At 52.3% G+C, this 46,863-nt stretch carries 39 protein-coding genes (1 of these 39 cut by a window edge); 12 read left to right on the forward strand and 27 right to left on the reverse strand.

Annotated features, from left to right (window positions below; all coding sequences use genetic code 11):
* The 6 genes from VE954_RS04660 to VE954_RS04685 all read left to right on the forward strand — a co-directional run.
* On the forward strand, window positions 1-406 hold the 3' portion of the coding sequence (locus tag VE954_RS04660) for a hypothetical protein (RefSeq protein WP_324950163.1). 254 nt of this gene lie to the left of the window's left edge; only the last 406 of its 660 coding nucleotides appear in the window; its start codon lies off the left edge, out of view; its stop codon occupies window positions 404-406.
* On the forward strand, window positions 403-2,367 hold the full coding sequence (locus VE954_RS04665; RefSeq protein WP_324950165.1) for a PAS domain-containing protein: 1,965 nt from the start codon (window positions 403-405) through the stop codon (window positions 2,365-2,367). The genes VE954_RS04660 and VE954_RS04665 overlap by 4 nt, the downstream gene beginning before the upstream one ends.
* A gap of 36 nt (window positions 2,368-2,403) precedes the next feature.
* Window positions 2,404-2,772 carry a response regulator gene (locus tag VE954_RS04670; RefSeq protein WP_141733665.1) on the forward strand — a complete coding sequence of 123 codons (369 nt, stop codon included), beginning with the start codon at window positions 2,404-2,406 and terminating at the stop codon, window positions 2,770-2,772.
* Window positions 2,773-2,917: 145 nt separating this feature from the next.
* Window positions 2,918-4,303 (forward strand): TIGR01777 family oxidoreductase, encoded by a 1,386-nt coding sequence (locus tag VE954_RS04675; protein WP_324950169.1) that lies wholly within the window; start codon window positions 2,918-2,920, stop codon window positions 4,301-4,303.
* Between the two features lie 138 nt (window positions 4,304-4,441).
* Window positions 4,442-6,556 (forward strand): ATP-binding protein, encoded by a 2,115-nt coding sequence (locus VE954_RS04680; protein ID WP_324950171.1) that lies wholly within the window; start codon window positions 4,442-4,444, stop codon window positions 6,554-6,556.
* Between the two features lie 600 nt (window positions 6,557-7,156).
* Window positions 7,157-10,087: a hypothetical protein gene (locus VE954_RS04685; protein ID WP_324950173.1), complete on the forward strand. Its 2,931-nt coding sequence runs from the start codon at window positions 7,157-7,159 to the stop codon at window positions 10,085-10,087.
* Here VE954_RS04685 and VE954_RS04690 read toward each other — a convergent pair.
* From VE954_RS04690 to VE954_RS04725, 8 genes are all read right to left on the reverse strand, one after another.
* Window positions 10,068-10,904, reverse strand: a complete 837-nt coding sequence (locus VE954_RS04690) for an ABC transporter substrate-binding protein (protein WP_324950176.1) — start codon at window positions 10,902-10,904, stop codon at window positions 10,068-10,070. The two genes, VE954_RS04685 and VE954_RS04690, sit on opposite strands and share 20 nt — an antisense overlap.
* Window positions 10,905-10,954: 50 nt before the next feature.
* Window positions 10,955-12,307, reverse strand: a complete 1,353-nt coding sequence (locus VE954_RS04695; RefSeq protein WP_324950178.1) for an MFS transporter — start codon at window positions 12,305-12,307, stop codon at window positions 10,955-10,957.
* Window position 12,308: 1 nt separating this feature from the next.
* Window positions 12,309-13,331: a cyclopropane-fatty-acyl-phospholipid synthase family protein gene (locus VE954_RS04700; RefSeq protein WP_324950180.1), complete on the reverse strand. Its 1,023-nt coding sequence runs from the start codon at window positions 13,329-13,331 to the stop codon at window positions 12,309-12,311.
* Window positions 13,332-13,352: 21 nt separating this feature from the next.
* On the reverse strand, window positions 13,353-14,627 hold the full coding sequence (locus tag VE954_RS04705; protein ID WP_324950183.1) for a cyclopropane-fatty-acyl-phospholipid synthase family protein: 1,275 nt from the start codon (window positions 14,625-14,627) through the stop codon (window positions 13,353-13,355).
* A complete protein-coding gene (locus tag VE954_RS04710) occupies window positions 14,593-15,399 on the reverse strand; it encodes a DUF1365 domain-containing protein (protein WP_324950185.1) in 807 nt (268 codons plus the stop codon). Before VE954_RS04710 ends, VE954_RS04705 begins: the two co-directional genes overlap by 35 nt.
* Window positions 15,393-16,661 carry an NAD(P)/FAD-dependent oxidoreductase gene (locus tag VE954_RS04715; protein WP_324950187.1) on the reverse strand — a complete coding sequence of 423 codons (1,269 nt, stop codon included), beginning with the start codon at window positions 16,659-16,661 and terminating at the stop codon, window positions 15,393-15,395. The genes VE954_RS04710 and VE954_RS04715 overlap by 7 nt, the downstream gene beginning before the upstream one ends.
* Before the next feature lie 21 nt (window positions 16,662-16,682).
* A complete protein-coding gene (locus VE954_RS04720; RefSeq protein ID WP_324950189.1) occupies window positions 16,683-17,510 on the reverse strand; it encodes an acyl-CoA desaturase in 828 nt (275 codons plus the stop codon).
* 185 nt (window positions 17,511-17,695) lie between these two features.
* Window positions 17,696-18,643 (reverse strand): fasciclin domain-containing protein, encoded by a 948-nt coding sequence (locus tag VE954_RS04725; protein WP_324950191.1) that lies wholly within the window; start codon window positions 18,641-18,643, stop codon window positions 17,696-17,698.
* 465 nt (window positions 18,644-19,108) lie between these two features.
* On the opposite strand from VE954_RS04725, the gene VE954_RS04730 reads away from it, so the two are divergent.
* Complete coding sequence (locus VE954_RS04730) at window positions 19,109-19,978, forward strand: TIGR02147 family protein (protein ID WP_324950192.1); 870 nt, start codon at window positions 19,109-19,111, stop codon at window positions 19,976-19,978.
* Between the two features lie 13 nt (window positions 19,979-19,991).
* Window positions 19,992-21,005, forward strand: a complete 1,014-nt coding sequence (locus tag VE954_RS04735; protein WP_324950194.1) for a hypothetical protein — start codon at window positions 19,992-19,994, stop codon at window positions 21,003-21,005.
* Between the two features lie 47 nt (window positions 21,006-21,052).
* Here VE954_RS04735 and VE954_RS04740 read toward each other — a convergent pair whose 3' ends face one another.
* The 3 genes from VE954_RS04740 to VE954_RS04750 all read right to left on the reverse strand — a co-directional run bounded on the left by VE954_RS04740 (window position 21,053) and on the right by VE954_RS04750 (window position 24,300).
* On the reverse strand, window positions 21,053-22,042 hold the full coding sequence (locus VE954_RS04740; protein ID WP_324950196.1) for a universal stress protein: 990 nt from the start codon (window positions 22,040-22,042) through the stop codon (window positions 21,053-21,055).
* 343 nt (window positions 22,043-22,385) lie between these two features.
* Window positions 22,386-23,402: a serine protease gene (locus tag VE954_RS04745; protein WP_324950198.1), complete on the reverse strand. Its 1,017-nt coding sequence runs from the start codon at window positions 23,400-23,402 to the stop codon at window positions 22,386-22,388.
* A 163-nt stretch (window positions 23,403-23,565) separates the two neighbouring features.
* A complete protein-coding gene (locus VE954_RS04750; protein ID WP_324950200.1) occupies window positions 23,566-24,300 on the reverse strand; it encodes a hypothetical protein in 735 nt (244 codons plus the stop codon).
* A gap of 260 nt (window positions 24,301-24,560) precedes the next feature.
* Here VE954_RS04750 and VE954_RS04755 point away from each other — a divergent pair, with 260 nt between their 5' ends.
* Window positions 24,561-26,681, forward strand: a complete 2,121-nt coding sequence (locus tag VE954_RS04755; RefSeq protein ID WP_324950202.1) for a response regulator — start codon at window positions 24,561-24,563, stop codon at window positions 26,679-26,681.
* Window positions 26,682-26,739: 58 nt separating this feature from the next.
* On the opposite strand, the gene VE954_RS04760 is transcribed toward VE954_RS04755, so the two are convergent.
* Window positions 26,740-27,549: a trypsin-like serine protease gene (locus tag VE954_RS04760; RefSeq protein ID WP_324950204.1), complete on the reverse strand. Its 810-nt coding sequence runs from the start codon at window positions 27,547-27,549 to the stop codon at window positions 26,740-26,742.
* A gap of 439 nt (window positions 27,550-27,988) precedes the next feature.
* Here VE954_RS04760 and VE954_RS04765 point away from each other — a divergent pair, with 439 nt between their 5' ends.
* Window positions 27,989-29,965, forward strand: a complete 1,977-nt coding sequence (locus VE954_RS04765; RefSeq protein ID WP_324950206.1) for an alpha-amylase family glycosyl hydrolase — start codon at window positions 27,989-27,991, stop codon at window positions 29,963-29,965.
* Between the two features lie 18 nt (window positions 29,966-29,983).
* On the opposite strand, the gene VE954_RS04770 is transcribed toward VE954_RS04765, so the two are convergent.
* The 3 genes from VE954_RS04770 to VE954_RS04780 form a co-directional block, all read right to left on the reverse strand.
* On the reverse strand, window positions 29,984-31,234 hold the full coding sequence (locus VE954_RS04770; protein WP_324950208.1) for an APC family permease: 1,251 nt from the start codon (window positions 31,232-31,234) through the stop codon (window positions 29,984-29,986).
* Window positions 31,235-31,253: 19 nt separating this feature from the next.
* On the reverse strand, window positions 31,254-33,143 hold the full coding sequence (locus tag VE954_RS04775) for a TonB-dependent receptor plug domain-containing protein (protein WP_324950210.1): 1,890 nt from the start codon (window positions 33,141-33,143) through the stop codon (window positions 31,254-31,256).
* Window positions 33,144-33,205: 62 nt separating this feature from the next.
* Window positions 33,206-33,559 carry a hemerythrin family protein gene (locus VE954_RS04780; RefSeq protein WP_324950212.1) on the reverse strand — a complete coding sequence of 118 codons (354 nt, stop codon included), beginning with the start codon at window positions 33,557-33,559 and terminating at the stop codon, window positions 33,206-33,208.
* 282 nt (window positions 33,560-33,841) lie between these two features.
* Here VE954_RS04780 and VE954_RS04785 point away from each other — a divergent pair, with 282 nt between their 5' ends.
* A complete protein-coding gene (locus VE954_RS04785; RefSeq protein WP_324950214.1) occupies window positions 33,842-34,438 on the forward strand; it encodes a hypothetical protein in 597 nt (198 codons plus the stop codon).
* Between the two features lie 24 nt (window positions 34,439-34,462).
* On the opposite strand, the gene VE954_RS04790 is transcribed toward VE954_RS04785, so the two are convergent.
* From VE954_RS04790 to VE954_RS04835, 10 genes are all read right to left on the reverse strand, one after another.
* The gene (locus VE954_RS04790) at window positions 34,463-34,669 is read right to left on the reverse strand and encodes a hypothetical protein (protein ID WP_324950216.1); all 207 of its coding nucleotides are present in this window, start codon (window positions 34,667-34,669) and stop codon (window positions 34,463-34,465) included.
* Window positions 34,670-34,748: 79 nt separating this feature from the next.
* Window positions 34,749-36,071 carry a Dyp-type peroxidase gene (locus VE954_RS04795; protein WP_324950218.1) on the reverse strand — a complete coding sequence of 441 codons (1,323 nt, stop codon included), beginning with the start codon at window positions 36,069-36,071 and terminating at the stop codon, window positions 34,749-34,751.
* A 17-nt stretch (window positions 36,072-36,088) separates the two neighbouring features.
* Complete coding sequence (locus tag VE954_RS04800; protein WP_324950220.1) at window positions 36,089-36,793, reverse strand: hypothetical protein; 705 nt, start codon at window positions 36,791-36,793, stop codon at window positions 36,089-36,091.
* Between the two features lie 49 nt (window positions 36,794-36,842).
* Window positions 36,843-37,895, reverse strand: a complete 1,053-nt coding sequence (locus VE954_RS04805; protein ID WP_324950240.1) for a tetratricopeptide repeat protein — start codon at window positions 37,893-37,895, stop codon at window positions 36,843-36,845.
* On the reverse strand, window positions 37,885-39,060 hold the full coding sequence (locus VE954_RS04810) for a DUF4331 family protein (RefSeq protein ID WP_324950222.1): 1,176 nt from the start codon (window positions 39,058-39,060) through the stop codon (window positions 37,885-37,887). Before VE954_RS04810 ends, VE954_RS04805 begins: the two co-directional genes overlap by 11 nt.
* Before the next feature lie 51 nt (window positions 39,061-39,111).
* A complete protein-coding gene (locus VE954_RS04815) occupies window positions 39,112-39,966 on the reverse strand; it encodes an alpha/beta hydrolase (RefSeq protein WP_324950224.1) in 855 nt (284 codons plus the stop codon).
* Window positions 39,967-40,191: 225 nt separating this feature from the next.
* A complete protein-coding gene (locus VE954_RS04820; protein ID WP_324950226.1) occupies window positions 40,192-40,386 on the reverse strand; it encodes a hypothetical protein in 195 nt (64 codons plus the stop codon).
* Between the two features lie 375 nt (window positions 40,387-40,761).
* Window positions 40,762-41,151: a hypothetical protein gene (locus VE954_RS04825; RefSeq protein WP_324950228.1), complete on the reverse strand. Its 390-nt coding sequence runs from the start codon at window positions 41,149-41,151 to the stop codon at window positions 40,762-40,764.
* 96 nt (window positions 41,152-41,247) lie between these two features.
* Window positions 41,248-41,583 (reverse strand): arsenate reductase (glutaredoxin), encoded by a 336-nt coding sequence (arsC, locus tag VE954_RS04830; RefSeq protein WP_324950230.1) that lies wholly within the window; start codon window positions 41,581-41,583, stop codon window positions 41,248-41,250.
* 7 nt (window positions 41,584-41,590) lie between these two features.
* Window positions 41,591-42,850, reverse strand: coding sequence for a putative Na+/H+ antiporter (locus VE954_RS04835; protein ID WP_324950232.1), 1,260 nt, complete (start codon window positions 42,848-42,850; stop codon window positions 41,591-41,593).
* A gap of 249 nt (window positions 42,851-43,099) precedes the next feature.
* Here VE954_RS04835 and VE954_RS04840 point away from each other — a divergent pair, with 249 nt between their 5' ends.
* Complete coding sequence (locus tag VE954_RS04840; protein WP_324950234.1) at window positions 43,100-44,068, forward strand: phosphatidylinositol-specific phospholipase C domain-containing protein; 969 nt, start codon at window positions 43,100-43,102, stop codon at window positions 44,066-44,068.
* A gap of 6 nt (window positions 44,069-44,074) precedes the next feature.
* Here VE954_RS04840 and sph read toward each other — a convergent pair whose 3' ends face one another.
* Both sph and VE954_RS04850 read right to left on the reverse strand, forming a co-directional pair.
* Complete coding sequence (gene sph / locus VE954_RS04845) at window positions 44,075-45,598, reverse strand: sphingomyelin phosphodiesterase (RefSeq protein ID WP_324950236.1); 1,524 nt, start codon at window positions 45,596-45,598, stop codon at window positions 44,075-44,077.
* A 95-nt stretch (window positions 45,599-45,693) separates the two neighbouring features.
* Window positions 45,694-46,863, reverse strand: a 1,170-nt coding sequence (locus VE954_RS04850; protein ID WP_324950238.1) for a cation:proton antiporter regulatory subunit, incomplete at its 5' end; no start/stop codon positions are given.

A 46,863-nucleotide genomic window follows, 5' to 3' on the forward strand; every position in this document is an offset into this window, starting at 1 on the left:
GGGTGGCAAAATCACTTTCAAGGCCCACTACAGCTCCAGTGATATTCAAGGGCTGGTGGCTCGTGCCCTGAACAAGGACATCGATAAAATCAATGCTGACCTGATCGGTGACTTTATGCGAGAGTACTGCAACCTTACGGCCGGTGTGATCAAGGCTCGACTGGCTGAAGTCGGCATCCACACTGGTTTGAGTATTCCTATCGTGACCCGGGGCTTTGACGAGATCTGGCGTATGGACCGAGATGTCAGCAATGAAATCATCTCGATCGATGCCTGGCATCTGAAATGGCCCTCGGGTAGCGTGATCTGCACGATGGCAGCACGCGCGGACGTCTGGGCAGCGGCTCAGGATCTCAAGGATCCCACCGCCGATAACGGGACGGAAAGCGATATGGAGTTCCTATGAGCGTTTCTGCAAAAATTGAAGCCATTCAAAACCTGCACGCCACGCATAATATCATTTCGACCCTCGAACAGTCGAAATCCAGCATCGAACAGCTGGTCGATGAAATGCCGGACGCGCTTTTTGTGTTTGATGTCAAAGGCACGATTCTGAAAGCCAATCTCGAAGGTTGCCGCCTGCTCAAGGTGGAACCTGAATACTATCTGGGTTCGAACCTCGCCAAAGTCTTTGACGTTGAATCCGCGAATATCCTGTTTAACAAGATCCAGCTCGTGGCCCAGAACCCCAAAAGTTTTGAGCGTCCCCATGAGTTTGAACTCCAGGCCATCACCGGCAAGGATGAATCCCAGCCTTATCACTGGGCCCTCCGTCCCCTGGTGCCTTTGCGTTATGACAAAATTCCTCTGATCGTGCTCTACGGCCGCAATCTGGTCGACATTCGTAGCTTCGAACGCGAACTGTCACAGATTTATAGTAGTATCCCTATAGGTATCATGAGCGTGGGGTCGCGCGGTCAGGTTGAGCCGAACTATAGCCGCTACTGCGAATACCTCCTGCAGCATGGCCGCTATTCGGGCCTCAACAACGGCTTTGCCAATGTCGGCATCGTTGAACTCCTGTTTGAGCCCGCTTTTGTGACCATGAAGGCTTCTGAAATTGAAGCCTGTAAGCTGCTTGTGCGCGCTATTGGTGAGTCTGAATACTGGTTCGAATCGGTAAAAACCCAGTTCCCCAACCTGTTGCGGCGCCGCGTGGGTGACAGTGAACTGTGGCTGAAGGTCGATTATCACGCCGTGACTGCGGATGGTGTCGTCCAGAAGATTCTTTTGATCATCGAAAATCGGACCGACCTCATCCGTGAGCGTGAAGAACGCAACGTCTGGATCAAACGCAACGAATCCGCTGTGCGCCGCATCCTGGAAATTCAAAACGCTGAAAACAGCATTCTGCAAGGCATCTGCCTTGATTTGGAAGCTTTGATAAGGCGGCTGGATCATGCTCTGGAAGCGGACGACTTCAAAGCGTTCAAGACCGGGGTGGATGGCGTGAAGTTCGCTGCTGACAGCGCCGGATTCCTGACGTTGAAGGAGATGGTCGAGATTTTGGAAGTTAAGCTGGCCGGTGAACCCGGGCAGGAACTTTTCAAGAATCGCAACGAACTGGCCAAGGAATACTCACAGATCCGTACCGAATGCGTGGAACTCGTCCGCATATTCTATACGCTCAATACGGACGATGACATCACCCGTGATTTCCAGCATAAACTCGACCCGACTCTGTATAAGGACATCACAGCTACCATCGATCAGGCAATCCAAAGCATTCAGCCCGATTCCTTGGAAGCGGCTCGTGATGTTCTTCTAAAACTCCGCAAACATGTTTTGAAGATCAATTACCTACGCCTGTCGACCATGGAACCGTTCCTCGCCGATCTGGCTAAAGTCCAGTCCGCCCATGATCGTAAGCTGGTGAAAATCACCTTTGACTGGGATTCCGTGCTGGTCCCACCTGAATTGGCTCGTCCCCTGCGCGATGTCTTCGTAGTTTTGATCGAGAAGTCGATCAGCGGCGGTCTCGAAACTCCAGCCCGTCGTCGCAAACTGGGTAAAGCTGAGTACGGACATATACGCATCAAGGCGGTTGCGGATGATCATGGCGTTCTTTTTCACCTCGCGGATGATGGGCGCGGGATGTCGGCCGGTAAGCTTCGGGAAATTTTGAAGGAAAAAGGTCTTTTTTCCGACGTTATCCTGCAAAAAATGACGGACGAACAGGTCTTCCAGCAGGTCTTTTCCTCAAGCCTGCTCCATAAAGAAAAAATTGAGAGCGGGCCTATTGTCGATTTTTATGGACTGAAAAAATTCTTTGACGACTATAAGGTTACGGATATTCGTTTAACTTCTCAGCTGGGTCTTGGACTCGCGCTCCAGTTTCGTTTAAAATCTGATACAGAGGTTGCATAACCTTTAACCAACCGTGCTTTCTTGTGGGGATACACTATGGCAAAGATTCTGATTGTCGATGACTCGGAAACCCTCCGTATCCAGCTGCGTGAAGCATTGGAAGGGGCTGGCCACAAGGTCATAGAAGGTGTGGATGGTGCCGATGGACTGCGTCAGGCTGTTGAGAACAAAGACATCAACATGATCATCACCGACTTCAACATGCCTCAGATGGATGGCGTGACGATGGCCTCGAAGGTTCGGGAGATCCCTGAACTGGCAAAAGTACCTATGCTGATGCTGACAACAGAAGCGACACCGGACATCAAGGCTGCCGGTAAAGCTGCTGGGATTCTGGCTTGGATCGTGAAACCTTTGGTTCCATCCAAAGTTTTACCGGCTATAGAAAAAGTTCTGAGTCGTTAATTCAGAATTTGATCCCATCCGCCATCGAACGTGCCCGTTAGCCTTGAACGAGTGAAGCTCGGGCATTTCTTCCTTTCCGTATTCCTTCTGGTTCTTCCCTCCTGCATACGCTATAAAAATTGGAATTTGCGTCAGGAGCCTGCCCGTGAAAATACTGATCACTGGTGCCACCGGATTTATAGGTCGTACGCTTTGCACACGTCTGCTTTGTGATGGTCATGACTTGACCTTGCTGCTGCGTCGCCCGACAAGTCTGCCCGGCGACTGGAGCCTTCCCTGTCAGACATTGATCTGGGATCCTACCCAAAACGATTGCCCGCATGCCCTCGATGCCTTCGATGCCGTGGTACACCTGATGGGGGAGTCGGTTGCGGATTCCGCCTGGACTCCGGAACGCAAGGAACGCATTCGTCAGTCGCGAGGTCTTGCCACGCGGCGCCTGGCCAAGGCTTTGGCCCAACGTCAAAAGCCTGTTTCCTGTTTTCTGAGCGCATCAGCCATCGGCTATTACCCTTATGATGAAAAGCCTTATGAACAGGCCTCAGGTTTCGCGGAGGACTCGCCTGCGGGTTCGCATTTTCTGGCCGAGGTGTGCAAGGAATGGGAAGCCGCGGCTCATGAAGCTCCTGCCGAGCGGCATATTGTCCTTCGGGTTGGTGTCGTGCTTGGTCCTAATGGGGGAGCCATGAAACGCTTGCGCCCCCTCTTTGCTGCAGGTGTCGGTGGTCGCCTGGCTGATGGACAGCAGATCATGAGTTGGATACACCGTGATGATTTGGTCGAGATCATAGGAACCGCGTTAAAGAATAAAAGCTGGGAAGGGACGTACAATGCGGTTAGCCCCCATCCCGTCAGCAACCGTGAGTTCACCTCAACCCTGGCCCGAGTGCTGCATCGGCCGGCTGTTTTCCCCGTGCCAGCTGTCGTCCTCAAGGCGGCGTTGGGTGAAATGAGCCAAATACTTCTCAATAGCCAGAAGGTTCTTCCCAAGCGGCTTCAGGAGCAAGGCTTTGTGTTTCGTTTTCCACGCCTGGATGCAGCTCTGGAGGATGCCGCTGCTTTGCATCGGCTGGAAACCCATCAGTTTTTGGCTCAGCCTTTGCCGGAAGTATTCAACTTCTTCTGCGACCCAAGAAATCTTGAACGCATTACACCCGCGACCCTGAATTTCAAAATCGAGTCGATCAGCAGTCCTTCCATCAATGTGGGGACGACCATCACATACCGCCTCAAGCTCCATGGGGTGCCTTTTCGCTGGAAAACCCTGATCAAGGAATGGGAACCCGGCCGGTATTTTATCGATACCCAGGAAAAAGGTCCTTATGCGGTGTGGCATCACACCCATCGTTTTCATGCGGTCACAGGCGGCACTCTGATGACGGACGACGTTAAATATCAGGTACCACTCGGCTGGTTGGGTGAGAGTGCGGGTTTGCGCATCGTGCGAAACGAGGTCAGGAAGATTTTCCAGTATCGTCGTCAGGTTATTGGCCAAATTTTCCCACATAAGGTCGGCCTCCGCCCGAGTTAGTTTAAGACGTATTAATCTATATTTCAGTAAAAATAACTAGTTAGCTGCTTGCTATGAGTTAGGCCTAAAAAGGGCTTAACTCTCAGGGGCATTCATACGATAGACCCCATGGTCATGAGTTTTTACATATGGATGAATATGAAAAATCTCTCTTTGAGAATCTGGGTCATTGGCGGTGTGCTGGCTACCATCGTGTCATCAGTGACACTAGGCACTTGGCTCTTTCTGAGCGATCAGCAAACCAAGCTGCTCCAGGAAGTCCACGAAGCCCATGGTCGTGTCACACGGGTTCTCGCCCTTGGCGTCCAGAAAGCCGTGTGGGATCTTTCCCCTGAAAGCGCTGCACCACTCGCCAAGTCCGTGATGGATGATCCTCGCATTGTTCGCGTCACCATACTCGATTCCAAGAACGAAGTTTTTTGGGAAGAGAAGGAAGAATCGCGCCGTCTGGGCAAAGTGGTCACGCAGGAAGTTCCTATTCAGGCTGATGAAGAGGTTTTGGGTAAGGTCATTGTTGAATTCAGCATGGACCAGGCTGCTGCTGAAATTCGTTCGCGGATGATTGATTTCATTGGCCTTGCCGTGGCGGAAATCATTGGCTGCGTCGTGGTTCTGGCGTTCCTGCTGCATTATCGCGTTTTGTCGCGTATCGATCGTTTGAAATCAGAAGCTCATGCCATTGCCGAAAAACGCCTGGAAACTCCCTTCGTCTGGAATGAAAAGGACGAAATCGGCACTCTGGGGCATTCTCTGGAATCCACGCGACAGTCCCTGGCCCAGCTTTTCGCTGAGCTGGAAGACAAGAATCAAAAGCTGACCTTGATGAATGATCAGTTGGAAATGAAGGTCGTGGAACGCACGGCCACGATCAAAATGATCCTGGATCACGTAAAAACGGGCTTCCTGCTCATCGGTCCCAAATTCGAGGTTCTGGAAGGATATACCCGGAGTTGCGAAACACTCCTCGGATCGAGCCAGATTCAAGCCAAGAAGCTCAGCCGTATACTCAATCTCACAGGGGATGCGGAAAAGCATTTCCTGATGGCTCTGGTTCAGGTTTTCGACGACGAAATGCCCGAATCGGTGTCTCTGGGCCAAATCCCCAGGAATTTTGTAATCGGGGACCGGACTATTTCGCTCGAAGGCAGTACTATACGCAACGCACAAGGCAAGATTACCAAAATCCTGTTCACGCTAATCGATGTCACTCTGCTGAAGAGTATCGAGCTGGAAAACCAAATCAACCGCTCCATTGTCAATATCATGCAGAATATGAACTCATTCCGTGACTTTATTCAGGACTCGCGCGATCGTTTGAAAAACTGCTACACAGCCATTGAAACAGGGAACATTACGGTTCTTCGCCGTGACCTGCATACCCTGAAAGGCAACTCTGCTGCCTTCGGCATCAGACAGGTGGCTGACCTTATCCATTCCGCCGAGGATAAGGACAAAATTGTTCCAGAATATTTGAACGGTATCGAAGAAAGTATGCGTGATTTCCTGAACCAGCACTATGCGCTACTCAAAATCAAATTTGACGCCGAAAACCGACGCTTACTGTCCATTGATGAGCATCTTTTGGACGAAATCGAGCGGGATATCGCCGGTCTCGATAATCAAGGCGAATTGAAGGATCATCTCAATCAATGGCTTGCCGAGATGCGCAAGGATACCGTGGAAAGTATGCTGGGACCCATTAGCGGCTATGTGCAGAAGTTGGCTTCACAGCGCGGTATTGATCTGGATTTTGTGATCCAAGGGGGCGACATCCGCATGGGACGGAATGAAGCAGCCAATATTTTCCAAAACCTTGTCCATCTCTTCCGTAATGCCGTGGATCACGGTCTGGAGCCATCTTTCGAGCGCCAAAATAAACCAGAAAAAGGTCGTCTGACACTGAATATCAGTGCGGATGCTAAACACTATCAGATCGTTGTTGAGGATGATGGGCGTGGTATTGACCCCGAACGTGTCGTGAACAAAGCCCTCACTATGGGTCTGATCACTCAAGCCGAAGCCAACGATATGAATCCTGATGAAATCCTCCAGCTCATCTTCCGCGAGGGCTTGACAACGGCTGAGACAATCACCGACATTTCCGGACGGGGCGTAGGCATGAAGGCTGTCAAGGACGCGATCGAATCCGCTGGAGGTCACATAACGATTCAAAGCAAGGTTGGATCTGGTACTCGGTTCCTGCTTAGCATCCCTATACATAAATCCAGCAGAGCGGAGCGCCGAGCTGCCTAAAGACTCCCTACCTCCAACGTTTGCAGGCCCCCACCCACGCCGGCTGTCCTCATCTCGGCGTCCACGCGACTTCATCGACAGAACCTAGCTCCTTGACGAAAAACAAGTCAAGTTCGGGCTGGCTCTGGGCTTGACAGACTTAGCCTATCGGTATATTTTGCCTTGCTATTGTGACGCAACAAGGGGGCAAGCATGCTTTATAAAGCTCTAATAAGCGTTGGCTTCGCAAGCTTGATCCTTGCTCAGGCTTGCTCAAATCTCAATAATCGTGTGAACTCTTCCAAGCTGGATTGCGGCGAAGATTTGGGGGCCGTGGAGTTCATAAAAGCAGTTCAACCCAATGGGGTTGAGTTCACCAGCCATGCAAGTTCTTTTGCCTTTCAAATCGATGCAAAAGGTCACAGCCTTCCACTGCGAACAACAGCCAAAGGTTGTGTCATTCTACCTCCCTATCAAGCTTCTACAAATCCGTATCTCTTCTTGCAGATCACCCAGAATGATTCGCAATACGTTTACTTTGGGGCCCAAGATAGCTTGCGAAAGGGTGAGCGAATTCCACTCCAAGCACGAAGTCAGCCAAGGTTTGAGTGGAGTTGCCCCTTGTCCGTGGCTACGTCTGCATCAAGTGTCCAGCTGGCCTCTGAAATGGAGTCCGTGTCTTCCAGTCCTTATGTGATGCGCTATCGCTTGAATCGGAACGAGACTGTAGTATCCGAGCACTGGCTCATCCAACCCCAAAAGATTGAAATCACTTTACAAGAGAATGGAAAGAAGCTGGAGGACGGTTCTTATCAGCTCCAAATGGACCTGTTTGATATGAACCAACGCAACCTTTGGGAACAGCCTATTCGCAGCAAATCCTGTGAGATTGCCATCGACCGTGAGGCTCCCGCCAGGATTGATCCGGAATTAGGTAATGTCGCCTTCAACCTACGGGAGCAGACCTTTTCGGAGGTAGAGCCCGGTCGGCCTGTCTATTTTCCGGCAGCAGCCACCTTTAATGGGGATATCTATTATTGCCTGCTGCAGCTGGATGATAATGGAAATGGACTGTCCAAGGACTGCGATGAGACAGAAAAATTCACGCGTTTGGTTGCGAACGTCTTCCTGCCCACGTCAGGCCTCTGGCAGCTCCAGTATTTTGCCCAGGATCGTGCCGGGAATACGAATGCACTTTCTTCACGCAGACTTGCCATTGTGGATGGAAAGAACATAGCGAATCTTCTCCTGCGTATAAAAACGTCCATTCTGCTCCTTACCAGCAGTCCCTTTGAGGCTCTAAGCTTAGCTATCAAAAACTTTGTGGAATATGCCGGTCTGAAGACGATGATCGAAAAGGAGCGAGTTCGTCGCGAAATTCATGCCAATGTTTTAACCACTGGCTTGCAGGATACCCCGCGCAGAAGGAGTTTGCCCGAGGAAACTGTTATGAACATGGGGATTGAGCCGAAGACTGGAGATGTTCTATATCTGACCGATGCAGGAATTTTGAAGCGATTAAGCTCGGCTGATATGCAGCTGCTCTATGAGTTGAATCTCAACGAAACAGCACCGATTCTCGTTCCTATTATGGAGCGTGTGTATGCCTTTGAAGGCTCTGCTCTAAGAATACGGAATCTTAAAGGTGAGTTGTTACAAACCCTTGATCTGGGTCGTGAAGTCACCATAAGCAAACACAAAATTTTGGAAAACCGCTCGGCCATTTTGTTTTTCGGGGACGCGGATTGGATTGTGGTGGACCAAAACGATAAGTTGCTCAGTCAGGCGACCGGAGAGACTCATTTGCAGGACGTTAGCCTGCTGGATGATGCCAGGGTTCAAACGCTCACCAAAAGCGACTCGTACCAGTTGATTCTAAATGGTGAGAGGCCGGGGTCGGTCACGATTGATCCAGGCACTTGTTTTCCGGCGGAGCATCTGGAAACATTGCCGATAAGATTCAGTCCCAAAGGGAGGTTCGTAATCGCAGAGTCCAGGGGACGCATAGCCCTGTGGGACGCAGACGGTCAACAAGTCGAGTGCGCTTACAAGGATAAAATTTGGCTGGATCAGCACGAGAGAAATGGAATTGTAATCGATGAGATTGACGAGCGTAATGCCAACGAGAAAAAATTCTATCTCGATATTATCCAAGTCAAAGACCATGAAGCAGAAAACGAATCCTCGTTTAGTGATACAATATACGGCTCTGACGAGCTTGAAGGAAGCGTTAAAAACATTACATTTTACAATAATTATTATGTGATGCAGTACTATGACGGCTGGACCAGAATTGTCGATTCCGATGGTAATGTGGTGGCTCAGGTGCAAGGGCTGATGAGCGGCGACAACCCCCTTCAAATTGATCCCAGCCAGGGACGCATTCTGTCTCTCAGCACGTCTGGCGAACTTCTGGAGTGGCAGCCATTTTCCCAGGCGGTTCAGAAGTTTGTTAAAGAATGGCCGAAAAGCCCCCAACGTAATGCATATCAACTGAAGTTCTTTGATTCTGCTTCACTCTTAAGAGTCAACGAAAATCTTTATTTCGCAGGCGCATTGAACGAACCTTGGCGTTCGCTTCGGGAAACCAGCGAAAGTATCGGTCAATTCGCAGGAAATGCGCAGCAGGGGCGTATTTCGTTTTTCCTTGGTGATTGGAATGGCGGAACTTTTGAAGTTTGGGATACGTCGAATACCAAGCCACTGTTTTCTCTACCTTTGGAAGGAGAGGTGACCCGTCTTCAGTGGATAGGGCGAACGGACGAGGTTATGATTTTAGACAGTCGAAATGAGCTACGTTTAGTGAAAGAATCAAACGGCGTCTATCAGGCTCAAATCCTGGATTTTTGCAATGGTTCTGTCACCCAGGATATATCGTTCGATAAACTGGGAACCCAAATGGTTGTATCCTGTCAGGACGGAGTCCTGAGTTTTTTCAGAAAGAGCCTTTCTGAGTGGGAGCTTGTCCATTCCTTGAAGCTGGACAAGTATGCGGCAGTGTTGAAGATGAGCCCCCAAGGTGATGGGGTATTTTTTACCGACGAGCCGTCCAAGATCGGTCCGGTCAGATATTGGGATTTAAATGAGGTTCGAACTTTGGCAGAAGGCAGCGCATTTGATTTTGAAACCAGTCAGGTGTCTGAAAGTGGAAATAAGTTTTTTGCCTTGGGTGGATATGGTGTCTACCAGATTAGTATTCATCAAGCCGAGGTCTTGAATATTGCGCCATTCGATGGATACATTGGGGGATTTCATTATATTGAAGAGCAGGACATCCTAGCTGTTCATAAGGGAGAACGGTTGATTGAATTCCATGATAGCACTGGGGCGGTCATGGCAACGATCAAACCGCCCCGCTTGGATAACCCCAGGCGAACATCCTACATTTTCGATTTTGTGTGGTTTGGAAATCAGCTGAGAGTTGCCAGCTTGGCTGGCATATATAACTATGAACTTGGACCGGCTGAGATTGTAGCCAGACATTGCGAATTGTCTGGCACAAATCTCGATCAGGACTGTAAGGCGAGAGGAATCAATTTTCCCAATCGTTAATACCGTATTTCTCGAGGATCTTTTTCAAGCGACCATCTTTACGCATTGTTACTACGGTATCTCCAATAAGCTTGGCATACTCTTTACCCTTCGGGTCAGTTGGTCCAAAAGCGACGAATATTTCGTCGCTCTTAAGGCAACCCGCGTTGCGATATGTATTCTCAGGTAGTTTTTCTGAGTAGAGATGATTTTTTACGACGCTATCGTCTTCGACAAAGGCCTCGAGTCGCTTGGCTTTGATTTTTTTAATGTTGAGGGCCAAGGAGCCATCGCCAGGCACAGTTTGAATGGCGCTGTTGACGTCCAAATCATTTTTACTTTTTTTGGCAGCCAGCTGCATCGTGCCTTTTTGTTTTTCCTTTTCTTTGAAGTAGTCTGAAACATATTTTTCAAAAAGTTCGCCATACGTATAGCCTTCAATCGCACCGATTCTGACCTTCTTCAAGGACTCCACATCGGTAAAGTGCCAAGTCGAGTCGGGAAGCGTATAGAAGCAGTTTTTTGTCCGGCCGATTGGAACGGTCGGGAATGTAAAATCAGGAGCATCGTTCTTGGCTGAACCGATGATGCCATTGATAATTCCCTTGCGGCCGCGATCGATAGCTTTATTCCATGAAATATTTTTGTACTCAACGTCCATCCCAATGCTATCAAACGCAATTTTTGCGACCTCGACCATATAACCAGGGTTTTTGCTGGCTTCTTCACAATTGAAAGGGCACCAAACATCAGCCTGCAGCTTGACCACACCACGGGGTTCTGCAGCCATCACGGCAGAAGAAGTAAGAAAGACTATAAGGCTAATGAAAACCTTCATAATGAACCCCAGGTAGAATTTTGAAGTTATGGGCCTATTATACTGTCAGGTTATGACACTGTCTTGTTTCTGTGAAGAATTCTCTGTATCTGGGTGATTTTCCTCTGATTCAGTGGATAGTATAAAACCAGAAGTGCACCCCCGATGAAAAATAAACCAACCCCAGGTCCAAAAAGCAGCGCGAGACCTTTGAGAGTCTCTGTTGTAGGTTCCTTGCCGGAGACAAAGCCAATCGCGTGCAGGAGAAATCCAGAAAGGCCAATGGCAATGGCCCGGGCAATCTTGGTGCCGAGCTTCCAGATCCCAAAATAGCTGCCATAGTCCGCGCTGCCGGTCGTGACCGCTCCGTAGTCCACAGCATCGGTTACCATGACCTCCAGCAAAAACACCGACCCCAGCAGCAGGCCGCCGATCACGGCCATAGCCAAGGGGCCTTGCATGTCACCAGGAGGAAAGAGAGGGTAGGCGATGGCACCGGATACACCCATGAGCCCGACGCCCCAGGCCAGAAGTTTGGTCTTTTCAAAGCGGCGGCTCAGAAGATTCCAGCCGATGATGCTGGCTATGATGATGAGGGTGAAGAGGACCAGCACCTGTTCGATCGCCTTTTCATCCAGCTTCAAATACAAACGATAGTAATAAAGCGCTAGGCTGGAATTAATCGCCTGCCCAATGGTAGCCAGGATAAAGGCCGAGATCAAAATCAAGAAGGGTCGATTCTTCCATAAACCCCGGAGCATCACCAGTGGATGTTGCTGTGCCGCATGACTTTCGCCGTTCATCTCCCGATCCACTCGTGCACTGGATATTACGGTAGCCAGGGTGGTAAGCACGACAAAGGCTCCCAGGGCCAGGGCGCTGTGGAAATACGCTTCCCAGGAGTTCCCATGGCGGGATAGGAAAAATCCAGGAGCGGCAATTCCGGTGAGCAAACCAATCGTGGTAAAGAAATAGCGCCAGGCGAAGATCCGCGTTCTACTTTTTTCGTCACGGCTCAAATCCCCACCCAAAGCGGCATGAGGCACTCCAATCAAAGTCATGGCGGTATTGAGCAAAAGGTAAAGGCCACCCACCGCAAAATTGCGACTTAAACCTTCCATGGCTTTCAACTGCGGCAGGAATAAAGACGCAAGCAGTAAGGGGAGGAGAACCAGGCCCACAAGGAGATAGGGCGTACGACGGCCCCAGCGCGAGCGGGTACGATCCGATAACCAGCCCGCGATGGGATCGATCACACCATCCCAGAGGATGCCCATGGAAACGAGAAGGCCAGCCAGCGCCGGGGGCAGGAGCAGCTCGTTGGTCAGGTAGAAGAGAAAATGCAGCCGAATGAACGTCTCGGTAGCCGACAGGCCCCCTTCAGCTGCTGCATAGCCACACTCCCGCCAACGGGCAATGGCCATCTTATTTGACTTTACTGAAGAGGTAGTGGCTCACATGCCACTCATTGCCCTGACGGAAGCCCCAGAGTTCCGCGCAAGCCAGGAAGAAGATCTTCCAGAAATTCCACCACTTCTGGGCTTCATCCTTATAATGGGTCTGGAAGATCGCCATGATTTCCTTTTCGTGGGCCTTCATGTTGGCCAACCAGGCTTCTGACGTCTTCTGATAATTCTGGCCGTTCACGACCCAGTGTTGATCCACCCGCAGGTCCCTATTGAAATAGAACAAGAGGTGGTCGCTCGGCATGATGCCGCCGGTAAAGAAGTTACGGGTCAACCAGTCCGAAGCATCATTATCTTCAAAAAGGTAAGCGAGGTTTTTATGCGTAAAAATATGCACAAAAAGCTTGCCTTCGGGTTTCAGCCAACCTGAAATCCGACCCAACAGTTTTTCATAGTTGCGCATATGTTCGAACATTTCAATCGATACGACGCGATCGAATGTTCGAGTCATTTCCAGTTTATTCACGTCCTGGGTGATGATTTCCAGATTCTTGATGCCCAATTCCGCAGCGCGCTTCATAATAAATTGCCGCTGAGGACCGGAATTGGAAACACCAGTGACCTTGCAACCAGGAAAGCGTTTGGCGGTGAACAGACTGAAAGAACCCCAGCCGCAGCCTAACTCCAGGATTTCCATTCCATCCTGAATACCAGCCCGCTGCAGATAAACCTGGAGCATATTCTCTTCAGATTGGCTCAAATCCTTGGTGGAAGAGTCCCACAAGCCGCAGCTATACTTAAGCCAGCGGCCCATGACCATCTGAAAGAATTCAGGCGGCAGTTCGTAATGCTGCCGATTGGCTTCGGCCGTTTCAATGGCAATCGGCGAATCCTTGAGCTGCTTGATCAGTTGATTGAGATGCTCCTGGCTCATGGCCACATCATGCTTCGACTCGTCTGCGATACGTTTACGCAGCAGCTGCTGAATGCTCAGGCGGATCACGGGTTCGGGTATCAATCCACGACGTAAAAGGGCTTCCATAATAGACTCCGTAGCAGGGATTCAGTCCGGCTGATGATTATTGGGACGGGTCATACCAATCTGCGCAACAGTGATATTGCGCATGCTGAATGCCGCTTCACAATAGGCGAAGTAGTAGTTCCATTTGCGGCGGAAGGCCTCGTCAAATCCAAGCTTTGCAATGCCTGGAAAGTTCCTGTTGAAGTTATGCTGCCATTCCCGCAAGGTTCGTGCGTAATCGAGGCCCATATCCTTATAATCGGACTGAATGAAGCTCACGTCGTCCTGGTTGGAGGCTTCCAGCAACGCGGACATCGACGGCAGAAGCGAGCCCGGGAAGATATGTTTTTGGATCCAATCCACGCCGTTTTTAAAATCTTCGAAACGGGCATCAGGGCTCAGAATCACCTGATGCACCATTTTTCCAGACGGTTTTAACCAGCCATCGCATTTTTCAAAGAAGGTGGGCAGGAATTCGGCGCCGACCGCTTCGAGCATTTCCACGGTAAAAATGCGATCGAATTGCCCGTAGAACTTACGATAGTCCATGTTCTTGATAGTAATCAGATGTTCCAGGCCGCGCTTACGGACCTTTTGCCGGGCATAGGCAAACTGCTGTTCCGAAATGGTCAGTGAGGTGACCTCGCAGCCATAGGTCTCGGCCAGATAGCAGGAAAACTCGCCCCAGCCGGTGCCGATTTCAAGAATCTTATGATGAGGTTTGACGCCTGCCATCTCAGCCATGCTTTGGAGCTTGCGACGCTGGGCCACAGCCATAGGCTCCGGGGCCTCGCTTGCATACAGCGCGCTGGAATAGGTCATGGTCTCATCCAAAAAGCTGGAAAAGAATTCGTTGCCCAGGTCGTAGTGGTTGCTGATATTTTTGCGCGAACCATCGATACTGTTCTGATTCAGGCTGTGGTGAATCTTGTTCACGGCTGCCATGGCATTCACCAAAAGATTGCGAATGTTGGAGCGGCCGCCTGACATCGAAGGCATATCGTAAAGATTCAGAATGAACCAACGAATCACCTTGCCGATATCATCCGTATCCCAATCCCCGTCCACATAGGATTCACCCAGACCAATGTCAGTGGCGAGGACCAACTTGCGAAAGAAAACAGGATCATTCACCGTGATGCGAGCGCTGACTTCGCTGCTCTGGCCCCAGTGATATGTGCGACCATTCTGGATATCCTCAACGACCATACGACCCTTGGGCATTTTCGAGAAATGCCGGGCCACCAGCGCCGCAAACAGTGAGGGGCTTTGTTCTGAAGCCTTACGTAATGTGTCGCTTATGATCTTTGTGTACATAGTAGTCCCTCTGCTGTTCAGGATTTTCCTCTTTTTTCAGATAAGGAATTCTCTTGATCATCAAACGTAATGCATGCCAATGGATGGCTCCCATCACGCGAATGGGAGTCAAAGGCATGCGAAACAAATAACCCAGAAGGTTCCAGTCGCTGACCGGATGCAGGTTCCCTTGCATACTGGCGAACAGTATGGGTTCCTTGCCTTTCACAGTTGTAACTTGAACTTTAAGAGTATCGTCATTTCGTTTGATGTCAAAGACAAAGTCGGCATCGTGTTCAATAAACGGCGAAACGTAGTACTCTTTGGGAATGCGCTTCAGCAGATGCCCATCCTTTCCCAAAGGGCCGAGGTAGTAGAGCTTGGCCTCGCCGAACGTATTGTCCACTTCTGCCAGGCAGAGAGTTTCGTCAGGAGTTTCCACAAAGAAAACGCTAATAGGATTAAAGTTAACGCCCAGAGTTCGCAGGTGGGCAAAGACCGTTACCCGTTCCACCTGGACGTCATAACCATGATCCTTGAGCCATCCCTTAATATTGCCTTTAATATCCGGCTGCCCATAATTGACGAAGTCACGGGATCCCAGGCTATAAAGGGAACGGCCCTTGGCCGAGAATGTCCAAAGATTCTGATCCAGCTGCGGAATTTCATCAACATCGATGAGCCCATAAAAAACGCGATACGTAAAACGATGCGTTTCCCGTTTTCGTAAGCGTTCGTGGACAACCAGGGCATTCACCAGACGACTCCGCAGGGCGGGGGCTGGTTTTACCATGGTTCTCTCCCCAGCAATGTACGGGACAGATTCACAGCGGACATAAAAGCATCCTCATGAAAGCCATAGCGGAAGTAGCTTCCGCAGAAATAGAAGGGATCGGGGCTTTCATTGAGTTCGTGCAGACGCTTTTGAGCTTCGATCGCGTCGGAATCAAACAGAGGGTGGTGATAACTGATTTTGCGATGAATTTTGCCCGGATCAATGGGTCCCGGTTCATTCAACGAAACGAAGTAGTTGACCTTGTCCGAACAGCCTTGCAGCCGGTTCATCCAATAGATCGTGGTCGGTGCCACCTGGCCCTGATCGGCGGCATCAATACGGTAGTTCCAGGATGACCAGACGCCCTTCAAGCGAGGCATGACTTTCTCATCGCTGTGCAGGATGGTGGTGTTTTCCTGATAGTGAAAGGCGCTCAGCAGTTGCTTTTGTAAGGGTTCAGGCTGGGCCAAAAGCTTCAGGGCTTCATCGGCGTGACAGGCCAGCACCACCTTATCGAAGGTTTCGCGCGTCCCGTTCTGATGTTGAATGCAGACACGTCCGTCGTCCTGCAAACGAATGCTTTGAATGGTTTGGTCCAGGCGGATGCGATCTTTAAAAGGCGCAATCAGGCGCTGCTTATAGGCTTCGCTGCCGCCATCGACGGTATACCACTGGTGTTGCGTGCTCAGGCCCAAAAAACCATGGTTATGAAAGAACCGCAACAGGGTCTTGGCTGGGAACTGCCGTATTTTGTCCGGAGGCGTGGACCAGACGGCAGAACTCATTGGAATCAAATAGCGGTGAAAAAAATCGTCACCGTAGTCCTTGGCTTCGACCAGATCAGAAATGGTCCATTGATCGTAACGGGGATCCTTCAAAATCTCGATCGCGTCCGTATTAAAACGATCGATGGCCAGCAGCATACGGATGAAGCCGATATTCATGAGGTTACGGCGTTGACGAAACAGGCCGTTGAGGCCCGTGCCGCAGTATTCCAGGCCGGTGGGACTGTGCCGCACGGCAAAGCTCATGTCGGTCTTCTTCATCGGCACGTCCAGTTGATGAAAAAGCCTGAGGAGCATGGGATAGGTCACGTGATTGAAAACCATGAAGCCTGTATCGATGGGAACCGAACGGTCGCCTTCCTTTACAAAAACAGTATTCGTGTGGCCCCCGATGTAACTGTTTTTTTCAAAAAGCGTGATGGCATAATCTTTTTGCACCAGATGGGCCACGCCCATCCCGGCGATGCCGGTTCCAACAATAGCCAGGCTCTGCATAGACGATTGACTCCTATGGCTTCAATGCGCTGGCTCCGCCCCTTGGGGAACCAGCAGCTCTTTCGGCGGTACTTTTACGTCCCACACAAGGCCGAATAGTTCCATAAACTTCAAAATCATGAAGCTTGGATCAAACTGCCACCAGGTAAATCCCTGACGAGCGGAAAAGGGATAAAAGTGATGGTTATTGTGCCAGCCTTCACCCATTGTGATCAAGGCCAGCAATGCACTATTCCGACTATCATCTTTAGTATTATAAGGACGTCGGCCGAAAACATGCGACAACGAATTAATTGTAAAAGTTCCGTGCCACAGCAGAATGCTGCTGAGGAGAAAGCCATACACAAATCCAGGAAGACCCCAGATGGCGAAGATCAAAACCGCCAAGGACATGGGCGGCACCAGATAGTGACGATCGATCCAATCAATTTCAGGAAAGCGGGTTAGATCGCTGACCTTGCTGCGATCGATCACGCGATTTTCTTTTTTCAAAACCCAACCCAGATGAGCTTCCCAAAGACCCTTCTGCCGAGGCGAATGAAGATCCTTGGGCGTATCGGAATGCTTGTGGTGATGCCGATGGATCGCAGCCCACCAAATAGGTCCGCGCTGGATAGCCGAAGTGCCTATCCAAGCCAGAGCAAACTGAACGGGGCGTGAGGTTTTAAAGCTTTTGTGCGAGAAATACCGGTGAAAGCCAGCCGTGATGCCGAACATTCGCAGGTAATACATGGCAAAGCACAATCCAAGCAGACTCCATTCAAAGGGAACCAGCAAAAGGCTGGCAAGGCCTAAAACATGAACGATGATCAAAGTCAGACCAGCCGGTTTTTGGAACTTACGCTTCATTTTTCCCGCCTTGTGTGTGGGACAGTTGGGGGTACAACCGTTCCGGTTTAAGGAAATGTGACGCGTTCATTATTTGCCATTGGTCCCCGACTTGTACATGGATAGCAGCAGCATTTACAGGACTTTGACGTAAATGATGTCAAATTGCCTCCCCATGACTGGGGAGGCGTGTACGCTTCATTAAATCACGGGGCTGGAGGCAGGAGCACCTTGTTGATCACATGGATCACACCGTTCTTGGCTAGGATGTCCGTTTGCAGAATTTTGGCATTGTTAATATAGGCTTCGCCGCTTTTGAGTTCCGGCGCCAGGAGCAGATTCGCACTCGCCGTCGTCAGTGAGGCACTGGCCAGGACGTCCTCCGCTGGAACCGCACCCGGGACGACATGATAAAGCAGAATCGAAGTCAGCTTGGCTTTATCAGCCAAAACCGCGGTCAATGTCGCCTGACCGAGTTCAGCAAAGGCTTCATTGGTAGGGGCAAAGATCGTGTAAGGACCCTTTTTCAGAGTGTCCACCAGTCCTGCCGTCACGACAGCTGTTTTCAAAGTCGAAAACCGAGCGTCTTCCACCACGATGTCGACCAGAGACTTATCCGTCGCAGGAGGCAGCAGCACCGTGTCGATCGCATGAATGACGCCATTATTCGCCACGATATCCGTATTGATAATCCTGGATGAATTAATGAACGCTCCATCCTTATTGGCAGCAACCTTCAAACCGAATTCATTGGCCGTCAGCAGGTCCTTGGACGCCAGAACTTTGTCTGCTTTCAAGGTGCCGGGCACCACATGATACAGCAAAACCCGTGTCAAAGCCGCTTTGTCATTCAACAGTGCATTCAGAGCCTCAGTCGGAATTTTAGCGAACGCCTCATTGGTTGGAGCAAATACGGTGTACTCACCTTTTTCGAGCACGCTCACCAGGTCCGCTTTTTCCAAAGCCGCCTTCAAGGTCGAGAAGCGCGGATCGGCAACCACTGTCCCTGCCAGGCTCAATCCAGGCGTCATCTGGCTCTGACCCACCGGCGCTGGTGTGCTTTCGTCATCATCATCGTCCGAGTCACAGGCATATCCGACCAGAAGCGAAGCGGCGAGGATCGCAGGCATGAGACGGATTTTACGAGAAAACATAAGGACCTCCGTTGGGATAAAAATGACGACCATAACCCTTTACGTTTTCCTGCCTGTTTCATTATGCACAACTTTTGACAGGAAAATATCTGTGCACAAATAACGATTAGCTTGAATACCAAACTCTGTCAACAGGTTTCCGATATCGCTTTCATACCAACGTCTTCATAGCAAACAACCTTATCACCGCCATAACAACACATCATAATCTGTATACGGATACGCAAAACCCCCAACAAAACAATCGTACGCTGAAATTTATCCAGTGCGATCAACTGTTTCCTTTTCGCAAGACGTACGCTTGTATACGGGTATATTCTTTAAAATTCATTATTATGTAATAATTTCGGCATGATAAAAAATATAAACGAATTTGTATTCGAATCATGCGTAGCATCTTGTATACGCTAATCAGCTAGGGTATATAACGATCGAGTTTGAGCCTACAACCAGGATGGTCACACTATGGAAACAGAAAGTCGCAAGGTGTTGCGTGATGTCACGCACCGTTATCCGCCCAGTACATTCTACAGTTGCAGTGATTTCTTTCGGACTCTCCACAAGCAAACCAAGAACGAGACCCGCAACTATTCCTATCGCCAGCTGTCTGTCGACCTGGGTTTTTCCGCAACCAATCTTGTGCATCTCATTGTGCAAGGAAAGCGGCCGGTCACCGAACGCGCTGCCGGCAAAATCGTCGATGCGCTGGATTTGAGGCGTGATGAGCGTCGTTACTTTCTGGCCCTGGCCCGCCTCACCCGGGACAAGTCATCCGAAGACATTTCAAAGACATTCCGGGAAGCTCTGGAAATCCGCAGCGGGATGATCACCTCACGGCTCGAGCAGGATCAGTTTTCCTATTACAGCGAGTGGTATCACGCCGTCATCCGCGAGATGGTGATGCTCGAGGAATTTCAACCCGATGGTCGTTGGATAACCTCGGTGATCCGCCCGTCCATTACGGCAAAACAGGCGGAAGAATCCCTCGAACTCCTGCAGAAGCTCAATCTGATTCAAAAGGATCCCGAGTCCGGGCGCTTTGTGCAGACCAATCACATCATCTCGACTGGCCCTGAAGTGATGAGCCTGTCGGTTCAAAAATTTCACCAGGAATCGATACCGCACGGCCTTGAGGCCATGGTCACGACACCACCGGACCTTCGTCACATTTCAGCTCTGGTGCTTTCTGTTTCGGCAAGTCAGTTCGAGAAAATCAAACAAGAGATTGAACTCTTTCAACAAAGGCTGTTAGAACTTGAGCGGGATCGTACCCAAGGGAATCCCGACCGCGTTGTACGCCTCAACATGCAGCTCTTTCCCTCCTGTTTGATGTGAAAGGATGATCACCATGCACTCCCCTCGGACCCCGGCACGCGCAGCGACGTTTGTTATTCTCCTGCTCAGTGGTTGCGGAACACAAATCGGCAACCCCACGGGTTCAGGTCTGATTCGGGTGACGGACAACGCCAGTACTTTGAATACACTGGTCAATGCCGCCTTTCTGCAAACGGTCGATGGGATCAATATGGGCGATTACGCTTATTCACGCCTGGAGAGTCGTGTTTCGACGGATCGGAACTGTGATGCGCAGGTAGGCAGTGGGATCTCACTGGTGGATAAGGCGGATTCCCGGCATTCGGTTATCGATGAATCTGCAGCCTGGTATGCAAAGTCCGATCTGACCATCAAGCGCAGCTATCAGGATGCGTGGACCCAGAACGGGGAACTTCTGGCATGTGATACCACGGCCCGGGTCCTGCGCTTCCCACACGAGCTCCTGGAGCAGGGCACCGTCCGCCTCGAAAGTCAGGTGGACGAGGAACTGTCACGCAGTCTTTTCCTGACCGAGAAAAAAGAGAAGCAGGAGCTCCAGCACAATCTAAGTTTCAAGAAAACCGGCAGGCGGACCTTGGAGTTTATGAATTTCGCGGAAAAAGGCAGCGAGGTCACCCTGGTTGCCCAACTGAGCAACGAGGTGGAGAGCACGATCGCGCTCCCTTCGGAAACCGGAGTGGAGTCCGCCACCCTCCAACTTCAGGAACGTTTCCCTCTCGAATTCTCCGTTACCCTGGACCAGTCGAAGCAATGGACCCGCTATGTGATTCCCAGCGGACGGCAGGAATTCATTATTCCCGCCAGTGGCGAAGTTCTGCGCCTCGAGTTTCGCAACGTGACCTTAAGCCGCGAGGGTGGATGTGTTCCCATAGGCGGTCAACTCTCCGCGACCGTGGTCCGTCCCAATGAATCCAATATACGCTACAGCATGACCTTTCAGCCCAATTCGCCTTTGATCATGAAGCGTGACGGTGGGACCGACTCTCTGGTCCTGGCACCCTTTGCCTGCGTTCTGAAGGAACGTTAAGCCTGGCGGTCCATCCGGCCGACCTGACCCAAGTCAGGTCCACGTTTTCACACATGTCCCGGATCCGGCACAATGATCGTCGCCACATGCGGCTCGACCATCGCTTCATAGGGCACCTTGCCAAGACTGATACGGCCCCGATGCAGCATGTGATGCTTGCCAAAAATCAGCACACTGCTTTTGGTCTCCACCGTCAGCCGATGAATCTCCTCGATAGGCACTCCAAACCGCACACTGGGACGGTATTTATAGTCCTGGGTCATGCCTGGATCCAGCTCTTCGATCCTTTGCTTCAGAACCGCTTTGATGCCGGCCTTGGTTTCCTCGATATACACGTGACTATCAAATTCCGGGTTGCTGGGAATGTGGCCTTCCAGCATCGCAATGCGAATCTTCTCGACCATATGGTTGATTTCCCGATAGCTCATCGGATTGACGTGTGCATGAACGAGGTGATCCACATCGATGGACCGGCAGAAACCGATCGCCCCTCGCAGTGCGTGGGCACCGTCTTCCTGGAGATCATCCGCCACCAGGACACTCAGGGGATGATTGAGAAAATCCATGGGCCGATCCCCCGGCACAACCATGACCGGGTGCCTGGAATGGGCCATCATGGAAAGGGCGGTGGACATGCCTCCAAAAAAACGCGGGTGCCGCTCCCGGTGAAAACCGCACATGATCAAGGACGCCTTGGCGTTTCGTGCGACCTCTTCAATGGCATCCTCGGGATAGTCGCGAAAAACCCGGGTTTCACAGACGACATTGCTCGGCAAATTATCCTTCAGTGTATCAATTTTGTTTTGGGCCATCACGAGTTCCGCGTCGCTGGTTTCCTGCTCGACCTCTTCATAGGGCAATGCGAAGCCTTCGCGGGCCAGAGAATAGCTGCGATAAGGTTCCCTTGCATGAACCAGGATCAACTGCGAATACGTTCTTTGCGCCAGGGACACGGCTGATTGAACAATATGATCCTCGCGGTCATTCAGGGAAAGACCGACCACGATGGTGGTATGAGCACTGAATAGTTCAAGCATGGCTGCCTCTCCTCGTTTTTCATGGGGGACATCGTGTTTGTGCCCCCAGTCTAACCGCTTCCTGCGGGAAGGCCAAGGCACGAGCGATTGAGGGAAAGTGCGCACCAAAGAGCAGGAAAGCCCGCAAGAGCTTGGAAAAAAGGCTGGTTAAGGGCTTGAAATAACAGGAAAGGACGACGGCATGATAGTTGCTGTTCAATTCCATGGAACACTCACATGTTCTGCTGTCCGACTGATCCTTCACTCAATGAAGACATGGTCGAGGAAAAGGCCTGGCAGCATGTAGCGTATATCCGTCCCAACAGGTTGAACCGGGAGCTTGCAGCTTCCGGTTCATTTTGTTTTATTCGGCGTGAATGGAATCCAGTGCAACAGATTGTGAAGTACCGGAGTAATCTGTGAGCACCACAACACTGACGGGTGTTGGCAGCTTCTGAAACTGCTGGTCCTTGTTGCCGGTCAGCTCCTGGGTGCGGCCCAGGCCATCGATCACCACAACCTTGTCATAACCATCCTCAACAGACATGGTTAAATGAAAGCTGACGAACGCGCCCTGCTCCCGGGTGAAGTGTACCAGGTCCTTTTTCAACTGATCGGCAAAGGGACCAAATTGTAAGGACTGGGGAACCGGACCTACAGACAGACTTTCGGCTATCAAGGACAGGGCGTCCGGCACAGGCAGGTAGCTGCCGTAGTTTTCGCTGTTATCTGCATCCCCGTTGTGCACACCGATAACTTCCAGAGTGGCTGCATTGAGGACCGGACTGCCGCTATTGCCAGGGAGTGTATCACATCGGTGATGGAAAATTTGTGACTGAGGATCATTCTCCAGAGTCGCGATACAGTTGGCACTAACGCTCAGGGCGCGGCCTTTGGGATAACCCACCACAATCGCCTGAGCCGTAAACTGCATGCCTCTAGGATCGCGTTCCAACGCCACGGCTGTAGCTGGAATGGGATCCACCTGTAGGAGGGCATAGTCAGCCTCCTGGTCGTATTTATAGTCGAGAACCTTCATGCAGCGGGAGCGCTCTGTATTGTTATTAGCATCAGCCAAAACTCCCCACGTAATATCCATCGAATGACAGGATGCCTCCACGGGGTTGGCTGCCAGATCCTGCACGCAGTGTCCGGCGGTGGCGACCAGGCCATTGCCTAAATGAAAGGCTGTGCATCCACCGGTCATGCGACCAATGGCAGGAAAATCGTTCTTCAGTCCCTGATGGGGCAGGGGGGTGTCGGCCTCAACTTCAACCATCGAATCCTGATCGATGATGGAATGTGTGACTGAGTTTTGGGCTGCCGGCTGGCAGGCGGTGATCATAACGATTGCGCATAAAGACATGGCATAACGGATCATCGCATCCACCCTCAGTTGATTGCAGGACTGCTGCTTAAACGTTTAACTATGGATTTGTTATGAGTAAAACGTCGCGGTAAACTCAAACTAGCATTAAATTAGCCAGCCAGTCAACTTTCGGAAAAGGGAGGATGCCGCCGAAGCGGCATATATTGAAGAAACCTTAGGGGATATTGATGAAGCGATTCAAAGAAGTGCCGTTGATCGTGCGGACGTGGATCAGACCTTCACCCTGGAAGGGTTCCTGAAGACCAACCGTGTAATCGAAAGAACGATCGGCGGGCTGTGAAGCACACACGTCTGTTGTCACCAGCTCAGCGATGGGTTGCACCACGAGCACATCCACGGGATCACGCACCACCCTCACTTCACGGATGACCATGCAACCGATGAAGTAATGAGGAAAGTGACCTTGCAGTTTCAAGGACTGCTTCCCTGTTTCGCGGTTGACGTCAATGTAGGCATTTTCCACTGTTGCGAAGAGGTAGTCATCAGGTGACTCCGTTTTCCGACGTGCCACGGAAATACTCTCCAAAACTTCGGGATTTTTCGCATAAACGACTTGATAGCTGCCTTCTTCAAGCTGGCCCAGCGGAACGGCTTGAATAAAAGGTGTCAGGCTTTGGACACAGTATTCATCCTGCTCCACCACACTCGTCGCGGAAATTGTCACGCGACGCTTGGCCTGATCAACCTCGGCTGTGGCGGTTCCCACGCGATGGCAACCATCAGGGAAAGTTCCATGAATCACGACTTCGACATTATCGTTATCGTCAAATCCCGACGGGACATAGATAGCATCCACAGGCGCGTCCACTAGAGCAGGCTTATTATTTTGAGCCTGAACGGTAGCGCCTACTGTCATTCCAAGACCAACAAGGAGATTAAGCGTTTTCATTTTGTGTTCTCCCAATAGTATCCGTGAAAAAGGCCGAACCTGAATGTGAATCAGCAAGGACCATACCACCGGTGATGCAGTGCAGTTTCTCTAAAGCTCGTGGAATAATCCAATAATCAGGAACGCCTTTGGGAATGGTTCATAAAAAGCAGGACATTTTGGAAAGCACCAAAGGATTTGATTTGCCGGCCAGTCCATACTTTAACTTTTTCCTCGTAATTTCCGAAGAATCATGGGTTGATGAGGAGTTCTGTGTTCCCATGAAATTGACGGACACAACCATAAAAATAGTCACGGTTCATCCAAGTGGAACTGTGCGTACCCTCATCAACACTGAGCTTCGTAATCGAGGTTATTCCGATGTTGTCGGGGCTGCCGACCTGCAAACTGTGATCGGCATCCTGGAAACGGGACTGATTCACTGGCTCATCACGCCGATCATGATGGATGATAAGGTCAATATCCTGCAGATCCTCAAGCTGATCACTGAAGATCCTACGATGATGGATATGCGGATCAGCTTCATGGTGGATGAAAGCAGCCATGCGCCCCTGATCAGTAAAGCCTTTGATTTGGGGCTCCTCTCCCTGCATCGGCGGATGTCGACCAAGGCGGATATCGAAGAGGAATTCAGAACGCTCTTCAGTCGTGATGTGGCCTGTGGTGGCGAGCTGAGTCTGGTGTCTGCCGAGTACCTGCGGCAGTTTTTAAAGGACGACAAGCGCCACGTCGAGCTTCTGCGCTTTGAGAAATCCCTCTTCCATTACCATGTCGGTAACCTCAAACTCCTCCTCTGTCTCGCAGAAGCTCACCTGCATAACAATCAATTCGAACAGGCCCGGAATCTCTTCAGCCAGGCTCTCCTGGTGGATCCGACCATGCAACCGGATATCGATGCCCTGCTGCAAAAGTTTCCTGATGCGCAAGGTCAGGCCGATGCCCAGGCGGCTGTGAAAGCGCCCGAGGTTCTAGGGATCAAAAGCTGTCTCGTCGTGGAACCGGATCAGGACACTCTGAACACCATCGTGGGCCTCCTGAAACAGCTCGGTGTGCAAACCGTTTACCCCTATCAGGACTCGACTCAGGCCATCCAGTGGCTCGATCAGAAGATCATTCCTGAACTGGTGATTTTCGAATGGCGCCTCCCCGGAATGCCTGGACCGATCCTGGTGCAGAACCTTCGCAGTATCCTGGGTTACGGAACTCCCTTGACCGTTATGAACAAGGATCTGACCGAACGTGATATGCCCGTGCTTCATGAAATGGGTGTGACCGATCGCATCCGGAAGCCGATTGATCCGCACCATTTCTTTCAGGATGTGATCTGGGTCATCAATCAGGATCGCTCGCCGAGCGAGCCGGTTATTCTGCTGCAGAAGATTCGGCAGGCCATGCAGGATCAGAACTTTGAAAAGCTGGCTGCCTTCACCAAACGCTATATGGACAGTGATAAGGCTACGGAGGCGGAAAAAAATCTGCTGCAGGCGGAGTTGGCCTACTATCGTGGGCATTATCCCGCAGCCCGTAACATGGCGCTGCATGTGCTCAAGAGCGGGCTGGCCAGTGTCGAGGTCCTGAACCTTCTGGGTAAAACCATGATGAAGATGCGGGATTTTGAAAGCGCCCTATGCTGTCTGGAAAATGCCGAGGTGATTTGCCCATCCAACGTCAAACGCCTTTGCCACATCGCCGAAGCTCATCTGGAGATGGGGGACCGGCAGGACTTTGAAGCGCACGTGGACGAAGCGAAGGACATTGCCCCGCAGAGCCAGGATATTACCGAAGTCGAGATTAAGGGAGCCCTGGTTTACGGCGACAGCGAGAAGGCAGGGGAGCTGATGAAGTCACTGGAATCCCTCCTCAGCATTGTGTCCTTTACGAACAATCGGGCGATTTCCCTGATCCGCACCGATCGTTTTGATCAGGGTCTTCAGCTTTATAAGGAAGCCGCACAGGCTGTTCCCGAGAATCGAGCCGAAGTGCTGGCCATTCTGCACTATAATCAGGGGCTGGCGCTGGCCCGTGTGAATCGCCTGGAGGAGGCGAGGGAGCAGATGGAAGCCGCGGCGGCCTTAAAGAGCGAAAAGATTCGGAGCAAGGTGTCGAGCCTCAAGGGCCGTATTCAAAAAGCCATCGAATCCAAGCAACAGCTGGAATTGACGGTCAGCCGTGAAACAACACCGGAAGCGGTGAGTTCAGATCCGCAGAAGGATTACGAAGAGCTGATGATGGCGCTGAAGATCAATCCTGGTGACCTGTGCTGCCACAAAATCTATCATGAGCCTATAATTTCACCAGAATTGAAAGAAAAGCTGGAGAAACCGCTCCGCTTCAAAAAGCGATCCTCGATCCAGCGCAACACCCCTGGCAAGGCGTCTTGAATCAAAAAAGCCCCGACTCAAATGAGTCGAGGCTGATGCTGTCTTATCGGAAAACGGATCACTTCTTGAGCGCGCTGATCACGAAGGACTTCACATAAGCGCTATTGATATCCACATACTTGGAGGTGGCTTCATAGCCGCCGCGACCGTCGCTGCGAAGACCGCCGCCCGAGGTGATGCCAGCCAATTGACCGTTCACAAACAGAGGGCCGCCCGAATCACCGGAACCACTCGAAACCAAAGTTCCAGCCTTGGTCACGCCGTCCGCTTCAGGCAGGCCATCGAAGTTGATAAAACCGCCTGAAACCGACCCGACTGTATTGGTGCCGGAACGCTTGACGCCAGCACCTGAACCCGTGAGCTCGCCATAGCGATCGAATTCGTTGACGTTGTTGCCGTAACCTACAATGGTTAACGGCTGGCCCGACGAAGGGGTACGGGTGGCAACCGCACTTACGGCTGGAGCTGAGCCTTCTGGGAAGTCGATCACGCTCACATCGTAGGCGCTCACACCCAAACGAATATCATAGTTGGGATGACGTTGGATGCTCACCGCTTTGGCGGTTGCTTCCAGCTCACCGTCTTCGTTTGTCGTCACAACATAGTGTTGAGGATTGGTGTCGGACAAGCCTTCCACGCAGTGGGCGGCGCTGACAATCTGGGAGTCATTGACGAATGTGCCTGTACAAATTCCCTGACCCAAATTCGACTGACTGACAAGCAGTACAACCGATGGATAAGTGCTTTCGGCAATCTCGCGACCGTTGGTGACTTTTGTTTCACTCGTCTGATGGGCTGTTCCACAAGCCATCAAAGCCGAAGCCAACAGTCCAGTGCCGAGGATTTTGTACGTTACACTTTTCATCATGGTCATCTCCTTCGCTGTTCTCTTTTCGGAACGTATTCGATCTCTGACTGACTGGCCAGAACAGATTTTGGAATTTCCCCAAATAACTTCCGTTAAAATCACCAAATCCTTGAGCTGTAAAACGTTTCAGTGTGTTTAGAAAAATTTAACTTACCCTCTGAAACCCTTGTCATAGCTCATCTTCATAGTCTCTTTCGAATATATTTGAGGAAAGATCATGCATTGACGTTGGGTGAGTTCGCAAAAGCGTAAGCATGAAAACAGCTATCGCTTGCAGCTATCAACCTTCAGTCTCGTAGGCGAGTCTGGTTGAGCCTATGGATGTGAGTTCACGCCTTTTCTTCGGTCTGTTATAACCTGCCTAACTTCAGTGCAACGCAATCGAAGCCTGCTCCGCGAGTCCATGCAAGGACTCTGGTGTCAGCTTCAGGGGGAATTCATGAACAATCTTTTAGGATGGGTCACAACTGTAGGCCTGGCGACAATCGGATTTTCAGGATCGGCGTTTGGAAAAACCTGTCAGTGGACATTTACTTTGAAAAATGCCGCCGCATCATCGGTTTGGATGACGGGTTCTTTCACAGATTGGGCCGGAAATCCCAACCTCGGCGCGGTCCCCTTCACCCGAACCGGTGATATCTGGTCGGCGAAGGTCACCCTTCCTGAAGGCAAAACTCTTTATAAATTTGTGGTCGATGGCCGCAACTGGACAGCCGATCCGAGTGCTCTTGTGAATGAAGCGGACGGGTTGGGAGGGTTGAATAGCACCTACCAATGCGGTGAAACACTCAGCGTGACCCAGCCTCTGCCGCAGTGCGGGAATCCCGAAGCTTTCGATTGGCGGGATACTGTGATGTATTTTGCGCTGGTGGATCGCTTCCATGATAGTGATGGCCTGGCGAGTCCGGTTCCCGGTGCAAGCGGCGGCAATGCGGATTTCGGAGCTTCCGCCCAGTACGTGGGGGGGGACTTCAAAGGCTTGACCCAGAAAATGAGCTACCTGACTGATATGGGTGTGACTGCACTCTGGCTGTCCGCTCCCTATGATGCTCGCAATGAGGCCGGCCCCTCGGTAACGCCGAACCGGGATCCGAACCTTTACTCCGGATATCATGGCTACTGGCCGTCCCCGGAGAGTATCGATTATAGCAATCCTCTGCAGCCCAATCCCCGGCCGAAGGTTGAGTCGCGATTTGGTACCGAGCAGGAGCTCAAGACCCTGATCGATACCGCCCATAGCGCGGACAGTGCCAATGGCCATGGGGTGAAGGTTCTGTTCGATTACGTGATGAAACATGTCGACAGCAACAGCGGCCTGTATAAAGCCCATAAGGACTGGTTCGTCACTCAGAACGGGCGCCTGCGTATCTGCGGTCCGGAAAACCTCTGGGAGGATTTCTACTGGGGCACACGCTGCTCGTTCACGGATTATCTGCCTGGTTTTGACTTCTATAATCCTGAAGTAAGGCGCTGGTCGGTGAATGACGCCGTCTGGTGGGCGAAGGAATTTAATGTCGATGGGCTGCGATTGGATGCTGTGAAGCATATTCCAACCGAGTGGCTCACCGAGCTTCGGCAGGAATTGAAGGAGACCTTCCCCAATCCCGCGGGCGATCGCTTCTATCTCGTGGGCGAGGTCTTTGATTATTTCAGCAAGGATAACCTGAAACGGTATGTGGACGCGCAGACCATGCTCGATGGGCAGTTCGACTTTCCCTTCAAGAAAACGGCCTGTGAAGCCATCTTCCGTCCTGATGGTGATATCGGCTATCTCGACTATTGGCTTTCGGGCAATGATCGCTACTACGATCGCGGCCTCTACAACCGCTCCTTGATGGTCAACTGGATTGGCAATCATGATATTCCGCGGGCCATTCACTTTGCCAGCCGGCAGATTGATAGCTGTGTCCTGGGCAGCATTCCCGAGAATGGATGGAACAGCAATCAGTTTCAACAGCCTCAGGACGCGGCGCCCTATGAACGCCTTGGGATTGCCTTTGCCACGATGCTCACCAATCCCGGCATTCCCTTGATCTATTACGGTGATGAGATCGGTCTGGCTGGTGGCGGTGACCCTGACAACCGCCGCATGATGCCTTGGGATGATCGGCAGTTGAATGTTCACCAGCTAGCGTTGCGCGATAAGGTTCGCAAACTGGCCAAAATCCGGGCCCAATACAAGGTCCTGGGTCGCGGCCAACGCCGGATGCATTATGTAGATCGGGACGCCTGGGTCTACTCCATGGGTGGATGTGAGAGCCTTGATAAGGTGACCATTGCCATCAATAAGTCGGATAACTGGAAGAATGTGGCCCTGCCTGCTGGTACGTACGAAGACCTGATGCAGGGTGGGACCGTGACCGACAAGACAGTAAGTCTGGCGCCGCGCAGTTTCCGCGTTTTGAAATCAAATTAAGCCGAGCGTCGGTGGTCATCACGGGTCACCTGCCCGTCGATGACTCACCCGATAAACGATCAGCCCGATGGCAAAGAGAATGATCCCGCCCAGGACGGATACACCCGGTAAACTGAAGGCCAGAGTCACACAGGCTAGAAAGCCCGTGGCGGACATCCATCGCGGCCAGAGTCTTTGATCCTTGTTCAGGGTCCAGGCTGCGATATTGGCAATCGCGTAATAGGTGAGGATGGCGAATGAGCTAAACCCTATGGCCGAGCGCAGATCTGCAACACTGACAACAGCCGCTACGATAAGACCAACAGTCAGTTCCGCCCGATAGGGCACGCAATGAACAGGATGAACCGCACTCAGAAAATGAGGAAGGTCCCGGTTGGAAGCCATCGCAAAGAGCGTGCGGCTGATACCGGCCATGAGGGACAGCAGAACGCCCAGGGAAGCCAGGCAGGCTCCGATGCGAACGACAGGTGCCCAGGACTTGAATGTCCCTGATTCCACGACCAGGGTCAAAGGCGCCTTGGCATGCGCCAGCGCTTCGATATCAACACTTAAAACAGTGGCCGTGATGATGATGAAATAAACGATCAATGTCAGGCCCAAGGCGATAAGAATCGACCTGGGAATGGTGGTCTTCGGTTCGATGACTTCTTCACCCAGTGTGGCGACCCGTGCATAGCCTGCAAAGGCAAAGAACATAAGCCCGGCTGCCTGCAGAATTCCCAAGAGGCCACCTCTCTCGGTCCAACCCGTCAAACGTTCGATCTGCATGCCGCCCCCTGCGAACGCTGCAAAGGCCACCACAGCAAGCGAACTGAGGACAAGGGCCACCAGTATTTTGGTGACGAACACGGTTTTCTTCACGCCCAGATAATTGATAAAAGTTAAGACGAGCACGGCACTGATAGCCAAAGGACGGGCATGTTCAGGCGAGGCATAATAGGCAAAAGTCAAAGCCATGGCCGTGCAGCTGGCCAATTTACCGACAACAAAACCCCAGCCGGCCAGAAACCCCCAAACCGCACCTAGACGTTGGCGTCCATAGATATAGGTTCCCCCGGATTCGGGGTAAAGAGCCGCCAGCTGCGCCATGGTCGTGGCATTCAGATACGCGATACCTCCCGCAATCAAAACACCGAGAAGGAGGCCCGTTCCCGCAGCCGCGGCGGCAGGACCGGCAGCGGCGAAGATCCCAGCTCCGATCATGGACCCCAGGCCGATCATCACCGCATCCTTGGTATCGAGACGCCGAGCCAGCCGGGAAGTATCCATGATGTCCTCTGGAAAGGGATCAGAACGAGTATTCGGCACTAGCCAGGACATTACGGGCAGCCGTGTTATAACCCGCCACTTCCTGGTACCAACTATTCATAAGGTTATTCACTTTCAAAGACAAGCGGGTGGGACCTTGTCTCCAACCCACAGCGGTGTCCACGACCCGGAAGCCTTTCGTTCCCTCCACGTAAGGACGGGCCCGACTGCGGGTTTGACCACGAACAGCGGTCATCCAACTGAAGGCTTCGTGGGTCCAGGTCACATCCCCGCTCCAGCTATCATCCGGGCGCGAGGGGAGGGGTTGATTGGTTTCCTTATCCAAAGTGGTCAAGTGGGTGTATTGCGCCTGTGTGGTCCAGGCATCATTCACTTCCCACAGAACCTTGCTTTCCAGACCTTTGATAAGTCCCTTATTGATGTTGTAATAACGAGACGCCGCACTATCGAATTCGATCAAGTTTTCCGTCTGATTTTGAAAGCCTGTGATCGAAGCCGTGACCGCTTCGCCCAGCTCCTGCTCAATCCCCAACTCAGCCGTGATCACGGTTTCAGGTTGCAGGTTGGCATTGCCATAGATAGGAGCACGGAGTTGGTAGAGAGAAGGTGTTTTGAAACCGCGGCCGTAATTCACCCGCAGCGTGGTGGATTCCGGAATGGCAATGAAATTGAACGCCGCCTGCCCTACCGTTTTCCCGCCAAAGGTGCTGTTATCCAGGGTCCGGACTCCCAATTGCCCGTAAAGCCGCTCCCAGAGGCCCCATTGGTACTGCAGCGCATAGGAAGATTCCGTGACCTGCTCCTCGGGGAGATAATCGTTCACATCAAAGCCCTGATAGCTCGCCCGCGTGCGAATTTCAGCGCTATCCCGTAGCCATTGAGCGGACACCACCACGGTATGATCCGGGGCCAGCGGGACGGTTTGGCTAAGATCCAGGTTGCGGCGTTCCCCTTGAAAACGCGAGCGTTCCCAGGTCTGATTTCGGTCAGGATTAAAGATATCCACGTCATCCATAAAGCGGCGATCACTCTGAGTCAGTCCCGCGGCCAGACGGGTGTCCGTGTTGGGGGCCCAACGCATTTTCTGAGTCAACTGAGACACCAGATCATGACGCTTCACCTGAAAGTTAGGATCATCGTTATTGGCTCCAGCATCGATGTCCGCGACCGACTGGGATCCCTTCACAAAAAGGTCCGCACTGTACGCCTCACCCGATCCATACTGAAGGCGCAGGCTGCCGTCCTTACGTTCGAAGGCATCCTGTTCTCCGTCATCTCGCGAGCCGGTATGGGAATATCCCGCTGTCCGTGTGCCTGATACAGCGGTTGCATAACCGATAGCACCCTGGCGACCGGCAACGCGGGCATGAGCGCCATAAGTCTCATAGCTGCCGAGTTCCAAACCAACGCTGCCGCCAATCCCTTGCTGGGGCCGCCTGGTGATGATGTGGATGACCCCACTTAAACCGGAGGCTCCATAGGCCACGCTATGAGGACCTTTGACGATTTCAATCCGCTCGACGTCATAGAGAGGCATATCACCGATATCAAAATTTTTCTCGATGGTCGAAGCATCCGCCAGCTCCACGCCATCGACCATCACCATGGTATGACCGCCCTTGTCACCACGGATCAGAATCTCAGTATTGGATCCAGCACCACCGCTGCGGCGCATGGAAATGCCTGGCAATCCGCGCAAAATTTCACTGACTGTCTGCGCGCCGCGTGTTTCAAAATCCTCGCGTTGCAGAACGATGACGGAGGCTCCGATTTCGCGTCCCGGTAAGGGATTGCGGGTGGCTGTGACAATAATATGTTCATCTTTTGGGGTCTCAGCGCCTGCCTCAGTTTGAGCACGGGCCGGGCTGGAGATGGCGACCAGAAGGGAAAGTGCGATGTCCTTGCGCATGGGCTTGTCCTCGTTTCTATTGAGGACACCCTTTTAGTCCAGCAAGGCTGGAAAAACCAGTCTCAGTTAGGTTCCAAGCCTTCTGGCGTGGCACCGCTGGTTTTCTGGTGGAATTGCAACCAGGCGTTGAGGAAACCGAGGAAATCCTGGCTGACTTCGGTCGTCGGTTTGTCCTTATAGTCTTCCGTATGGTTGGCCAGCTGCTTGAGCAGGCGCTTATGGAGAGTTTGACGGGATTTGAAATCCACCGAACGCATGCTGCTGAGGAAACGTTCTTCCTGCTCAAAAAGCCTTTCAGCATAAGTATTCAGTTCATTCAGCGTGATCAGAATCGCTGACCGTGTCGCGGGCTCTTGGGCCTGCTCCTGCAGCTTTTCCACCAGTTGATGGAGCCTGTTTGCATCGGTAAAGGACATGGCTCTGTCTCCTTTGCTTGACAGGTACCTTGTCGGTAGGGCGCGAAACGGCTTGAGTTCAAGGGTTTTCGGTTTTTAGCGGGGCCTGGCGGGTGGGCGGACTTGCGCTTTTACCAATCGATCTTATGTTCCGCTGGTGACTATTAAATTCGACTTTCAGCCGTCTGCCGGGTCACGGCCAAAAACGGGACCACGGGTTGGCAGGATCGAGCTTATTGAAAAAATATGTTCGAGCAGCCAAACGGCTTCGGATTTTGTATGATATTCGCGGAGGGGACATCTATGCGGGAAATGTTTCATAAAATCCTCGCGATCGCGAGTTTGATTGGGTGTGGCGAGAAAGTCGACCCCTCCCGGCTTGCTGACTTTGATATAAATCCGGCCAATTTGCCCGTGAGATCCGATTGTTTGGGGCTCGATGCCACCAGGAATCGAAATGTTTCTGTGGATTGGGATGATCATACTCCCCTGCGGGTCTGTCTGGTGCAGCAAACGGACGGAGCTTTGGGCTTTGATATCCGCCTGCGGACGGATACGCCCGGTCTGAGACGTCAGGCTATGAATGTGGAAGTGCAAGGCTCCAGTGGGCGCAAGTCCTCTGGTGTCTATCCTTTGGTGTGGAATCCCTTCAACGGCATTTATGAACTGCAGCTGAGTCAGGGCTGTCTGGTGGGTGCTCCCGGCGGTTGCTCGGTGACCGCACCCGACGATATGCGCCAGCTCTTTACCGCCTTGCCTCCAGCCGAAGGCAATTGGCATCCCGATGTGACGATGAGCCTGAGCCTCGTTCAGCCTGATGGGAAAGCGGCGCCGGATAATGCCCGTTTCATTTTCCAGTGGAGCTCGGGCGCGGTGGACGCCAACAAAAGCGTGAATTGACGTTGAAATGACGTCAACTAGGATTCACATCGAATCGCGTTCCGCCTTACCATTTTCACGGCGCGAGTTGTGTTCCAGCCTACGGTTCCTTGTGTCCTTAAAAAATACGGTTTTTAGAACCCAGGCGAAAGTCATAACGGCAGTTAAAAACAGTCCATCCTGCCAGGCAAATCGTTCGACGTGAGGATGACCATGATAAATCAGCGAGGGATGCGCCTGTGCTTCCTGCATACGAAGTCCTTTACCATAAGATATTTTTTAACGTTGCCTGACCTGCACAGTCTTCTCGTTGCTCCAACTTGATACCTCCTTAAGTGTCGAGTTCGGACAACCAGCGCAGTGAAGGCAGACTGGGAATAAAAAGGTACTCGCCCCCGCGGTTGATCACGAACGGGGGGATATCGGTTAGCTTGCGGCGTATGGGCCGTTTGGGGATTGTGAACTGGTCGCTGCCTACATTTGGGCCAGTCAAGGGGTCCTTTTCGCCGGGAGCGCCGAAGAACGTGCCCTTGTTTATCCATTCGGTCTTCACAAACTCGAACTGGCGTTCAAGGTTGGCCATGGCCGCGACAAAGATAATCCCACGATCAGCACCGTCGTCTTCCAGGACTCCTTCGGGAAGCATGGGTCCATAAGCTGTGCTTCGACGGATCATGCGGTGCAGGCGAGCCTGGCCGGTTATAGCCGCATCGCGTGGCCCCATCCGTCTAATGTGTGAGCCAAGTGGGCATTTGAGTCCCCGCGGATCATCCGTTTCGTAGAGGAAGTTGTTGTTGCGCTTCGGGTCTGCCCCAAGCTCAGGATCATCTTTTTCCGTCGCAAGAGCGAGCGGTGCCCCGCTTCGCCAACGGCCGACGACCTTGGCAGCCATCAGTTCTTCCTCGGCCGGACTGGAGGACCTGCTGCGAAGGTACTTACGAAATGCTGCCACGCGCGTGTGGAGCTTGCTAATCACTATGTACGTTCCGTTACGACCCAGGACTTCGGGTTGTGGCAATTGCGGAAATTCGTTCATCTCATTTCGGTAGCCCAGGATGAACTCGCCGACCTTGAATGGCGCCTCCTGGGGGTTCGTATTTGGAATGCCAGCGCCCTCGATGGCGGGATGACTGATGCCGTCATGGAAACCGAAGGGCTCGCGTTCACCCGGCAGCATATAGGCATCCTGGCGCCAGATAGGTTGGACGCCAGTCAGGTCTTTATACGCTGCGCGGGCGCATTGAAGAAGCACCTCGAGCCTTTCCATTTCGGGAGAGATCACGGAGAGTGCGACGTGGACGTCCGGTGACCCGAGCGGGGATTCCCAATTCTCGGGTCCACTCTCGCCGACGTCACCCAACTGCTCCGCCCGAGCTGCCATACCCTCCCGGAAAGCCTGCGGAAAACTTGCAAGCGAGTCTTGCGGTAAGCCCATCGCCTTGAGTCCGTGGAAAGTCAGCCCAGCGGTAACCCAAGCCTGCTTGCCAGGATCGGTCGGATGGGAGGCGGAGGCAAGTGCAGGCAGCAAGCGGCGCAGAAACTCACGGCCTTCTCGCGGCTCATCGATACGGAGAAAAATGTAAGCGGCCACATAAGGCAAAGGCCTCGGATGCAGGGCTCCATTTTGGATTTCGTCAAGATTGGGTATTTCCATAGGGTCTTTCCTGATCTTCAGTCCGCCGCTAAATCGAGTAGCGGCTTCAATGCCGGATGATGGAGTGCCTCCTCCGCATTGGGATCGTTGAGCACTTCCTCGAACGCCTTCTTTAGATCGTGCATCCTGTACTGCTCAAACACCGTATCGCTGAATGTCCTGATGAATACGGTCGCTGTTTCCCGTTGCTGGTTGAAGAGAACCTTAATATCGTTAGCGGTCGGAATATTGTCCGGCCCAAAGTCCCCGGCTTCCACGAGGTGCTGCAACCAGTTGGCATAAATAAGCCTTTGCTTGTCCGTGGGCACGGAGTCGTCGATGTATGGGTCCCATTCCGTATCGAACTCGGTGGTATGGAGGTATCGCGTGTCGTTGTCAAACAGCGTGCAGGTCATATCCTGGATGCCGGTCATCAAATGGGCCGCTTTGGAGTTTCGCTCTTCGCTTTCCTTGAACTTTCTAAGCTCCTGCTTTAACGCCTCTGCATGGCCGGGCTTGACCCTGAAGAACAACCGCAATTCGGTGACATTACCTACCTTCAGGCCCATCTTCGGATTGTACGTATCCGGGAATTTGTAGTCTTTGTTAGCTCGATCAGTTTTCTCGCTGAGTGATTCGCGAAGCTTGTTTGTCGCATCACGCAAATCCGTTGTTCCTGTGACTTTCGACATGTTTTTGTAGTCAATTTTCTCGTTTGTGTTTCTTGGTGCTTCAGTTTCCATTTTCTCTTTCCTACGTTTATTGGTCTTTATCGTTAACGATCTCCAGAAATCATGCGTTGACTGAGTGTTGGATACGAGCGAGAAGCTCGTAAGCTCGCCGGGTGGGGCGGACCTCAAAATTCTTTTGAGCGAGCCCCAGCGCCCGATGGGAATCGGCACCAACCCCGAGCCAGAATTCGGCGGCGTGGTCGGCGTAGGCCTCAGGATGTCGCGCGACCAATTCGATATAGCGTGCTGTCGCTCGGTCGAGCCACTCCCTTGCGTCCTTGGAACAAGCGGTTTGTGATAGGATGTGGGCCATCTGTGCAACATAATCGGGATCATCTGATGAGATGGTCAGCGGGCGGAGCCGGGCGATCGCCGAGTCGGTCGCGCCCAGCGCGGCTTCAACTTCGGCAAGATGCCCTTGCGCGGGAGCGTAACCCGGCAGGAGGCGAACCGCGGAGTCGAGCCACGAGCGCGCTCGCTTGAGATCACCCTGTACGATCCACATATGAGCGCGCTTGAAGTCAAGCTGCGCCAGCGGAATCGGCGAAACTCCACGGTAACAAGACCGGCTTTCGCTGAAGAAGCGCTCTGCAGTGGTGATCTCTTCGCACTCCGCGTGAAGCGTTGCCAGATCTCCCAGAGAATTGAAATCGACTCGGCGTTCGAAAGCTTCAATGTAAAGTGTCAGAGCCTGCTCATACTGTCCGATGGCCTGGAAGATCGCGGCGCGTTCAGCATCCACCTTCGCCGCGTCGGCTCCGAGTCTACGGGCTTCATCAAGATCACTCTGCGCGTCTGCAAATCGATGAAACGTAGCCCGCGTTCGCGCACGCGCGAGCAAGGCGGCGCCGTTAACTGGGGCGTATCGCGTCAGCTCGTTCGCCAGCTCTTCCGCCCACTCGTAGTCGACGATTCGAGCTAGAACTTCTCCACGCAAGAGCACCAGATCAATGAATCCGGCCTGGTCGCTTAGCGTAATCCGTCCCGTGGCGGCCACACTCTCAATACCATTGATCTGCGCCTCCAAATTCGCGAGCGCAAGAGCGCCATGCGTCGTGGGGAACTCGTCATCGACCGACTTCGTCATAAATATGGATGCGACATCAAGTTCCATCAATGGCCTCCGCCTTTGTCGTGTCGATCTTGGGGAGCTTTGGTATCGGAGGGTTTGGTTCCGGCGGAACGAGATAGGGAAAGATGCGAGTCGCTGGAACGGCCGGTTTATCGATACCGTCGCTGATCCGAGGACCATGGCCCGCGTTAATCATGATGGTCATGAACGTTTCCATACAATCATCATTGGGCGCTCGGCCGCCGCAGGTCTTATGGGAAGTGCCCTTCAGGACCGCCTGCTCAATCTCAAAGTAGCTGTCTTCAGCAAACGGCTTGGAGATATCGACGACCATGAAGTCTGCCAGCAATAGCTCGGTCAGAGGGTGGGTGCCGCGTGGGTCCAGGGGCCAGTCTATCGTCCCGTCGATGTTATCCCAGACGGCGAGATTCGCGTTCATCCTCGAGCGAAAGGCTCCCAGGTATGCAGCGCCCAACTTGAAGGCGTCCTCCTGGTTAAACAGGTCGCGAATCTCGAGATCCCGGTTGACGGGATCGGCATCCTTCGGGAAGAGGACGACATTTTTAATGTCGGCACGGCCGAAGCGCTCCAGACGGATCATGGGCCTGCCAGCAATAACGGTTTCACCCACGATCGCAAAGAGCGGCCCGTCACCCGCCGCGAACATAGTGGAGACTTCGAATTCGATAATAATGCTCAAGACGTTTTGCCGGTACATTGTATTATTGCCAGTGCTTTTGAATTCAAGCTTTCGCGCTGCAAAAGATTGAATTACCGCCGGGCCATCGAAGAAAAACGGATCCATTCGCCGTCCCACAAAGGTGCGAAAGCCTTTCCCACTGCTGCCTTCATCATCATTCACCCGGAAGGAAACGGTCTGGCCGTTCGGCGCTGTACAGGTGCCTTCCTGCATATGCTGAGTCCCCCCGGTTCCCTCTCGAGGGATTCCAAAGCGGCAGCTGAAGATGTACTCTTTTTCGCTCACGGCGAACGACGTTCCGGTTCCGGGCGACGGGACTTTCACCGGTCGGATCCGAAACCGGTAGTCAACCACATCGGAAAAGTGGGCGGTTGGGCCCGCAAGCGGAAACACGTTGAGAATAAGGACCAGAGCCCCTGACTGTTCGGGGCTGGGAAAGACGAACATATCTGTGATGTCCACCGTGGAATCGGTAAGGGCCCTGGGGCCGGAACCATGGTCAGACATTTCTCGATCCCTCCTGTGAAATCTGTCCTGCAGATGGCAGATGCATTGTTTCTATTGAATGAAAAAGCTCCTGAGCCGGTTCGCCAGTTCCTGCGGTTGCTCTTCATGGATCCAGTGACCGCAGTCAGGGATCACGCTGCCTTCGGCATGCCTTGCAATCCGTCTGAGAGACTCAACCACACCCTCGCCACGCCCACGTTTGCCGCCCCCACCAATTCCCAACGTGGGCATTGGCAGTTTGAAACCGGTAGCGAATGTCGCACGATTGTCAGCAATGTCCTGGTGTATCGCACGATAGTACTCACACATCGCTCGAAGCGCTCCTGGCTGCGAGTAGGTCCGTAGATATTCGTTGATGTCGGCGTCGCTGAAGGCGCCAGGTTTATCTGCCAGCTCATAGAGCATGAATTCCATGATGACACGCTCGCGGCCGACGATGAGCGCTTCCGGCAAGTCCAACACCTGAAGGAACAGATGATGCCAACGAGGGGTAACACCAAGGCCCTCCGGTTCGTCTCCGAGAACGCCCATGTCCAGCAAGGCCAGATGGGTCACTGCATCAGGGTGGTCTGCCGCGATCCGGAAGGCGACGGGTGCACCCCAATCGTGGCCGACCACTGCGAACCGCTCGCATTCCAGGCGATCGTGCATCAATTGCCACACATCCCGAGCAATTGTTTTCTTATCGTAGCCTACAGTGGGGCGAGAGGAATCACCTAGACCTCGCAGGTCAGGAGCGACGAGCATATAATCATCCGCCAGGAGCGGCATCAGTCGACGCCAGCCGTATGAGGTCTCCGGAACACCGTGGAGGAGCAGGACGGGCTTGCCTTTTCCTAAGGTCACATATTTCAGGCGCACGTCCTTGAGATTGGCGTAATTTTGATTGAAACTTGATTCAGTCATTATTTTCTCGGTGTTTGCGGGTGAAATCGATTCTTTCTCCACACGAATCTTTGACCATTGAGATGATGGTCTTGTCCAGTCTGCATGGCCAACCCTGAAGATAAAAGCGCAGTTGAAATTCTCCTCCGCGCTTGTGAGGCAAATGGACTTTTACCCCCAAAGAAAAAATCCTATGGGGTTGAAATTGGAAGCCATGATGGATCGCAACAGTTGCTCAAGCTTTGACTATTCAGGAAGTACCACTGACTTTTCGTAAAAGACTGTTTGTAACATTTGAAGAATCAGCAGTTCAAGGCGCCCATCCGGATCTTTCGCTGCGCCTTCGTTAGATTTTGATGGATTGCATTGGGTATGAACGCAGCAAACAACCAGGTATTGGATCTGTACAGTAAAAACTTCCCACGCACCAACAGCATTCATACATTTACCCCCGACTCAACCGCAGTTATAACCGTGTGTCCAGGAACTTAATTTTGATGTGCTTTATTCGATAAGGAGATTGGCATGAGCTTGATGCCCAAGGGCGAGACAACAAGCTCTGATGGTGGCAAGGGAAGGCTATGTGACAACTTGCAGCTATCGGCGCGCGGAATGACAGATAAGGGAGTGGCGATGCCACACCTACTCCTACCGATCTTACTTACCGAGTGCAGACCCGACGATCTGATGTCCTCGGCTCAGGGAAAATGGATTCGCACCTTCTTCCTGACATAATATCAGAATGTTACGATCGACCTGGCAGGATTTTGAACGAATCGGCACCAAACCCCGTGATGGATCGCATCGCCAAGCGTGTCAGAATTTCCAGGAAAGACGCCATCCAGCGCCCATATTGCCGTTCATGGTGGGGACGGCAGCAAAGGATGTGGAAAATCCTTTTTGTTCGATTTCAGCCCGGCCTCCCGGACATTCGCGCAAAGCGATTTCGGTGACGCCGAGTCCAAAGCCCAAAAGGCCACCCACGGCGGCTCCCGAGGACAGTGTTTGTTCCGTATTGTCGCGATCGTCCTTGTCCTGGGACAGAATATAGAGGCCGGAGAGAACAGTTCCCGTCAGAACCCCATAGAGTGTGTCCTTGAAAACCACACTGCCGGCAACAGATTCACAGCCAAAGGTAGAGGCCGATGCTTTCGGCGCGAAAGACAGGCCCAGGCCCGCAAGGAACAGGATCAAAGCGTAACGCATAATATTCCTTTATGAAAACAGAATATATCCTCAGGATTTAAGCTACCTGAGGTCATTATACTGAGACAAGACGAAACCTTGGGGCTTTTATTGCGACTAAAAAAGGTCGCGGACTTTTTCAGGTGGTCTGGCCACGACCGCGCGCCCATCCCGAACAACGATCGCGCGCTCCAGGAGTTCAGGGTGTTGGGCTAGAGCGACAAGCACGGCGGCATCGTCATCCAAATTCAGATGCAATGACGCAAAGCTTTCATCTTTGGTGCGGATGATATCGCGCGGACGCATTGTTAAGAGAGACAAGAGCGCTTTCAATTCCTCGACCGTCGGCGGGGTTTTTAAATATTCCACGATCTCTGGTTTTATACCCTGTTCCTGGATGAGGCTCAGGGTTTCCCGGCTTTTGCTGCAACGCGGATTATGAAAAATTTTCATGGGACTCCTAAATCAGAAAAAAGGCTGCTGCCAGCAGAGTATAAGGCAAAGCCGCGAGGAACAGACTGAGAGGACTAATACCATCCTCGCCAAAGGCGTCCTGCAGGAGTCCATAGCCAGCAGGGTTGGGAGCATTGGCAATGACGGTCAAACCACCGCCTCCCACCGCACCTGCAACCAGAGCATACTTTGCGCTTTCACTTAAATTTGGTACGAGCGTGCCTAAGTATGTGAGAGCTGCATTATCGGTGACGGCGGTTAAAGCCAAAGCCCCCCAGAACATTGGCATGTCGCCAAGCTGGGAAAGCACCGGCTGAAGCCACCAATCCTGCAGCTTGCCAAGGGTCACCAAACCACCGAGGAAGAATCCAACCAGCAGACTTTCTTTCAGGCGAAGCTCATCCTGATATTCCCGCGCCACGGAGCACCATCCTAAAAAGAGTAAAAAGAGCGGCACAAAAAATGACATGTAATGCGCTGTGAAAACAGTCAGGGCCATAAACCCAAGATGCACGACAACAACCCACAAAGGAACCTTGGCAATGTGTCCAGCCGCGCTCATATCCGTTCGCATCAGTTCCTTGCGAAAGTAAGCGGCCGTCGCCAGAGTCCCCAGGATCACAGCCAGAGCCGACCGCCATCCGAAGTGCTGCAGCATGAACGGAGTGTCCCACTGCCAAGGCCCAGCGACCATAAGCACAGGAGGAGCTGCAAAATGAGTCAGAGTGCCTCCTATGGAGACGTTGACAAAGAGCAGGCCGAGGGTTGCATATTTAAAGCGAAGTGAGGCTTTTTCGGTAAAGAACTGGTCCCGTAGCAGCAAGGCCGTCACCGTCATGGCCGCTGGCTCTGTGATCAGGGATCCCAGCAAAGGTCCTACAATCAAACACGACACATAAAGCGCAATAGGACGGGCCACCGGTACAAGGCGTGCAACGGCGTTGATGACCTTTTCAGCTGTATAAAGCACGGGTCTGGTGGCAGAGATGCACATAACAGTGAAAACAAACACAGCCTCCGTGTAATTAATGCTCTCCAGGTACAGAGCTGCATCCTTGGTGCCGTAGTTCATCGACCATATGGCTATGAAGATGGCGGCCCAGAAACCAAAGACAACCTCGACTTCACCCAGAAAGTGCAGCAGATTTTCCGGCATCGAGCCATCCGGATAACGATGCGCCAGCTTCAAAATCTTTCTGGTACAAAACGTGTGAATCACAGCGCAGGCAAACAATAAGGTCGCCACATACTTCATTTCCAGCATCATATCTCCCCGCTCAGTCAAGCACGCAGAATATAGAAATTTCCAAGTCCCGTCCAGGCTTCCAGCTCTGGCCTTGGCGATCCAGCGCTTTCCCGAACTGCGCTAAAAGGAATGTTAGACCGTGAGTTGAGATTTACTCATCCCATATCCTTGGGGATTTTCGTAATGCCGCTTGTCAAGATTGTAGGATTTTCTTAACGTCAGTCCCAGAATTTGCAAAAAACCCAACCCCTTAAGTGAAAGAGTCTAACCATGACGTTAGCCACTCGTGCGTTCGCGTGCCTTTTTTTAGGTCTCACGCCAGCCTGGGCTATGGCCTCGGCGCCATCTGGTCTGCGTTTGAATCAGATTCAAGTCAAAGGCACTCATAACAGCTATCATCAGCAGTCCTTGATTGCCTGGCATGCTAGCCACAAGTACACGCATCTGCCTTTGGCTGAACAATTGGAGCAGCGCGGCATGCGTGCCTTTGAGCTGGACGTGCATCGTCCTCTCTTCGGGCAGGACCTGGAGGTTTATCACATCACGACCGTCGATTCCAAAACGACCTGCAAGCGCTTCAAGGATTGTCTCGGCACACTGAAAAACTGGTCGGACCAGCATCCCAACCATGTGACGATCTTCATCTGGATCGAAGTCAAGGACGCCACGGGCGGCCTCAAATTCGATAATTTCGACCGCGTGGATACTGAGATTCGCGAAGTCCTGGGGGATCGCTTGTTGACCCCGGATGATCTCCAGGGCGCGTATCCCACGCTTCAGGAAGCGGTCCAAAGCGAAGGCTGGCCTCGGGTTGATGATGCGCGAGGCAAATTCGTTTTTATGCTGGATAACGATGACCGTACCCCGGGCGTCTACCTGCGCAACAATAGTCTTCAGGGGCGGGTGATGTTCCCTCGTGCCTCTGAATCCACCCTCAATAGCCCATGGGCTGTGGTCGCCAAGACCGATCCGGGGAGTTTTCATACGGCCGCTCAACAGAAGAATTTCATGCTGTCGGTAAATCTTTGCACGCCGGAAGGCAATGCGAAGGAGTGCTTTTCCCGTTTGCAAAAATCGCTGGATGCCGGCACCCAGATCCTTATGGATGATTTTGAAGGAGCCGCTTCAAAACAGAGCCTGGGCGGCTATTATGTGCAGTTGAAGGATCAATTGACCATCAACTGCAACCCGGTTACCGCCGGCAGCGCCTGCCTGCACCATGAGATTCATCAAGAATAAACCGCCTTAATCCTGATAACGGAGCCGATTCGACCAATCGGTATAAATCGGCTCTTCCGGAATCTCCACTTTAAAAATCTCCTGTCCCCCAATGTTGGATGACTGCAGGAACATATGATTCTGCCAGGAGCCATCGGTTGGGACGCGGATATGAGCATCCTTGCCTTTGACAGTATCCTTATCGACAAAATAAATGCGATCCCCATTCTGCAAACATTCGCCCTGATCATCCAGAATCTGCAGGCGCAGCAGGTTGGAACTATCCTGGTCCTTTAAATAATAGCCATAATTACCGCTGAACCCGAGGTACCAGTTCCAATAGAAACCAGGGTGAAGGCAAGACTGCAGCTGCACGAAATCGCCGGAACGGACACAAAAAGGATGTTTGGCCGGATACCAATTATCCAGACGAAACGCTGTGGATGTCCCGGGTTGATCGGCGACCACGGTAAGCCAGTCATTAGGCTTTGATGTCGAGGCTGTTACATACCGCCCACTCGTTTCATGGCGCAAATGAACGGTATCATACGGTCTGTTTTCCGGCCGCAGGCTATGCGTGGGCGTGCTGGGATCGGCATGCGCGAACGCCTTCACGGGATAATGATCCGAGTATTCCTGATAATAATAATTGCCTTCAGCCCACCTTGGCGATGGTGCATCCAAGGTCTGATTATGCCAGAAGCTCGGCCGAGCATGGCGTGCGGAGACAAAGATGTAATCCAGATATTCAGAATGATTCCAATCCGGGTATTGTCCGTAAGCGAGGGCGTTGCCAATCGGATCCCAGCTCGTATGATGACCGGCATAGCTATCCGGTTCCAGCACCCCCAGCCGCTGCAAGACGTCCTGGTATTCGCCCGTGTCCTTGATCACGTTCAAATCCCCGCCGATGAAGACGACCTCCTCGGGTGGAATGGACTGTTGATCCAAAAACCGGCGAATCTCGTCGAACTGCTTGGCACGTATGGCCCCTGCGGTGACGGTGAGACAGTCCTCGGCTTCACTTTGCGCGTGTGTACCGATCACATGGTAGGGCTGACCCTGCCGATCGACTTTCACGTAGACAAAGCCCTTCTTGGAGAAGCCGTCCGTTCCGCAGCTGTCAGCATAGATATATTGAATTTTTTTAACGATCGGCCATCGGGAAAGAATGGCAACCCCGCCGTTACCCGGCTTCAGCGGATGTGAACTGCCGAGCGTCGCGTCCCAGGAACCACGCCCGGAGCTTAGGATAGGCGTCTGATAAGGATACTCGGGCTGCAGGCCCCTCAGCAGGGTTGCGGACGAAGGATCATCAAACAGCTCATTGAGAATGACAAGGTCCTGCCCCTTCATAAAATCGGCCTGAGCAATCAGCTCAGCACGGCTTTGCTGACCCCAGTGGCTGATAATGCGAGGCAGGAAAAAGACATTGAAGGTGATCAGGCGAAAGTTGTCTTCATAGCGTGGATTTTGCGGCGCGGCTTGGAGAGACGACAGAAACAGGGTACACGCCAGCCCCCATACGCCCAGGTGCGATAATTTGCTCATGTTTGCCATTCCTTGATGAATTGAATTTCATCGATAAGCTATGACAAACATCCGAATTTTGCCAAATGATAAAAACACCAGGGTCCCTCGGACCCTCACGTATCGCGGTGTTTGAGAGCCTTGATTTTGGTCCTATCACCGACAATCCAAAGTCTGTCATCAGCCTGAAGTTCCAGTAACGAATCTGGATTCAGAATTCGCTGACCGCCACGTTCAATGCCGACAATCAGGCCATGAACGATTTCACGCAGGCCGCAATCACGGATGGACTGACTGATAAACTGCGAGTTTTTGCCAAGGATCAGCGAATCCAGACCAAAGGTGTTTTCACCGGCGATTTCCTGGATAGGCTCTTCAACTTCAATCAGTGCCCGGGCCAGGGCCAGCTGGTCGTCATTCCCAATCATCGAGACGCGATCATAGGGCAAAAGAGTGGCGGAGCGATCAGGCGCCAGAATCTTGCGGCCTCCCCGATCAATCATGGCGATCGTGGCGCCGGTTTTTTCCCGGAGCGCGGATTCATCCAGGCGATGAGCTACCAAAGGGGAATGAGGTGAAACCACGAACTCAGCCAGCACCGCGTCCCAAGGCGCCAGCACGGGCTTGTCCTGGGTCGGGGGGACGGTTTTGCCATTGGCATTGAGGTTGGCTAGAAACCGCTTCTCCACCGACTTATAGAGAGGCTCGGAATAGCGTCCATACAGGATGATTCCAGTTCCTAAAGCAGCCAGGGCTATACCAAAGAGCGTTTTTACGCTCACAAATTGACCAATCACAAAGTCAATCATGATGAGACCAAAGATCACCCGCATCACCACAATTCCAAAATTCAGACGCCGCAGGCGCTCCAAATCCTCGGGGCGACGGTCGTCCAGTTTCAGCGGGACCCCAAGCAGGATCGCCCGGAGAAAAGGCGCACAGAGTCCCAGGGCCACGATGCAGGCTGTAATTCTGACCCAGAGTTCATTACCAAAGACTTCGACCGCCTTCGGCAGAGCCGCTTGGCTCATCACCAACGCAATGGCAACGACGACCACCGAATTCAGGAGGATGCGGGGCCCGTATTCCTTCAAAAGGAAGCCCAAGCCCAGGCTATTGGATTCTGTGGACATGACAGCTTCATACCGGGCTAAGCGTTCGCGAAGGCCGGCCGGAATATGGCGTTCAATCCAGGTCACAATAGGACCTGAGTATTTGATCATGTAGGGCGTGGTGAATGTTGTCACCGCCGAGACTGCGATCACAATCGGATAAAGAAAGTCACT

Source organism: Oligoflexus sp. (genome assembly GCF_035638955.1).
Classification (GTDB): domain Bacteria; phylum Bdellovibrionota_B; class Oligoflexia; order Oligoflexales; family Oligoflexaceae; genus Oligoflexus.

What these genes read in the sequence shown, in the direction of transcription:
- VE954_RS04665 (WP_324950165.1), top strand. Translation starts at nt 403, where the DNA reads ATGAGCGTTTCTGCAAAAATTGAAGCCATTCAAAACCTGCACGCCACG.
- VE954_RS04670 (WP_141733665.1), top strand. Translation starts at nt 2,404, where the DNA reads ATGGCAAAGATTCTGATTGTCGATGACTCGGAAACCCTCCGTATCCAG.
- VE954_RS04680 (WP_324950171.1), top strand. Translation starts at nt 4,442, where the DNA reads ATGAAAAATCTCTCTTTGAGAATCTGGGTCATTGGCGGTGTGCTGGCT.
- VE954_RS04690 (WP_324950176.1), bottom strand. Translation starts at nt 10,904, where the DNA reads ATGAAGGTTTTCATTAGCCTTATAGTCTTTCTTACTTCTTCTGCCGTG.
- VE954_RS04695 (WP_324950178.1), bottom strand. Translation starts at nt 12,307, where the DNA reads ATGGCCATTGCCCGTTGGCGGGAGTGTGGCTATGCAGCAGCTGAAGGG.
- VE954_RS04700 (WP_324950180.1), bottom strand. Translation starts at nt 13,331, where the DNA reads ATGGAAGCCCTTTTACGTCGTGGATTGATACCCGAACCCGTGATCCGC.
- VE954_RS04705 (WP_324950183.1), bottom strand. Translation starts at nt 14,627, where the DNA reads ATGTACACAAAGATCATAAGCGACACATTACGTAAGGCTTCAGAACAA.
- VE954_RS04710 (WP_324950185.1), bottom strand. Translation starts at nt 15,399, where the DNA reads ATGGTAAAACCAGCCCCCGCCCTGCGGAGTCGTCTGGTGAATGCCCTG.
- VE954_RS04715 (WP_324950187.1), bottom strand. Translation starts at nt 16,661, where the DNA reads ATGCAGAGCCTGGCTATTGTTGGAACCGGCATCGCCGGGATGGGCGTG.
- VE954_RS04720 (WP_324950189.1), bottom strand. Translation starts at nt 17,510, where the DNA reads ATGAAGCGTAAGTTCCAAAAACCGGCTGGTCTGACTTTGATCATCGTT.
- VE954_RS04725 (WP_324950191.1), bottom strand. Translation starts at nt 18,643, where the DNA reads ATGTTTTCTCGTAAAATCCGTCTCATGCCTGCGATCCTCGCCGCTTCG.
- VE954_RS04730 (WP_324950192.1), top strand. Translation starts at nt 19,109, where the DNA reads ATGGAAACAGAAAGTCGCAAGGTGTTGCGTGATGTCACGCACCGTTAT.
- VE954_RS04735 (WP_324950194.1), top strand. Translation starts at nt 19,992, where the DNA reads ATGCACTCCCCTCGGACCCCGGCACGCGCAGCGACGTTTGTTATTCTC.
- VE954_RS04740 (WP_324950196.1), bottom strand. Translation starts at nt 22,042, where the DNA reads ATGCTTGAACTATTCAGTGCTCATACCACCATCGTGGTCGGTCTTTCC.
- VE954_RS04745 (WP_324950198.1), bottom strand. Translation starts at nt 23,402, where the DNA reads ATGATCCGTTATGCCATGTCTTTATGCGCAATCGTTATGATCACCGCC.
- VE954_RS04750 (WP_324950200.1), bottom strand. Translation starts at nt 24,300, where the DNA reads ATGAAAACGCTTAATCTCCTTGTTGGTCTTGGAATGACAGTAGGCGCT.
- VE954_RS04755 (WP_324950202.1), top strand. Translation starts at nt 24,561, where the DNA reads ATGAAATTGACGGACACAACCATAAAAATAGTCACGGTTCATCCAAGT.
- VE954_RS04760 (WP_324950204.1), bottom strand. Translation starts at nt 27,549, where the DNA reads ATGATGAAAAGTGTAACGTACAAAATCCTCGGCACTGGACTGTTGGCT.
- VE954_RS04765 (WP_324950206.1), top strand. Translation starts at nt 27,989, where the DNA reads ATGAACAATCTTTTAGGATGGGTCACAACTGTAGGCCTGGCGACAATC.
- VE954_RS04770 (WP_324950208.1), bottom strand. Translation starts at nt 31,234, where the DNA reads ATGGATACTTCCCGGCTGGCTCGGCGTCTCGATACCAAGGATGCGGTG.
- VE954_RS04775 (WP_324950210.1), bottom strand. Translation starts at nt 33,143, where the DNA reads ATGCGCAAGGACATCGCACTTTCCCTTCTGGTCGCCATCTCCAGCCCG.
- VE954_RS04780 (WP_324950212.1), bottom strand. Translation starts at nt 33,559, where the DNA reads ATGTCCTTTACCGATGCAAACAGGCTCCATCAACTGGTGGAAAAGCTG.
- VE954_RS04785 (WP_324950214.1), top strand. Translation starts at nt 33,842, where the DNA reads ATGCGGGAAATGTTTCATAAAATCCTCGCGATCGCGAGTTTGATTGGG.
- VE954_RS04790 (WP_324950216.1), bottom strand. Translation starts at nt 34,669, where the DNA reads ATGCAGGAAGCACAGGCGCATCCCTCGCTGATTTATCATGGTCATCCT.
- VE954_RS04795 (WP_324950218.1), bottom strand. Translation starts at nt 36,071, where the DNA reads ATGGAAATACCCAATCTTGACGAAATCCAAAATGGAGCCCTGCATCCG.
- VE954_RS04800 (WP_324950220.1), bottom strand. Translation starts at nt 36,793, where the DNA reads ATGGAAACTGAAGCACCAAGAAACACAAACGAGAAAATTGACTACAAA.
- VE954_RS04805 (WP_324950240.1), bottom strand. Translation starts at nt 37,895, where the DNA reads ATGGAACTTGATGTCGCATCCATATTTATGACGAAGTCGGTCGATGAC.
- VE954_RS04810 (WP_324950222.1), bottom strand. Translation starts at nt 39,060, where the DNA reads ATGTCTGACCATGGTTCCGGCCCCAGGGCCCTTACCGATTCCACGGTG.
- VE954_RS04815 (WP_324950224.1), bottom strand. Translation starts at nt 39,966, where the DNA reads ATGACTGAATCAAGTTTCAATCAAAATTACGCCAATCTCAAGGACGTG.
- VE954_RS04820 (WP_324950226.1), bottom strand. Translation starts at nt 40,386, where the DNA reads ATGAATGCTGTTGGTGCGTGGGAAGTTTTTACTGTACAGATCCAATAC.
- VE954_RS04825 (WP_324950228.1), bottom strand. Translation starts at nt 41,151, where the DNA reads ATGCGTTACGCTTTGATCCTGTTCCTTGCGGGCCTGGGCCTGTCTTTC.
- arsC (WP_324950230.1), bottom strand. Translation starts at nt 41,583, where the DNA reads ATGAAAATTTTTCATAATCCGCGTTGCAGCAAAAGCCGGGAAACCCTG.
- VE954_RS04835 (WP_324950232.1), bottom strand. Translation starts at nt 42,850, where the DNA reads ATGATGCTGGAAATGAAGTATGTGGCGACCTTATTGTTTGCCTGCGCT.
- VE954_RS04840 (WP_324950234.1), top strand. Translation starts at nt 43,100, where the DNA reads ATGACGTTAGCCACTCGTGCGTTCGCGTGCCTTTTTTTAGGTCTCACG.
- sph (WP_324950236.1), bottom strand. Translation starts at nt 45,598, where the DNA reads ATGAGCAAATTATCGCACCTGGGCGTATGGGGGCTGGCGTGTACCCTG.